This is a genomic window from Pseudoalteromonas rubra (assembly GCF_005887095.1).
In the GTDB taxonomy this organism is placed as follows: domain Bacteria; phylum Pseudomonadota; class Gammaproteobacteria; order Enterobacterales; family Alteromonadaceae; genus Pseudoalteromonas; species Pseudoalteromonas rubra_E.
Map to the genome: position 1 here is coordinate 1 of NZ_PNCI01000028.1, position 55,016 is coordinate 55,016.

Annotated in this window: 46 protein-coding genes and 16 tRNA genes; 23 read left to right on the forward strand and 39 right to left on the reverse strand. The window is 49.3% G+C overall.

The annotated features are described in order from the left end of the window. Positions 1 to 173: 173 nt before the first annotated feature. The 4 genes from rsxD (at position 174) to nth (ending at position 3,262) form a co-directional block, all read left to right on the forward strand. Positions 174 to 1,232 (forward strand): electron transport complex subunit RsxD, encoded by a 1,059-nt coding sequence (rsxD, locus tag CWB99_RS12685; protein ID WP_138551583.1) that lies wholly within the window; start codon positions 174 to 176, stop codon positions 1,230 to 1,232. Then, positions 1,229 to 1,870, forward strand: coding sequence for an electron transport complex subunit RsxG (gene rsxG, locus CWB99_RS12690; protein ID WP_138551584.1), 642 nt, complete (start codon positions 1,229 to 1,231; stop codon positions 1,868 to 1,870). The genes rsxD and rsxG overlap by 4 nt, the downstream gene beginning before the upstream one ends. Continuing rightward, positions 1,863 to 2,561 (forward strand): electron transport complex subunit E, encoded by a 699-nt coding sequence (locus tag CWB99_RS12695; protein WP_138551585.1) that lies wholly within the window; start codon positions 1,863 to 1,865, stop codon positions 2,559 to 2,561. Before rsxG ends, CWB99_RS12695 begins: the two co-directional genes overlap by 8 nt. A 68-nt stretch (positions 2,562 to 2,629) precedes the next feature. Beyond that, entirely contained in the window at positions 2,630 to 3,262 is a 633-nt protein-coding gene (gene nth / locus CWB99_RS12700; protein ID WP_138551586.1) for an endonuclease III, read from the forward strand. Between the two features lie 58 nt (positions 3,263 to 3,320). On the opposite strand, the gene CWB99_RS12705 is transcribed toward nth, so the two are convergent. Next, entirely contained in the window at positions 3,321 to 3,998 is a 678-nt protein-coding gene (locus CWB99_RS12705) for a hypothetical protein (protein WP_138551587.1), read from the reverse strand. A gap of 310 nt (positions 3,999 to 4,308) precedes the next feature. Between CWB99_RS12705 and CWB99_RS12710 the strand changes: the two genes are divergently transcribed. Next, positions 4,309 to 5,889 carry an L-lactate permease gene (locus tag CWB99_RS12710; protein WP_138551588.1) on the forward strand — a complete coding sequence of 527 codons (1,581 nt, stop codon included), beginning with the start codon at positions 4,309 to 4,311 and terminating at the stop codon, positions 5,887 to 5,889. Here CWB99_RS12710 and zigA read toward each other — a convergent pair. From zigA to CWB99_RS12775, 13 genes are all read right to left on the reverse strand, one after another. Next, positions 5,886 to 7,097 carry a zinc metallochaperone GTPase ZigA gene (gene zigA / locus CWB99_RS12715; protein ID WP_138551589.1) on the reverse strand — a complete coding sequence of 404 codons (1,212 nt, stop codon included), beginning with the start codon at positions 7,095 to 7,097 and terminating at the stop codon, positions 5,886 to 5,888. The two genes, CWB99_RS12710 and zigA, sit on opposite strands and share 4 nt — an antisense overlap. 55 nt (positions 7,098 to 7,152) lie before the next feature. After that, positions 7,153 to 7,596, reverse strand: coding sequence for a TraR/DksA C4-type zinc finger protein (locus CWB99_RS12720; protein WP_138551590.1), 444 nt, complete (start codon positions 7,594 to 7,596; stop codon positions 7,153 to 7,155). A 150-nt stretch (positions 7,597 to 7,746) separates the two neighbouring features. Then, positions 7,747 to 8,547 (reverse strand): hypothetical protein, encoded by an 801-nt coding sequence (locus CWB99_RS12725; RefSeq protein WP_138551591.1) that lies wholly within the window; start codon positions 8,545 to 8,547, stop codon positions 7,747 to 7,749. Between the two features lie 62 nt (positions 8,548 to 8,609). Beyond that, complete coding sequence (locus CWB99_RS12730; protein WP_138551592.1) at positions 8,610 to 9,164, reverse strand: hypothetical protein; 555 nt, start codon at positions 9,162 to 9,164, stop codon at positions 8,610 to 8,612. 129 nt (positions 9,165 to 9,293) lie between these two features. Continuing rightward, positions 9,294 to 10,874, reverse strand: a complete 1,581-nt coding sequence (locus CWB99_RS12735; protein WP_138551593.1) for a methyl-accepting chemotaxis protein — start codon at positions 10,872 to 10,874, stop codon at positions 9,294 to 9,296. Positions 10,875 to 11,085: 211 nt separating this feature from the next. Further along, positions 11,086 to 11,161: transfer RNA gene (locus tag CWB99_RS12740), tRNA-Glu, on the reverse strand. 164 nt (positions 11,162 to 11,325) lie between these two features. Next, positions 11,326 to 11,401, reverse strand: a tRNA-Glu gene (locus CWB99_RS12745). 70 nt (positions 11,402 to 11,471) lie between these two features. After that, positions 11,472 to 11,547: transfer RNA gene (locus tag CWB99_RS12750), tRNA-Glu, on the reverse strand. 70 nt (positions 11,548 to 11,617) lie between these two features. After that, positions 11,618 to 11,693 (reverse strand) — tRNA-Glu (locus CWB99_RS12755). Between the two features lie 154 nt (positions 11,694 to 11,847). Then, positions 11,848 to 11,923, reverse strand: a tRNA-Glu gene (locus tag CWB99_RS12760). A 67-nt stretch (positions 11,924 to 11,990) separates the two neighbouring features. After that, positions 11,991 to 12,066: transfer RNA gene (locus tag CWB99_RS12765), tRNA-Glu, on the reverse strand. A 70-nt stretch (positions 12,067 to 12,136) separates the two neighbouring features. Then, a tRNA-Glu gene (locus CWB99_RS12770) sits at positions 12,137 to 12,212 on the reverse strand. A gap of 71 nt (positions 12,213 to 12,283) precedes the next feature. Then, positions 12,284 to 12,359: transfer RNA gene (locus CWB99_RS12775), tRNA-Ala, on the reverse strand. Between the two features lie 597 nt (positions 12,360 to 12,956). Here CWB99_RS12775 and CWB99_RS12780 point away from each other — a divergent pair. From CWB99_RS12780 to CWB99_RS12805, 6 genes are all read left to right on the forward strand, one after another. Next, positions 12,957 to 13,032 (forward strand) — tRNA-Val (locus CWB99_RS12780). Between the two features lie 125 nt (positions 13,033 to 13,157). Then, a tRNA-Val gene (locus tag CWB99_RS12785) sits at positions 13,158 to 13,233 on the forward strand. A 145-nt stretch (positions 13,234 to 13,378) separates the two neighbouring features. Further along, positions 13,379 to 13,454: transfer RNA gene (locus tag CWB99_RS12790), tRNA-Val, on the forward strand. A 118-nt stretch (positions 13,455 to 13,572) separates the two neighbouring features. Beyond that, a tRNA-Val gene (locus tag CWB99_RS12795) sits at positions 13,573 to 13,648 on the forward strand. 128 nt (positions 13,649 to 13,776) lie between these two features. Further along, positions 13,777 to 13,852, forward strand: a tRNA-Val gene (locus tag CWB99_RS12800). 291 nt (positions 13,853 to 14,143) lie between these two features. After that, positions 14,144 to 15,778, forward strand: coding sequence for a response regulator (locus CWB99_RS12805; RefSeq protein WP_138552882.1), 1,635 nt, complete (start codon positions 14,144 to 14,146; stop codon positions 15,776 to 15,778). A gap of 28 nt (positions 15,779 to 15,806) precedes the next feature. On the opposite strand, the gene msrB is transcribed toward CWB99_RS12805, so the two are convergent. The 6 genes from msrB to CWB99_RS12835 all read right to left on the reverse strand — a co-directional run bounded on the left by msrB (position 15,807) and on the right by CWB99_RS12835 (position 24,159). Continuing rightward, positions 15,807 to 16,262 carry a peptide-methionine (R)-S-oxide reductase MsrB gene (gene msrB / locus CWB99_RS12810; protein WP_138552881.1) on the reverse strand — a complete coding sequence of 152 codons (456 nt, stop codon included), beginning with the start codon at positions 16,260 to 16,262 and terminating at the stop codon, positions 15,807 to 15,809. 171 nt (positions 16,263 to 16,433) lie between these two features. Then, positions 16,434 to 16,919 carry a DUF2919 family protein gene (locus tag CWB99_RS12815; protein ID WP_138552880.1) on the reverse strand — a complete coding sequence of 162 codons (486 nt, stop codon included), beginning with the start codon at positions 16,917 to 16,919 and terminating at the stop codon, positions 16,434 to 16,436. Between the two features lie 219 nt (positions 16,920 to 17,138). After that, a complete protein-coding gene (gene ligA / locus CWB99_RS12820) occupies positions 17,139 to 19,160 on the reverse strand; it encodes an NAD-dependent DNA ligase LigA (protein WP_138552879.1) in 2,022 nt (673 codons plus the stop codon). A gap of 81 nt (positions 19,161 to 19,241) precedes the next feature. Beyond that, positions 19,242 to 19,955, reverse strand: coding sequence for a cell division protein ZipA (zipA, locus tag CWB99_RS12825; protein WP_138552878.1), 714 nt, complete (start codon positions 19,953 to 19,955; stop codon positions 19,242 to 19,244). A 16-nt stretch (positions 19,956 to 19,971) separates the two neighbouring features. After that, positions 19,972 to 23,379: an AAA family ATPase gene (locus tag CWB99_RS12830; protein ID WP_138552877.1), complete on the reverse strand. Its 3,408-nt coding sequence runs from the start codon at positions 23,377 to 23,379 to the stop codon at positions 19,972 to 19,974. 48 nt (positions 23,380 to 23,427) lie between these two features. Further along, on the reverse strand, positions 23,428 to 24,159 hold the full coding sequence (locus CWB99_RS12835) for a TrmH family RNA methyltransferase (protein ID WP_138552876.1): 732 nt from the start codon (positions 24,157 to 24,159) through the stop codon (positions 23,428 to 23,430). A 134-nt stretch (positions 24,160 to 24,293) separates the two neighbouring features. Between CWB99_RS12835 and CWB99_RS12840 the strand changes: the two genes are divergently transcribed. Continuing rightward, on the forward strand, positions 24,294 to 24,590 hold the full coding sequence (locus CWB99_RS12840) for a hypothetical protein (protein WP_138543873.1): 297 nt from the start codon (positions 24,294 to 24,296) through the stop codon (positions 24,588 to 24,590). Between the two features lie 134 nt (positions 24,591 to 24,724). On the opposite strand, the gene CWB99_RS12845 is transcribed toward CWB99_RS12840, so the two are convergent. Then, a complete protein-coding gene (locus tag CWB99_RS12845; RefSeq protein ID WP_138552875.1) occupies positions 24,725 to 25,327 on the reverse strand; it encodes a CBS domain-containing protein in 603 nt (200 codons plus the stop codon). Between the two features lie 221 nt (positions 25,328 to 25,548). Further along, positions 25,549 to 25,824 (reverse strand): hypothetical protein, encoded by a 276-nt coding sequence (locus tag CWB99_RS12850; protein ID WP_138552874.1) that lies wholly within the window; start codon positions 25,822 to 25,824, stop codon positions 25,549 to 25,551. 254 nt (positions 25,825 to 26,078) lie between these two features. Here CWB99_RS12850 and cysZ point away from each other — a divergent pair, with 254 nt between their 5' ends. Then, positions 26,079 to 26,807 carry a sulfate transporter CysZ gene (gene cysZ, locus CWB99_RS12855; protein ID WP_138543876.1) on the forward strand — a complete coding sequence of 243 codons (729 nt, stop codon included), beginning with the start codon at positions 26,079 to 26,081 and terminating at the stop codon, positions 26,805 to 26,807. 42 nt (positions 26,808 to 26,849) lie between these two features. On the opposite strand, the gene CWB99_RS12860 is transcribed toward cysZ, so the two are convergent. Continuing rightward, complete coding sequence (locus CWB99_RS12860; protein ID WP_138552873.1) at positions 26,850 to 28,379, reverse strand: response regulator; 1,530 nt, start codon at positions 28,377 to 28,379, stop codon at positions 26,850 to 26,852. A 155-nt stretch (positions 28,380 to 28,534) separates the two neighbouring features. Here CWB99_RS12860 and CWB99_RS12865 point away from each other — a divergent pair, with 155 nt between their 5' ends. Further along, a complete protein-coding gene (locus CWB99_RS12865; protein ID WP_138552872.1) occupies positions 28,535 to 34,081 on the forward strand; it encodes a response regulator in 5,547 nt (1,848 codons plus the stop codon). Between the two features lie 53 nt (positions 34,082 to 34,134). On the opposite strand, the gene CWB99_RS12870 is transcribed toward CWB99_RS12865, so the two are convergent. From CWB99_RS12870 to hemA, 16 genes are all read right to left on the reverse strand, one after another. Next, positions 34,135 to 34,380 (reverse strand): hypothetical protein, encoded by a 246-nt coding sequence (locus CWB99_RS12870; RefSeq protein ID WP_138552871.1) that lies wholly within the window; start codon positions 34,378 to 34,380, stop codon positions 34,135 to 34,137. An 88-nt stretch (positions 34,381 to 34,468) separates the two neighbouring features. After that, positions 34,469 to 35,002, reverse strand: a complete 534-nt coding sequence (locus CWB99_RS12875) for an AAA family ATPase (RefSeq protein ID WP_249331881.1) — start codon at positions 35,000 to 35,002, stop codon at positions 34,469 to 34,471. A gap of 74 nt (positions 35,003 to 35,076) precedes the next feature. Beyond that, the gene (locus CWB99_RS12880) at positions 35,077 to 36,585 is read right to left on the reverse strand and encodes a serine hydrolase domain-containing protein (protein WP_138552869.1); all 1,509 of its coding nucleotides are present in this window, start codon (positions 36,583 to 36,585) and stop codon (positions 35,077 to 35,079) included. 35 nt (positions 36,586 to 36,620) lie between these two features. After that, the gene (locus CWB99_RS12885) at positions 36,621 to 37,436 is read right to left on the reverse strand and encodes an AraC family transcriptional regulator (RefSeq protein WP_138552868.1); all 816 of its coding nucleotides are present in this window, start codon (positions 37,434 to 37,436) and stop codon (positions 36,621 to 36,623) included. 134 nt (positions 37,437 to 37,570) lie between these two features. Next, the gene (rlmM, locus tag CWB99_RS12890; protein ID WP_125716511.1) at positions 37,571 to 38,656 is read right to left on the reverse strand and encodes a 23S rRNA (cytidine(2498)-2'-O)-methyltransferase RlmM; all 1,086 of its coding nucleotides are present in this window, start codon (positions 38,654 to 38,656) and stop codon (positions 37,571 to 37,573) included. Positions 38,657 to 38,679: 23 nt separating this feature from the next. Next, the gene (locus CWB99_RS12895; RefSeq protein WP_054017245.1) at positions 38,680 to 39,048 is read right to left on the reverse strand and encodes a DUF423 domain-containing protein; all 369 of its coding nucleotides are present in this window, start codon (positions 39,046 to 39,048) and stop codon (positions 38,680 to 38,682) included. Further along, positions 39,041 to 39,703, reverse strand: coding sequence for an alpha/beta family hydrolase (locus CWB99_RS12900; RefSeq protein WP_138552867.1), 663 nt, complete (start codon positions 39,701 to 39,703; stop codon positions 39,041 to 39,043). Before CWB99_RS12900 ends, CWB99_RS12895 begins: the two co-directional genes overlap by 8 nt. After that, positions 39,700 to 40,593, reverse strand: coding sequence for a transcriptional regulator GcvA (locus tag CWB99_RS12905; protein WP_054017247.1), 894 nt, complete (start codon positions 40,591 to 40,593; stop codon positions 39,700 to 39,702). The genes CWB99_RS12900 and CWB99_RS12905 overlap by 4 nt, the downstream gene beginning before the upstream one ends. Positions 40,594 to 40,655: 62 nt before the next feature. Continuing rightward, positions 40,656 to 41,510 (reverse strand): 3-deoxy-8-phosphooctulonate synthase, encoded by an 855-nt coding sequence (gene kdsA, locus CWB99_RS12910; protein ID WP_138552866.1) that lies wholly within the window; start codon positions 41,508 to 41,510, stop codon positions 40,656 to 40,658. Positions 41,511 to 41,544: 34 nt separating this feature from the next. After that, positions 41,545 to 42,795, reverse strand: a complete 1,251-nt coding sequence (locus tag CWB99_RS12915) for a DUF819 domain-containing protein (RefSeq protein ID WP_138552865.1) — start codon at positions 42,793 to 42,795, stop codon at positions 41,545 to 41,547. Positions 42,796 to 42,892: 97 nt separating this feature from the next. After that, a complete protein-coding gene (locus CWB99_RS12920) occupies positions 42,893 to 43,696 on the reverse strand; it encodes a tetratricopeptide repeat protein (RefSeq protein ID WP_054017250.1) in 804 nt (267 codons plus the stop codon). A gap of 144 nt (positions 43,697 to 43,840) precedes the next feature. After that, positions 43,841 to 44,215, reverse strand: a complete 375-nt coding sequence (locus tag CWB99_RS12925) for a SirB2 family protein (RefSeq protein ID WP_138552864.1) — start codon at positions 44,213 to 44,215, stop codon at positions 43,841 to 43,843. A 29-nt stretch (positions 44,216 to 44,244) separates the two neighbouring features. Beyond that, positions 44,245 to 45,786 carry a response regulator gene (locus tag CWB99_RS12930; RefSeq protein ID WP_138552863.1) on the reverse strand — a complete coding sequence of 514 codons (1,542 nt, stop codon included), beginning with the start codon at positions 45,784 to 45,786 and terminating at the stop codon, positions 44,245 to 44,247. Positions 45,787 to 45,930: 144 nt separating this feature from the next. Continuing rightward, positions 45,931 to 46,779: a peptide chain release factor N(5)-glutamine methyltransferase gene (gene prmC, locus CWB99_RS12935; protein WP_138552862.1), complete on the reverse strand. Its 849-nt coding sequence runs from the start codon at positions 46,777 to 46,779 to the stop codon at positions 45,931 to 45,933. Next, positions 46,779 to 47,864, reverse strand: coding sequence for a peptide chain release factor 1 (prfA, locus tag CWB99_RS12940; RefSeq protein WP_138552861.1), 1,086 nt, complete (start codon positions 47,862 to 47,864; stop codon positions 46,779 to 46,781). The genes prmC and prfA overlap by 1 nt, the downstream gene beginning before the upstream one ends. 7 nt (positions 47,865 to 47,871) lie before the next feature. Beyond that, positions 47,872 to 49,128 carry a glutamyl-tRNA reductase gene (gene hemA / locus CWB99_RS12945; protein ID WP_138552860.1) on the reverse strand — a complete coding sequence of 419 codons (1,257 nt, stop codon included), beginning with the start codon at positions 49,126 to 49,128 and terminating at the stop codon, positions 47,872 to 47,874. 83 nt (positions 49,129 to 49,211) lie between these two features. Here hemA and lolB point away from each other — a divergent pair, with 83 nt between their 5' ends. The 9 genes from lolB (at position 49,212) to CWB99_RS12990 (ending at position 54,883) form a co-directional block, all read left to right on the forward strand. Next, complete coding sequence (gene lolB, locus CWB99_RS12950) at positions 49,212 to 49,799, forward strand: lipoprotein insertase outer membrane protein LolB (protein WP_138552859.1); 588 nt, start codon at positions 49,212 to 49,214, stop codon at positions 49,797 to 49,799. Beyond that, entirely contained in the window at positions 49,796 to 50,653 is an 858-nt protein-coding gene (gene ispE, locus CWB99_RS12955; protein ID WP_138552858.1) for a 4-(cytidine 5'-diphospho)-2-C-methyl-D-erythritol kinase, read from the forward strand. Before lolB ends, ispE begins: the two co-directional genes overlap by 4 nt. 78 nt (positions 50,654 to 50,731) lie before the next feature. Then, positions 50,732 to 51,679 carry a ribose-phosphate pyrophosphokinase gene (locus CWB99_RS12960; RefSeq protein WP_010386544.1) on the forward strand — a complete coding sequence of 316 codons (948 nt, stop codon included), beginning with the start codon at positions 50,732 to 50,734 and terminating at the stop codon, positions 51,677 to 51,679. A 199-nt stretch (positions 51,680 to 51,878) separates the two neighbouring features. Then, positions 51,879 to 52,487: a 50S ribosomal protein L25/general stress protein Ctc gene (locus CWB99_RS12965; RefSeq protein ID WP_125784576.1), complete on the forward strand. Its 609-nt coding sequence runs from the start codon at positions 51,879 to 51,881 to the stop codon at positions 52,485 to 52,487. A gap of 19 nt (positions 52,488 to 52,506) precedes the next feature. Then, positions 52,507 to 53,091, forward strand: a complete 585-nt coding sequence (pth, locus tag CWB99_RS12970; protein ID WP_138552857.1) for an aminoacyl-tRNA hydrolase — start codon at positions 52,507 to 52,509, stop codon at positions 53,089 to 53,091. Between the two features lie 58 nt (positions 53,092 to 53,149). Then, positions 53,150 to 54,241 (forward strand): redox-regulated ATPase YchF, encoded by a 1,092-nt coding sequence (ychF, locus tag CWB99_RS12975; protein WP_054017260.1) that lies wholly within the window; start codon positions 53,150 to 53,152, stop codon positions 54,239 to 54,241. 245 nt (positions 54,242 to 54,486) lie between these two features. After that, a tRNA-Met gene (locus CWB99_RS12980) sits at positions 54,487 to 54,563 on the forward strand. Positions 54,564 to 54,687: 124 nt separating this feature from the next. Then, positions 54,688 to 54,772: transfer RNA gene (locus tag CWB99_RS12985), tRNA-Leu, on the forward strand. 36 nt (positions 54,773 to 54,808) lie between these two features. Further along, a tRNA-Gln gene (locus tag CWB99_RS12990) sits at positions 54,809 to 54,883 on the forward strand. Positions 54,884 to 55,016 lie beyond the last annotated feature (133 nt).

Here is a 55,016-nt window from a genome sequence, read left to right on the forward strand (position 1 = left end):
GCCAAAGAAGCCGAGCAGCAAACAGGCGTTGAACCTGGCGACGCCTCGCACAGCACTCATGAAGCGCCGGTTAGCGCCGAAGAAAAACGTCAGGCCGCGATTAAAGCCGCTGTTGCACGCGCAAAAGCAAAAAAGCAGGCCGCAGCCGAAGACCAAGAAGGAAATGATCCGTCATGAAACTAACCATGGCTTCATCGCCCCACAATCACAGCCACAAAACCCTCAGCCGTCTGATGCTGACGGTTATCGCCGCCTGTATCCCGGGCATTCTGGTACAAAGTTACTTTTTCGGCCCCGGCACCCTGTTTCAGCTCTTGCTGGCACTGGTAACGGTTAGCGCGACCGAAGCCGCAATGATGAAACTGCGCAACCGCCTATTGTGGCCAACGCTCAGTGATGGCAGTGCCTGGCTGACTGCTGTATTGCTTGCTGTGAGCATTCCGCCTCTGGCCCCCTGGTGGGTCACCGTAATTGGCTGTGTGTTTGCCATTGCGATTGTTAAACAGCTGTATGGCGGGCTAGGCTTTAATCTGTTCAACCCCGCTATGGCCGCTTATGTGTTGCTGTTGATCTCATTTCCGGTGCAAATGACCAGCTGGACCCCCATCACCGAAATACAGGCAATGCCGCTGTCCGCTTTGGATCAACTGGCGCTCATTTTCACCGAGCAAACCCTGTCGGGCGTGCCGCTGGCTGAAGCGCGTCAGGTGATTGATGGCACCACCTCAGCCACCCCGCTGGACCATGTAAAAACGGCCGTATCACAAAATCTGACTGTTTCAGAAGCCACTAATAACGTTGCGTTCGGAGACTATGCCGGACAAGGCTGGCAGTGGGTGAACCTGGCCTATCTGTTGGGTGGTTTGTACCTGCTAAAAACCAAAGTCATTAACTGGCATATCCCCGTTGCTTTTATCGTGACCCTGGCGGTGTGCAGCGGCATTGGCTATGTTGTGTCACCTGCAACCCAGGCAGGTACGCTTTTCCACCTGCTCAGTGGTGCAACTATGCTGGGCGCATTTTTTATTGCCACCGATCCGGTATCGGCCAGTACCACCAACCGTGGCCGTTTAATTTATGGTGCGCTGATTGGTCTGCTGGTTTATCTGATCCGCCACTTTGGTGGCTACCCGGATGCCGTCGCTTTTGCCGTGCTGATCATGAACATGGCGGTACCTTTGATTGACTACTATACGCAGCCTCGTACTTACGGGCATGGAGCAAGCTCATGATCCTGTCATCGATGAAAAAGAACGGCCTGATCCTGACCGCCTTTGCACTGGCGACCACCGGCAGTGTTGCGCTGGTACAAACCTTTACGGCGCCAGAGATTGCCAAACAGGAACAACGCCATCTAATGCGCGTATTGACTCAGGTCATTCCAAAGGCGCAATACGACAACGAGCTTTACCTGGATTGTACTTTGAGTGATGCTCCAGAGCTTGGCCCCAATGGCCCGCATATTATCTACCGCGCGCGCTTACAGGATGAGCCCGTCGCCTTGCTGGTGCAACATATCACCCCACGTGGCTATAGCGGTAATATCGACATACTGAGCGCGGTCTATAACACAGGTGAAATTGCCGGTGTGCGGGTCACTCGCCACGAGGAGACTCCCGGGCTTGGCGATAAAGTAGAACTGGCCAAATCTGACTGGATCACCCGTTTCAGTGGAACAACCGTGACTCAGGAGCAAGACCCCGCTTTTAATGTACAAAAAGATGGCGGACAGTTTGACCAATTCACCGGCGCAACGATTACACCACGTGCCGTAGTGCAGAGCGTCAATGCCGCTGCCTGGTATGCTCGCAGCAACTTTGACGCGCTGTTCGCAGAGCCAAACCACTGTCAGGAGACCAGCGATGAGTGAATTTAAACAACTCGCCCATGAAGGTATGTGGAAGAATAACCCCGCACTGGTCCAGCTGCTGGGTCTGTGTCCGTTGCTGGCCGTCACCAGCACGATAACCAACGCTTTGGGCCTGGGGCTGGCAACTTTACTGGTATTGGTTGGATCCAATGTCACGGTTTCAGTCGTGCGAAACTGGGTACCTAAAGACATTCGGATCCCGGTATTTGTGATGATCATCGCCGCCTTTGTAACCATAGTGCAGCTGCTGATGAATGCTTACACTTTCGGTCTGTACCAGTCACTTGGGATCTTTATTCCGCTGATTGTGACCAACTGTGCCATCATCGGCCGGGCAGAAGCCTATGCCTCAAAAAACACACCACTGTTATCAGCCTGGGATGGGATCATGATGGGTCTTGGGTTCGGTGCTGTACTGGTATTGCTGGGTGCCATGCGTGAGCTGATTGGTCAGGGCACGTTGTTCGACGGGGCCAACCTGCTGCTGGGTGACTGGGCAACCGCATTACGCATCGAAGTCATAGAATTCGACAGTCAGTTTCTGGTGGCGATTCTGCCGCCAGGTGCCTTTTTAGGGTTGGGGTTAATCATCGCTGCCAAAAACTATATTGATGCACGTAAAGAGGCCCAGGCTGAGCCCGTCGCCAGCCCGGAAAAAGCCCCCCGAGCCCGGGTCACCAGCTTAGATTAACGCGCAGTGGGAGAGCCGTCACTCTCCTACTGAGCTCAGATAGGATCAACAGCAAGTAAGTCAGTACTATGAATAAAGCAAAACGACTCGAAATTCTCACCCGTCTGCGGGATGACAACCCTAACCCGGAGACTGAGCTGGAATACACCTCACCGTTCGAGCTGCTGGTCGCCGTTACTTTATCAGCCCAGGCCACAGACGTGAGCGTGAATAAAGCCACCCGTAAGTTGTTCCCAGTCGCTAACACACCACAGGGGATTATTGATCTGGGTGTGGATGGCCTGAGGGACTACATCAAAACCATCGGCTTATTTAATTCCAAAGCCAATAACGTCTACAAGATGTGCCATATTCTGATGGAACAGCATGGTGGCGAGGTCCCAGAGAATCGTGAAGCGCTCGAAGCCCTGCCTGGCGTGGGTCGTAAAACCGCTAATGTGGTGCTTAATTGTGCCTTCGGCTGGCCCACCATCGCCGTCGATACCCACATTTTCCGCGTGTCAAACCGAACCAAATTTGCCATGGGCAAAGACGTAGTTGCAGTAGAAGAAAAGCTCGAAAAGGTAGTCCCCAGAGAGTTTAAAGTGGATGTCCACCACTGGCTAATTTTGCTGGGCCGCTACGTATGCACCGCGCGCAAGCCCAAATGTGGCAGTTGTATTATTGAAGACTTGTGTGAGTTTAAAGAGAAAACAGAGTAAATACCTTGCTGCACAGTGGGTACAACTCCAGGCCCACCGCGCATCACCGCCACTCGCATTATTCGCTGTTTGCTGGTCGCCTGATCATCATTAACCTTTTAAGCAACACACTGCTGCCCAGCACATCTGTGATTTGATGGTACCAGTTGGTGTACAAGACCCTGATCACCCAGTAGAAAAGCACACCTATCATCAGATAAATCAGCGCATTACTGTCTATGAAATCCGGCCAACTGTCTGATGTATTGGCCGAGAAAGACATCACCGCGCCTAATAACGCAAAACACGCTCTCCACGTATGTCTGACCATGCGGTGCTTGCCGCTGAGTCCACCACTCAATATCATTTTGGCATCCAGACACGCAGCCATCGCGGCAATCACCGCATGAAGGGTAAATATGGTTTTGAATGTCGCCGAAAGCTCGGTGGCGGTATAAACAAAGTAAAACAAGTCAAAGCTGATATAGATGATCACCAGCATTGCAATGAACTCAAAAGCGCCCACTGAGCGCTCTTTTCTCAACACAACCGCCCAGGCTGTTGAGCCATAGTACAAGGTCAGCAACGCCATCGTCAGGCCGCCATTAAACAATGCAGCACTGCCCGCCATGACTAACATAGATAAGAAAAATAGATTTCCGGACCATCTGTGTCTGGTCGTTCCTTTGGCAAAACTCAACGCGCCTATGCCAAACAGCAATAAAAATGACCCAGCAATAATATGCAACGTCAGCATATCGCCTCCTTGTTATATCTGATACCTGTGAGCATTGATTTTATGCGCCGTTGCTCGCCAAAGTCAGGAGTTATCCACGCCTTCCCTGACTGAAATTTACACTAACAAGACACGTGTTAATTTAGTACATAAATTAAACGGCAAATCCAAATGAAGTGTTACAAACCATTACATTTGTGTCATAGCTGACCAATTTGTATGCTCTGCTTACCTGTATCACATCAAGTTCACATCCTGCAAAAGCTGCATATTCATTGTCTTATTGGCATGCTAAGCTCATCTCATTAAGTAATGGATTTCTTAAACTCTGATGACGCTACCACAACTGTTCACGGCCCTGGTGCCTATTCTCAGCGTATTTATTCTGCTGGTTTTGTTCAGGCTACCAGCCAAGCAGGCCATGCCATTTAGCCTGTTGGTTACCTCCTTATCGGCTTATTTTTTCTGGCAAGTGCCTTTGGGGCATATCACCGCCGCCACGCTGGAGGGGCTGGTCATCGCCCTGACCATAGTGTGGATTGTTTTCGGCGCGATTTTTTTACTGAAAGTGCTACAGCAAACCGGCGCTATCCATACCATTAAACACGGCTTTGCCGGGATAAGCCCCGACAAACGGGTGCAGCTGATCATCATTGCCTGGTTATTTGGCAGTTTTCTGGAAGGTGCCGCGGGATTTGGCACGCCCGCCGCCATTGCTGCGCCTTTGCTGGTTGCGCTGGGCTTTACGCCGCTGAGCGCTGTGGTGCTGGCACTGGTGGCCGACTCCAGTGCGGTCTCATTTGGTGCCGTTGGCACACCGGCAATTGTCGGGATCGGTCAGGGTGCGGCGAATATCGATTACGCCGAGGTTAAGCAGATTGCCTTAACTGCCATTGGTATTGATATCATTGCCGCCGCCCTGCTGCCTCTGATTATGGTTGTACTGTATTGCCGCTTTTTCAGCGACTCACCCAGCTGGCGTGCCGGGTTCGTTATGGCGCCTTTTGCGGTTTTCAGTGCGCTGGCTTTTACCCTGCCCGCCTATAGCGTCGCCTGGTTGCTGGGGCCGGAATTTCCCTCTGTACTGGGCGCGATGGCAGGGTTGGCTATCGTCTGCCCTCTAGCACGTAAAGGGTTCTTGTTGCCGAAACCTGAAGCCTCAACAACACCTCAAGCAGAAGATACGCATGTCCCCTCACTGAGCTTACTCAGAGCCTGGTTACCATACGTCTTAGTTGCAACACTCCTGGTTCTGACTCGGATCCCTGCGCTACCTTTTAAGGATATACTGCAAAGCGTGAACTTTGAATGGGATCAGATCCTGGGGTCAGCCATTTCTGTGAATGTGATGCCCCTGTACCTGCCTGGCAGTGTGTTTGTTGTGACCGCGCTCCTGGCACTTTGGCTGCAAAATGGCAAGGCGACGCAGCTTCGCATGGCCCTCAACAACAGTATCAGTATGTTAATCCCCTCTTTGATTGCGCTGAGTGCAGCGGTGCCCATGGTGCGCATCTTTCTTCACTCTGACGTCAACAACGCCGCTCTCCCAGCTATGCCTATGGCACTGGCCGAGACGGTTGCGATACATTTGAGTGATCTGTGGTTATTTATCGCGCCCTTAGTGGGCGCGTTAGGCGCGTTTATCGCGGGCTCGGCGACCTTTTCTAACCTGATGTTTGCCAGCTTTCAGCAAGCATTAGCGGCAGAAGCCGGGCTGGAGATGCAACTGGTACTGGCGCTACAAATGCTCGGCGCGAATGGCGGCAATATGATTGCGGTGGTGAATGTGGTTGCCGCCGCCAGTGTCGTCGGCCTGCACGGCAAAGAGGGTGATATTATTCGCTACACCCTGATTCCCATGCTCTATTACTGCCTGGCGGCCAGCCTGATTGCCTGGCTGATATTTACTTAGTGCTCCCAGGAAGGAAAAGGGTCCGGCAATGTTTTCCACACTTGCTGGCCTTTTAGGACTTCCTCTTCGCTGAGCAAACAGGCATTCAGACGGCGGATAATATCTGCTTTATCCAGCCCCTGACCAATAAACACTAACTCCTGGCGCATGTCGCCAAAAGGCTCAACCCAGTGCTCTTCAATGGCGGCAATATATTCCGGGTCTTCTGGCCACTGATCTCGTGGTACAGCTTTCCAAAATAATCCTGCTGCGCCATGCCTTGCTATACCGCCAGCCTGACTCCAGCTACCAGCAATCTGAGGTCTGGTGGCTAGCCAGAAAAACCCTTTTGAGCGGATAAGTTTGCCCGCCAGTTCGTCACTGTGTAAAAAATCATAGAATTTTTCTGGGTGAAAGGGTCTTCTGGCACAAAAGGTAAAGCTACTGATGCCAAACTCTTCCGTTTCCGGAATGTGTTCGCCCCGCAGCTCTTTGAGCCAGCCGGGTGCCTGCTGGGCTTTTTCAAAACTGAACTTTTTGGTATTTAACACCTGCGCCAGAGGGACCTTGCCATGTGCCATAGGTATTTGTTCAGCATCGGTATTAAGCGTACGCAGAATGCTTTGCAAACGTTTAAGATCGGTATCTGAGATCAAATCTGTTTTGCTGATCAGCAGTACATCGGCAAATTCAACCTGTTCAACGAGTAAATCGGCCACACTGCGCTCATCTTCCTCTCCTAAGCTCTCGCCGACATCCTGTAACGCCTCGGCCCGATCGTAGTCTTTCAGAAAGTTCACCGCGTCCACCACTGTGACCATGGTATCCAAGGTGGCAATGTCAGATAAACTTACCCCTTGCTCATCGGCAAAAGTAAAAGTTTCTGCCACGGGCAATGGCTCCGAAATACCGGTTGATTCAATCACCAGATAGTCATATTTACCCGATTTGGCCAGCCGATTGACCTCTTCAAGCAGGTCTTCTCTGAGTGTGCAACAGATACAGCCATTGCTCATCTCAACCAATTTTTCCTCAGCCCGGTTGAGACTCACTTCATTTTGTACCGTCGCAGCGTCAATATTGATTTCACTCATATCATTGACGATGACAGCCACTTTTAGCCCCTCACGGTTGCTCAGAATATGGTTCAGCACCGTGGTTTTTCCTGCCCCTAAAAAACCGGACAACACGGTTACGGGCAATAAATTTGATGTATTTAACTCAGCCATAGCTTGATTACCTTACACAGTTTTTGACGGTAGATTTGTGTGGATTCAAGTTCTGTCAGGCATCCCTGTTTTTGACGTACATGTGTTCTTTCAGCTCCGAACACAATTTTACGTCAGCGCATAATTCAGCAGTGGGCCTTGCCAGTAACCGGGCAATGCCTATCGGCTCTCCCGTTTCCTGACAATAGCCATATTCATTGAGTCGGATCCGCTCCAATGCCTGCTGGATTTTAGGTAACAGCTTTTGCTCACGGTCAACAATGCGCATCAGGATCATGCATTGCTCTTCCCATGATGCTCTGTCACTCAAATCAACCAATTCAGGCGGATCCATTATTTGTGCTTTGGTGTCGCGAATACGCGCTCTGGTAGAGTCATGTAACTCAATCAGATATTGCCTGAAAAATGCCAATTGTTCGGCATTCATATAATCGGATTCAGGTGCAGCCAAAATTTGCTCAGTTGTGAGCACTGAGGGAGTGGAATTAAGTGCTTGCATATCGGGAGCCTTGTCAGAACATTGAACTTGACAATGTTATATTATAACAAAACTACATTTAAAAGGATCACCCGATAAAAATTTATTTATTTGCTATACCGTGTTGCCTGAGTAAGTTGATAAAGTTTTGCACTACAAGTCAGGACAAGATCAATCGATATTTAGCTTACTCGCCAGAGACATATGATAATTTAGCAAAGTTATTTTTGCCTGTATCACCGCGGATCTATCCTTACTAAACCGGTTGAGCATCTGCTGGAACCGGACCTTGTCTGGGCTGGTTATCGCCAGGGATTCGAGCGCACTCAGCCGGACCAGCTCACTGTCGCTTTGGCTGGCTGACACGATCAGCTCTTGCACCTGATAAAGGCGCTCAGTGTTTCCCTCTAACTGGTCAACACTTTGTGTCATCAGGTGAATGGCAAAGCTTTGAAACAGCTCACCTTTGTGCTGGCTTTGTGCCATCAAATCGGTGAAGAAATGCTGGGATGCCAGCTGTGGCACTTCTTCAAGGTAGCGCTCAATGTCATCGAACTGAGCATAAACATCCCCCTGGGCAACACGCAGGCCTGTCAGCAGATGTTGCTCTACTACCCTGGCCATGTCCTGGCTGGCATAATTTGCCAGGTCAGGGTAAACATTACTGTCCAGTCCTATGTCATTGGCTATCGATATTAGCTCAGTCCGCTGCGAGTCCATTTTCGCTGAGTGGTGGCTGTTCTCAAGATGTGCTGACGAAGGTGTCTCGTCAATGTGTTCAGCGGGTATAGGACGAACAGGCTCCACAAGTGAAGGGGCTATTTCAATCACAGATGCGCTTGTCATGTTTGTGCTCTTGGTCACCTCTAAGGGCGTGTCGCTGAGCGTTGCTTCTTTTTGCAATAGAGCGGCTGCTACAAGAAAGCCAAGTGCAAAGCATAATACGTTTATCATCAGGTATTTCGCTTTCATTTTAACGCCTCTTAAAGCATTTTAAGGGCTGACTTTTAACGTTCAGCCCGATGAGTTTGCTGCTAGTGAATGTCGAATCTCACGCCCTGGCAGCCATTGTTGTTGTAGGCTGTTCCTGCGCTCTTGATTGACCAGAAAACTTCGCCACGTGTCGAGTTTGCATTGGTTGGTGTGAAAGTGCGTTTGCAGGTTTTGGTTTTTTTATTGTCCCAGACAGGCTTGCCATGTTTCAATTTTACGAAGGTGTAATCCAGTTCCATTTTATACTCTTCGTTGATATTCGCGCTCAGATCCGGGTAGAAACCGTGACCATACCCTGCCGTCAGGTTTTGCTTTCTTTTTTCACGAAATACGACCGTGTTATCACTTAATCGCTTGATCTTAAGCTCAACCGTGGTGACTGTATAACCGCCACGGTTGCAGTAAAAAATCATAGACTGATTACCACGCGTGGTATTCGCCCAGTTATAAGGTGCGACGTCTCTCCAGATTTCGCAGTCTTGTTTTTTGCCAGAGAAGTAACCACCATCAACCCCTGCGACGCTCGCTTGCGTATTGGCCAGTGTCATGACAAGCGCAGCGGCACCTACTTTTAAAGTTTTCTGTAAATTGCTCATTCGTTATCCCTTTGTGTGATTTTTATGTGCATATCCAGGTTAAAAGCGGCGATTTTGCCACATAAATTACCCAATCGAAATCATACCAGTAAGGAATAGTCTATTCACATATTTTTAATTTTTTTGGCGCTATCGACTTAGCCTCAACAAAAACTGATCGACCAATGATGCCTGATCTGCCAGCGCTTGCTCTGTGTTTCGCATTGCTGCTGTGGTGTTGTCTGCACTTTGCATCGACGCATTGGCCAGCTGAGAGATATTGACCGCCTTGTCGTTTATCTCGTTGCTTGCACCCGACATTTGGTCAGTTGCTGTGGCGATTTCGTAGTTCAAAGCAGAAATATCTTTCACCATATGCTCTATCGATGCCAGGTTCTCTTTGGTTTGTTCCGCTTGCGCTACACATTCATTAGACTTATCAACCCCATTTTGAATGGCCTCTACCGCGCGCTCGGCACGTTGCTTTAGACCTGCGACAATATCATCTATCTCTCTGGTCGATTCCTGAGTACGTTGTGCAAGGGCTCTGACTTCATCTGCTACCACCGCGAACCCCCTGCCCTGCTCACCAGCTCTTGCCGCTTCTATCGCAGCGTTCAGAGCCAGCAAATTAGTTTGCTCAGAAATATCTCGTATTACGTCAACAACTCCGCCGATTTGCACCGTTTGCTCATTCAATTGAGCAATATCATGTTGAGTACGACTCAATTCTTTGCATAGAGTGTGATTGATTTGCATGCTGGCCTGCACCACAGAGTTAGAATCCGATACCGAGCGCAATGCACCTTCTGAGCGATTCGCTGCGTCACTGGTATTGCCAGCAATGTCGGAAATAGCGGCCGTCATTTCATTCATGGCCGTAGCCAAAGAACCTGTCTGGCTCTGCTGTTCCTGTAACAACTCTGTGTTGCTGTAACATTCCGACACCGTTGCCTGCGCGTGCTGATCGACCAGCTGGCTGGCGTCCTGAACCCTGCCAAGTACGGCCCGTAACTCAGACCCCCGTGCCAGCAGTGCCAGCTCAATCGCTGCAACGTCATTGACTTTATTAAGGTAAATTTTTTGCATCAGTGGGTTGTCGTAGACTTGCCTGGCTTTTTCACTCAACCGACGAACTGGGGATAATCGCTGATATGTCAGTGCGAGTACGCCTGCTAGCAGCAATGTCTCCAGAATATAGTTCCATGGCGCAGGCAAACTGGTAAATACCATGCTCAAAATATAAGACACCACCAGGATCAACATCATCTGCGCAGACAAAGACAGAGACGAGCGGGTCAATTTAGCTGGTGCAACGCCCTTATCGAGCTGCTGATAAATATTTTCAGCCCGTTTTACCACACCCCGTTCTGGCTTGGTTCTGACCGACTGATACTCGGCGGTTTGGCCATGCTGATCTTTGATGGGGGTCACATAGGCATTAACCCAGTAATGATCACCGTTTTTGCAACGGTTTTTTACTATGCCCATCCAGGGCTTGCCGGAGCCAATAAACTGCCAGAGATCTTTAAAGGCAGCTTTGGGCATAGTTGGGTGACGTACCAGATTGTGTGGTTGACCTTCAAGCTCGTCCAGCTCAAAGCCAGCAACATCACAAAAGCTTTGATTCGCATATGTGATCCGCCCTTTGGTATCTGTGGTAGACAGCAGGTTATAAGAGACCGGATAATCATTTTCCTTATCCGTATAATCGGTACGTCTTTTGGCCATGATGCTCACCTAAAAAACGCGATACTAACCCATTTTTCGTAGCTGAGCTTGTTAATAAAGCCTTAACCTTGTTTTAAATCAAACAATTTAAGTAAATGAAATATATGAAAAATTTCATTAAAATGTTGGTTTTTAAGGTTGATAAGATTTACAGGAATAGAAATAGTTAAAAAGGGAGTGTTATTGAGAGAAATAGTATTACTAAGAAGAGTGGCGTCCCCTAGGGGATTCGAACCCCTGTTACCGCCGTGAAAGGGCGGTGTCCTAGGCCTCTAGACGAAGGGGACGCAGAATTTGTCTAGCAAATCACTGATTTGCTAATTCTGCGTTGAGGTGAGTCTTTTGCCAGCAAAAGCGAACGGCATTATTCTCTCTCTTACAGAATGTTCTGTGTCACTAGGACTGGTTATTTAAACTCTTACCATACGAGTTTTGTACTTACTAAAGTAAGTGGCGTCCCCTAGGGGATTCGAACCCCTGTTACCGCCGTGAAAGGGCGGTGTCCTAGGCCTCTAGACGAAGGGGACACTGGAAGTGTCACTAGGACTAGTTGTTTATACTCTTACTATACGAGTTTGGTACTTACTAAAAAGTAAGTGGCGTCCCCTAGGGGATTCGAACCCCTGTTACCGCCGTGAAAGGGCGGTGTCCTAGGCCTCTAGACGAAGGGGACACTGAATGTGTCACTAGGACTGGTTATTTAGGCTCTTACCATGCGAGTTTGGTACTTACTACAAAGTAAGTGGCGTCCCCTAGGGGATTCGAACCCCTGTTACCGCCGTGAAAGGGCGGTGTCCTAGGCCTCTAGACGAAGGGGACAAAAAGTTTGCTTATTGAAGCACCGCTTCAATAATTTTTTGTTAGCGTGAAAGTCGAGCCAGCGAGACCGAACTTCCTTTAACAAAATCTTTTGTCACTAGGACTGGTTATTTATACTCTTACCATGCGAGCTTGGTACTTACTAGAAAGTAAGTGGCGTCCCCTAGGGGATTCGAACCCCTGTTACCGCCGTGAAAGGGCGGTGTCCTAGGCCTCTAGACGAAGGGGACACTGAATGTGTCACTAGGACTAGTTTTTTATACTCTTACTATACGAGTTTGGTACTTACTAAGTAAGTGGCGTCCCCTAGGGGATTCGAACCCCTGTTACCGCCGTGAAAGGGCGGTGTCCTAGGCCTCTAGACGAAGGGGACACTGGATGTGTCACTAGGACTGGTTATTTAGACTCTTACCATATGAGTTTGGTACTTACTAAAAAGTAAGTGGCGTCCCCTAGGGGATTCGAACCCCTGTTACCGCCGTGAAAGGGCGGTGTCCTAGGCCTCTAGACGAAGGGGACACAATCATTTAGAAACAGCATTCGAAGCCAGTTCCAAATATTATATCACTAGGACATTTATGCACTGAATTTGGTGGAGCTAGGCGGGATCGAACCGCCGACCTCTTGCATGCCATGCAAGCGCTCTCCCAGCTGAGCTATAGCCCCTCACCAGTAGCAATGAAACTGTAACGCTGCATCGCTGAGTGCGGGGCGCATTCTATGCATCACAGAAAACAAAGTCAACACCTTTTCTGCAAGTTTTTTCTAACTGCTGTAAAAACACCCCAAGAGCACAGAATATAAGCGAATTGAGCGACTCAATCAATAGAAGTGCCTGTTTTTGCTCAATTTAAAGCCAGTTATTCTCGATTATGTATATCCTTCTACTTGATCTCTCAGTATTTTGAACAAGGAGACACACACTGCTACTCAATTGGGCACAGATAAAAAGCCAGAATATCCATTGGACAACTCATTTCTTTTGCAAGCGGATCTCCACCTCGAAACAAATGCTTTTAACTCCCCCGCCCAACCTTCCTGCCTAAAAACAGCACTCAACATCTTCACCACCCCGCCGCTCACTTTACCTGGTGGACAATATATTGCTTAGACATATAATGAAGAGAAATACCTAAAAAACGAACACCTGAACACAAAAGAAGCATACAGATAAAAAATCAGGATTTTGTGTTGACTCCTTTGAAAGGAAACATATAATAGCGCCCCACAACGACACGGCAATGTGTCTTGTGTTTCGAATGTGGGTTGTTAGCTCAGTTGGGAGAGCATCGCCCTTACAAGGCGAGGGTCACTGGTTCAAGTCCAGTACAACCCACCACTAATTTGGTGAACTTGGTCGATGCAGCATCGCGCTCATTATTACCAAGGCAAGGGTTCTGAATTAAAGTCAGTACAACCCACCATAATTTTGGTGAAACTTATTCACATTTGAAAGAGCGTATTGGGTTGTTAGCTCAGTTGGGAGAGCATCGCCCTTACAAGGCGAGGGTCACTGGTTCAAGTCCAGTACAACCCACCATAATTTGGTAAACTTGGTCGATGCAGCATCGCGCTCATTCTTACCAAGACAAGGGTTCTGAATTAAAGTCAGTACAACCCACCATAATCTTTCTTTCTAAGAAGAAAAAAATTATGGCTCAATACGCAAAAGTCAGAATAGTTATGGGTTGTTAGCTCAGTTGGGAGAGCATCGCCCTTACAAGGCGAGGGTCACTGGTTCAAGTCCAGTACAACCCACCAATAATTTGGTGAACTTGGTCGATGCAGCATCGCGCTCATTCTTACCAAGGCGAGGGGTCTGATTTAGGTCAGTACAATCCACCATAACTAAAACTAAACTCTGACAAAATTTTAAGATGGGTTGTTAGCTCAGTTGGGAGAGCATCGCCCTTACAAGGCGAGGGTCACTGGTTCAAGTCCAGTACAACCCACCATTAATTTGGTGAACAACTTGGTCGATGCAGCATCGCGCTCATTCTTACCAAGGCAAGGGTTCTGAATCAAAGTCAGTATAACCCACCATTTCTTCGGAAATACAGAGTATGTACCTGCATCTATGCATGGGTTGTTAGCTCAGTTGGGAGAGCATCGCCCTTACAAGGCGAGGGTCACTGGTTCAAGTCCAGTACAACCCACCATCACTTCAAAATAGTTAGTCAAACTCTCTTTAGTCTATGATCCATTATCTGATCGATGCGGCATCGCGTTCATACCTAATCAAGGCGAGGGTCACAGGGTAAGTCCAGTACAACCCACCATCATTTCAAAGATATAATTATTGGTCGATGCGGCATCGCGCTCATCCAAAACAATGCCTGGCCCCCTACTTTCTCTGTATTCTAACCAAGCTTTTTAATCCTTATGTTTCAAAAGAAAAGATAAACGACTAGACTAAAGGCATTCCGAGTTTATTCCTTACCCTTTACTCTATGCCTGTTCAACCCTTTGTAAATGCAAAAATTTTGATCGTGGAAGAACAGCAACTGGCGCTGAGCTACATTAAACAGTCGCTGGACCAGTTGGCTTATAAAAACGTTCAGTTTGCCGAAAATGCCCAACTGGCAAAGGAAAGCTGTATCCATCATAAATTCGATTTGATTATCTGCTCGTTTGACCTAAGTAAACGTCAAAATGGTTATCAGCTTTACGAAGAGCTACTCAAAAAGCGCCTTATCCGCCAAAGTACCGGATTTATTTTCACCTCAGCCGAAACCAGCCCCGAACTGGTGCACAGTATTGTAGAATTGCAGCCTGATGACTTCCTGGTAAAGCCTTTTAGTATTAAAGAGCTCAAAGCACGCATCGAGCGTGTTTTAAAGCGTAAACGTAGTCTCAAAACGCTCTACAATCTAATTGACGACGAAAACTACTCTAAGGCACTCAAGCTTATTAACTCAGAGCTTGAAAGCGGTGAGCACGCTTACAGCCCGATATTACTTAAGCTTAAAGGTGAAACACTGTTAAAGCTGAAACATTATGACGAAGCCAAACAGTTCTACCGCTCCATGCTCGAGTTACAAAAATTTACCTGGGCTAAGCTCGGCCTTGTAGAAACCTTAATTGCAAATAACGAAGATATTTTGGCGCAAAAAATGCTGAAATCCCTGATCGAAAAAAGTGAGACTCGCCTGGCTGCTTTGGATTTATTGTCCCGGCTTGAATTAAAGCTTAACCAGTTTGAAGAAGCACAGGTATCTTTGGTACAGGCCTCGCAGATTGCACCACGCAATATCGAAAGGCAGAAATCCCTCAGTACCGTTGCGCGCATTAATCATGATTATGAGTGCAGTTACAACGCACAAAAAGAAATTGCCAATTTTGCCCGTTTTTCGATGCATGACAGCCCAGAGGTTTATTTAAATGCCGCACGTGCCGGGATTGACTTCGCACTTAGCACAGATCAACATGAACAGATCACCCGCCTGACCCGGCAGACCCAGCAGTATCTGAGCGATCTAAAAAAGCAGTTCCCCAATGCCAATAATCAGACTCAAATTGACGTGCTCAATGCTCGGTTACATTACCTCAAAGATGAACATACCAAAGCGCGACAACTGATGGAGCAGCTGGAGGATGAACCTCAGATCCGTTCTGTTGATGCAGCGCTGGATAAAGCGAAAGCGTTCCATGAACTGGGATTTCAGCACAAGGCTGAGGCCCTATTTGGCCAGATAATCACACATTGCGAGCGTCATCAACAGCAAGATGACCCCACTTTTATGCACCTGCTGCAGCAACAGCAGGATGAGCGTCGTCATATCACAATGGGGCCCAAAGAGCTCAATAATCATGCGGTGAAACAATTCCAGAAAGGGCAGCTCGACGTCGCGCTGGAAGCCTTTACACAGGCCTTTAGAGTAATGCCAAAAAATGCCAGCATTGCCCTGAATCTACTACAGTGCCTTGCAGATGCGACAGGAAAGAAAGCCGCTACGTTTAACTCAAACCTGGCGGCGAAGTGCTACAAAACACTGAGCGCAGCTCAGCTTGAGCCTGAACAGCAGGAGCGATTCGACAAGCTACAGGCTCAATTAGAAGAAATGAATCTGGATTTCAGACCCTGATGGGACAGGAGCAGCTAAGCAAGCGCGATTAGTGTGTGCCCTCTTCTTGCTTTTTCAGTGCCAGCGCATTCACGCAATAGCGCAATCCGCTTGGTTTAGGGCCGTCTGGAAATACATGCCCGAGGTGAGCATCACACACATTGCAAACTATCTCAACTCTGTCCATACCATGCGATCTGTCTAGTCGGTATGCAACAGAATCTGCGCTACGGGGCTGAGTGAAAGACGGCCAGCCAGAACCACTGTCAAACTTCTCATCCGCATCGAACAAGAGTTGGTCGCAACAAGCACAGTGATATTTACCAGGTGAAAAAACGCTGCAGCTTTGTGAACTGAATGGGCGCTCAGTCCCACGGTTTCGGGTGATATGAAAAACAGAAGGTTCTAATAAGGCCTGCCACTGCATCAGGTTTTTTTCAACCCGCCTGGGCGGCTGTGGGTTGCCATTATCTGCAAAGCGCAGAATATCTCGCCAAGTCAACATGTCTCGTTCTCCGGTTGATGTAGAGTTACTCCATATTGGCAAACACATAAGTTTTGTCTTATTGTTATAGAGTGTCATAGGCTAATCTGGATCAGATTAGCTTTATATTTTTACGCCAATATGAAAGCCACATTCTCCCTAATGTTTAGTTGTCAGCCCGTCAGCGTCAAGTCAATTATTTTCAGGTTCAGGCCAATCCCCAAAAAAACACGTTAAGTATCGACTTTTGAGTAAATACAAAATCACCCAGCAGACCAGCACGGCCTGAATGGCCAGATAGAAAGAGAATTGATAGTGTGCCTGAACAATTTGCATCCCCAGCCAGGCCAGGTCCAGACAGGCGGCGATCAGCAATGGCCAACGCATATGACGCCAGTAGCGGGCTAACTTAGGTGAGCTGGTTGGCCTGCGCAAAGAAAACAGCACAGTCGGGATCAGGGCCAGACTGGCTATCATAACTGCCACAAAAAAATGCTGCTTTGAATGAAAAAATAATGACATGAGGTCAAGGTCCGGACGCCAGGTCAGGGCTGACACCAGCCACAAAAACAACGGCCTGAGCAACACCAGCAAGGTCAGGTTAAAACCAACAGGCGTGCGATATACCCCGTATTTATCCCAGTACTCGGGCCCATACCCAGCCTGTAACTTGCTCATACCACTTCTCTCATTTTATGGCGGGCTAACCTGCCCGCCTGTTGTTTATACCAATTTGCTTAATTAAGTGTTCTATTTTGAGGCGAGAAAATAAGGTCGATAACTAGGCAAAAATTTGCGAACTCATACCTTAGATATAGGGTCTAAATGAGAGATTTTTAACACCGTTAGCGCCCTATTTGCTCCTTCAAATTGAACAGGTATTAAGTGAAACTGGTATTACCCCTGATGTGAGTCAAGCAATGCAATCAGTGCTGCTTCATCCAGGATATCGATCCCAAGATCCTGCGCCTTAGTTAGCTTAGACCCCGCTTTTTCGCCTGCAACCAGCGCATGAGTGTTTTTCGAGACACTGCCTGACACTTTGGCCCCGAGCGCCTGCAATCGCGCTTTAGCGTCGTTGCGGTTAAGCTGGCTCAGCGTCCCCGTCAGCACGTAAGTCAGGCCAGCCAGTGGCTGTTCACTTTCTGCTTTTGCCTCAATTTCAGGCCAGTGCAACCCTTGCTCAAGCAAGTCACTCACCACTTTTTGATTGTGTGGTTCACTGAAAAACGCATGAATATGCTGGGCAACGACGACACCCACATCACTCACTTCCTGTAGACTCTCAATGGAGGCATTCATCACCTTTTCAAGCGTCAGATAGTGATTTGCCAGGTTTTGTGCAGTGGCCTCACCCACTTCGCGGATCCCAAGCGCATATAAAAATTTAGCCAGCGTTGTTTGTTTTGCCTCTTCAAGTGCACCAACCAAATTCTTGGCCGATTTAGGCCCCATACGCTCAAGCGACTCAAAATGCCCCTGACGCAGGGTAAACAGTTCAGCAGGTGTCGTGATCAATTCCCGCTCAACCAGTTGCTCAACAATCTTGTCGCCCAGGCCGTCGATGTCCAGTGCCTTACGCGAAGAAAAGTGTTTAATCGCTTCTTTGCGTTGTGCGCGGCACACTAAGCCACCGGTACAACGTGCAACGGCTTCACCCTCTACACGCTCAACATGGGAGTCGCAAACAGGGCAGGTGTCCGGGAAAGTGATGTCGCGGGCATCTTCAGGCCTTTTTTCAATTACCACCTGAGTGATCTGCGGGATCACGTCACCTGCACGTCGGATGATCACGGTATCACCCACTTTGACACCCAGACGCTCGATTTCGTCACGGTTGTGTAAAGTCGCATTCGACACGGTGACGCCGCCAACAAATACCGGCTCCAGTCGCGCAACCGGCGTGATGGCGCCTGTACGGCCCACCTGGAACTCCACATCCAGTAACTGCGTTAGTTCTTCCTGTGCCGGGAATTTAAATGCAATGGCCCAGCGTGGGGCACGTGCAACAAAACCCAGTTGCTCCTGAAACGGTTTATTATCAACCTTGATGACCACGCCATCTATTTCATACTGCAACGCGTCACGCTCGGCCATAATGGCTTCGTAGTATTGATAAGCTGCACTGGCCCCCGTCACTCGTTTTGTTTGCGGGCACATAGGCAACCCCCAGTCTTTTAACTGCTGTAACTGAGCAAAATGGGTATCAGCCAGCTCAGCGCCCTGCACCACGCCCATTGAATAGGCGTAAAACATGAGTGGACGTTTGGCGGTTATTTTAGGGTCCAGCTGACGCAGACTGCCCGCCGCAGCGTTACGCGGGTTGGCAAAGGTTTTTTCATCACGCTGCGCTGCGGTTTCGTTCAGCCGTGCAAATCCGGCCTTGTCCATAAAGACTTCACCGCGTACTTCCAGCTCAGCAGGGATATCTTCACCACGCAAACGCAGTGGAATATTACGTATGGTTTTCACGTTTTCGGTGATATTTTCACCTACCTGGCCATCACCTCGGGTTGCCGCCTGAACCAGAACCCCATCACGGTAGAGAATAGACACAGCCAGACCATCCAGCTTTGGCTCGCAACAAAAATCCAGCTCGTCGTTGTGTAGCAGGCGCTCTTTAATGCGACGATTAAACGCATTGAATTCAGCTTCATCAAAGGCATTGTCCAGAGACAACATAGGGACCTGATGCGTTACCTGCTCAAATTTGCTTAGCGCAGCGCCACCCACTTTTTGTGAGGGAGAATCCGGGGTTAGATAGTCAGGATGCTGGGTTTCCAGCTCAATCAGAGCGCGCATTACCCGGTCATATTCGGCATCGGGTACAGTAGGCTGATCCAAGACATAATATTGGTAGTTATAACTTTCCAACTGTTGTCTTAATTCATTGATTTGTTTGCTGATAGTTTCTGACATTACAACCTCTTAATAACACAAAAAGCCACGGAACTAAGTCCGTGGCTCTGTCGCATATATGCCCGCAGGCAGTATTAACGCTTAAACGGTATATTCACGCACCTTTTCAACGTAGGCACGGGTGGTATTCACCGTGAGTGGCTCACGATTGCTGTCCAGCACACTGGCACCAAACTCATCGGCCAGCTTTTTCGCGGCGCTGTGAAGCATATTGAACGCCGCCATGCTGTCGCCTTCACACGGCAACGTCATAAACAAGCTAACGCCTCCGGTGCTGAACTGTTCCATATTATCGATATCGAATGTACCCGGGTTATACATATTCACTAATCGGAACAAGACCGGGCCATTGCCGGATGACTCAACATGGCGATTGAAAAAGCCTTCATCCGAGTACTTAAAGCCCAGACTCAATACACAAGGCAACAGCTTAGAGCCTGCCATCGTCAGGCCTTCTGGCATGTCAATGTGTAAAATAATAAAGTCCTGGGGCGCAACCTCTTGCGGTGCTTGCTGCTCAGTGTCGACCTGTTCCACCGGTGCGTCTGAGACTTCAGTATGCTCTTCAGTCGGCGTCGGCTCTTTGTCTTCATCGACGGCAGAGAAACTCATTTCATCCAGTTGTGGTTCTTCCTCGCGCTGCGGCTGAGGCGCGGCTGCGGGTTTCTTCGTGGCTGCGGGGTTATCGGTATCCTGATTCTCTTTTTTTCTTACCGACCATAAGCCATGTATCAATAATCCACCAATGATCAGTGCACTGATCACGATTAATGCCCATCTTAATTCTGTGGCCATTGCTCACCTTTACTTATTATGCATGCGCCATTTGCACTGCTTGTTCTATGTCTACGGCAACCATACGTGAAACCCCGGGTTCCGCCATGGTTACCCCCGTCAGCCGGCCCGCCATTTCCATCGCGACCTTGTTGTGGCTGATGTAAATAAACTGCACCGTTTGCGACATTTCCTCGACCAGTCGGCAAAAACGCCCAACGTTCGCGTCATCCAGCGGTGCATCTACTTCATCCAGCATACAAAAAGGAGCCGGATTTAGTCTAAATATTGAAAATACCAATGATAATGCGGTCAGGGCTTTTTCTCCACCACTTAACAGATGAATTGTCGAGTTTTTCTTACCCGGCGGTCTTGCCATGATGGTTACACCGCTTTCTAACAGATCATCACTGGTCAATTCCAGGTAAGCACTGCCGCCGCCAAATACTTTGGGAAAGAGCTCCGCCAGGTCCTGATTAACCTGATCAAAGGTAGTTTTAAAACGGCTACGTGTCTCGCGGTCTATCTTACGAATGGCCCCTTCCAGCGTCTCAAGTGCCGCGCTGAGATCCTCCAGTTGTTCATCGAGATAGCGCTTACGCTGCTGTGCCTCATCATATTCTTCAATCGCTGCGAGGTTAACCGCCCCCAGCAAACTCAACTGTTGCGCAATACGAGTCAGCTTGCCCTGATGACTGCTCGCCTGCGCATCTTCCGGCAGCTGTGTTAACACGTCTTTAAGTGTCTGACGAAGCTCAGTTAAGGGTTCCAGCGCTGCTTGCGCCTTCACCATCAGGCTTTGCTCCTGTAGTGCTAACTGCTGGCGTTGCTCTTTAAGCTGTGCGCTTTGTGCCTGGGCATCTTTGAGTGCCAGCTGTTTATCACTGAGTTGTTGCCTGGCGTCGCTCAACTTAGCAGCCGTATCCTGTGACGCCTGCTCCAGTTCTGTATGACGGTTCAGCAGCTCGGTTTGCTGTTGTTCCAACTCAACTCCGGGCTCATCGCAGCTGCTTAGTTGCTGCTGCACCTGAGCCAGCGCTTCAGTGCCCTGCTTCAGGCTTTGCGCCAGGTGGCTGAGTTTAGTCTGACCCAGTTGTGCATCACTTTGCGCCTGCTGGAGCTTCATTTTGGCCTGATGGTACTGCTGCTGAATATCACGCTGCTGCTGTTGCTGCTGCTGATGTGCCCGTTTGAGTGCTTCAAGGGACTCGTTTTGCTGATTCACCTGCTGTTGTAACTGTTCCTGTGCTTCCTCAGCTTGCCAAAGGGTCTGTTCACTTTCTTCGAGCTGAGCCACCAGCAGTTCACTTTGCTCATCCAGCTCACGCTGATTACCCTCAAGCTGGCTGCTTTGTTGCTGCCAACTGACTTGCTGAGCGAGTAACATATCGACCCGGGTCTGGCTGCTGGCCACCTGTTTGGCCGCCTCATGGACCGCTTGCTTGTTCGCTTCGAGCTGTTGTGAACACGTTGTCACTGCAGATTCTAAAGGCGTCAGTGACGCTTCCAGCTCACTCAGATGCGCTTTAATCTGGGGCAGCTCCGCCTGGTGAGTGCGCAGTTCGCTATAGTGGGCAAGCAGACTCCCCGACTGCGCATCACCCTCTTGCGCTTGCCAGTTGCCACCATACAAATTCCCCTCGTTATCAATAGCGGCAAAGAATGGCTGACGCGCACTAAACTGGCGAGCCTCGCCCAGCCATTCAATCTGATTTAAGAAGTCCGGGTAAATTTTTGAGTGAATAAGGGTCGCCACACTGCCCGGCGTTTTTTCATCGACCTGAGCTGCCCAAATGCGATTGACATAGTCTTGTTTAGTGATCCGCAGCGACCCAAGCCCCAGCATGGCACGCTCTACGATCGCTTCGAAGCCCGGCTCAACTCTCAGCACACTCAGCAAAGGTGAACCAGGTGCATCCTCGCTGTCACCTTGCTGAGTATGGGTGAGCTTTTCCAGCGCCTGAACCTGAGCCTGTGCCTGCCCGAGTCTGACTTGTTGTGCCTGAAGCTTTTGCTGCAATGCCGCTTTTGCCTCGCTCAGGCGCTGCAACTCAGTGCTAAGGCGCTGGTTTTCCTGTTGCGAGATGGCCATGGTATGCACCAGTTCCTGATGGGCCTTTTGTTGCTGCGTCAGCGCTTCGTCAGGGTTTTGTGTGCTAAGCTGCGCCAGCTGATGCGCCAGCTGTTCCTGCCGCTGGCTCAGATGCTGTTGTTGTTGTGTCAGCCGTTGCACTGCCAGGTGACACTGCTGAGTATGTTGGCGTGCCTTATCCAGTGCCTGCTGTGTCGCCTGATCCGCCGCTTCGTGTGCTTGCACTTGCTGCGCTTTATCATCAATCAGTAATTCACTTTCAGCCAGCTTTTCGGCACTGATCTGTGTTGCTTCCTGATGCACTTCACATTGCTCAGCAAGCTCTGCGCAATGCTGCTGTTGTTGTTCATATAACCCCTGGGCCTGCGCAATTTCTTCGCTCAACTGAGTTTGTTTATCTGTCAATTCGCGGCGTTTTTCGCTCAGGTGGATCTTCTGCTGTTCAATGCGCGTTAACTGGGTTTGTGTGTTGTGAAGCTGCTGCTGTAATTCTGTCTGCGCATCACTGAAGTGGGTAACCTGTTGCTCAAAGGTTGCCAGTACATCGTCATGTCCGCCGTGGGCTTGCTCTAAAAAAGTCAGCTTGTCGTTTAACTTAGCTATCTGGCTGGTTTTTTCCTGCTGCTTGGCATGCAGTTCCTGCCATTTTAGCACTGCCAGCTGGCCTTTCAGGGTGCGTTCCTGCGCCTTAAGGTCACGGTACTGACGTGCAGCTTCGGCCTGTTTGGCCAATCTGTCGAGCTGATTTTGCAGCTCCTGACGCATATCCAGCAGACGTTCCAGGTTTTCTCTGGTGCTTTTGATCCGCGTCTGAGTTTCCCGGCGGCGCTCTTTATATTTGGAGACCCCAGCGGCTTCTTCCAAAAAGATGCGTAATTCCTGCGGTTTGCTCTCTATCAGGCGCGAGATCATCCCCTGCTCAATGATGGCATAACTGCGCGGGCCAAGACCGGTTCCCAAAAAAATATCTGTGATGTCACGTTTGCGGCATTTACTGCCATTGAGAAAGTACAGTGACTGACCGTCCCGAGTCACCAGCCGCTTAATTGCAACCTGAGTACGGTCAGCCATAGAACCGGGCAAACGCCCCTGAGTATTATCAAACAGCAGCTCTACAGAGGCCTGGGATACTGGCTTACGGTGGGTCGAGCCATTGAAGATCACGTCCGTCATGGCATCGCCGCGCAGGTTTTTAGCGGAGCTTTCCCCCAATACCCAGCGCACGGCATCAATCACGTTGGACTTGCCGCACCCGTTGGGACCAACAACACAGGTCATTGGCTCCGGAAAGGGTATTTTAGTCGGCTCTACAAAGGATTTGAAACCGGCCAGTTTAATGCTGCTCAGGCGCATAACAACAACAGCTTAATGACAAACGCAATAGTTCAAGATCAGTCTACCTTACCCATGGCGTTTCATGTTATCAAGGATGATCCCCGTGGCCATCGCCACATTAAGCGACTCCGCGCCGCCAAAAGCGGGGATAGTGATGGGCTGATTAATATGCTCTGCCACCGCAGCGCTGATACCATGTGATTCGCTGCCCATCACCAAAATACCTCGCGTTGCAAATGAAGTAGTATGCACGCTTTGACCTTCCAGAAAAGCCCCATAAACCGGGCCATCGTAGGTTTTTAGCACTGTGCAAAGATCTGTTCTGATCACATCAACCCGCGCAAAAGAGCCCATGGTTGCGCTGATCACTTTGGGATTAAGATGATCGGCACATTGCTCACTGAGGACAATCTGGTTCAACCCATACCAATCCGCAACACGAATAATGGTGCCCAGATTACCAGGGTCGGATACGTCATCCAGTGCCAGGACCAACCCATTCGTGTTCAGCTCTGCCTGTGGCTCTGTCTCAGCAATGGCAATAGCTGCATTGTTACTGACCAGAGTACTGACTTTACTCAACTCAGCCTCATCGCACAACACCAGCTCATGGGGCTCCAACAAGGTCCGGTTGTCAGCAATAAAATCAGCGCTGGCAAAGATCTGCTTAACCGGTTTACCCGCATTCAGAAGTTCCTGAATATTTTTAGCCCCCTGTACCAGGTACAGGCCATGTTGTTTACGATATTTTTTTTGCGCCAGAGCGCGGAGCAGCTTTTGTTGATTTTTCGACAGCATACCTACCTCATTGGTTTACCCGCGAAGTATAACCGCAATAACACAGAAAAGGCAGAGTCATCCATCTGCTTGCTTGCCAAAGCGCCATTGCGCGCCTTAAAATAGGGACTTCTTCATACCTATAAGTTGTATTTATGTCCATTGAACTCCAGGTCATCCTGCTCAACGTCATTATTTTATGCCTGGCCTACTTTGTCATTTACCCGCGTTACGCTGGTAATGATTTAAAAAAGGTCTCGATTCAGGATTTGATCGCGACCGCCGTTTCGCTGGCTATTGTCGGCTCAGTCTACTATGACTCTGGATTATCTTTTTCTTTGGTCTTATTTGAGGTGAACTGGGCCTGGTTTACCGTGATTTCCTTTACCCTGATTGAACTGCCGTTGTGTTACTGGTATGCCAAACGTCACGGCGTTAAATTTCCAGAGTAAAACCCGCTTCACTTAATACATGTTCAATTTAAAGGGGCAATTTGGTATAAAAAAGGCACCCTCAGGTGCCTTGGCGTTAATTTACATTAACTTTAGGAAATAAATCGGTTGGACTATTGTTGGGCTGATTGGTATTACCGTTCGCTGTGGTGCAGCACAGACACTACAATATCGTTAAAGTGTTCAGCCGGACGTAGCTGATTAACTGAACGACCACCTGCTTTAATCAACTCCACCAAATCAAAGTAGCCACAGATCTGGCCTGTCTCAGGCGCGGTTACCAGCAAATAATCAAGGCCATGTGCTTCCATGGTCACCAGTACATCACCAGAGCGCGCTGTACGCAAATCAATCAGACTTATCTGTTTGAGTGTTTTAAGCGGCAGCATTACGTCGCTGGCAACAAGATCGCTGCGCTGACAGCCACGCAACTGAGCTTCTTTTAAGATATGTCGACTGCCCAGTCGGGCCTGAGAAATGATCCCCAGCAATACGCCATCCTGGGCCACAAACATAGAGGCCACATGAGTTTTATTCAGCACCAGCGTGGCATCATCAACACTGGTATTCGGGTCCAGATACACAGCACTCTGGCCATCCAGATTGTGCATATATTTTTGTGCCGATACCGACAGGCGATCAAGCCCATCCTCTTCAGCTGTACTCAGTAAGGGATTAGCCTGGACAGGAACATCAGCAGTCACATCAAGCGTATTCAGTCTGTTAAACGTATTCATTATTCACCTCTGTTTCGGGAATATACCAATGCGATTAAACACCTGGCCAAGCAAAGATAAATCAACTCCGGCAATAACGCGTCGGGTTTATGCGCTCTCACTTGGCTAGGGGTCTTTACACATGGGTCATTGCCAGCCACTTGCCACAAGCAGCGCTGACATTAAGCACATCACGGCACAGCCTATCAGGCGTGCAAAATTCAAATATAAAAATGCGTGGATTAGGCTGAAACAGGTGGGGCTCTGATCCCCTGATGATAATAAGTAAGCGGGTGATATAAGCGGACGCTATCCGGGAAATTGCGGGCTGGCTGCACATTTTCCTGGCTGGCAGAGCCTGGCATTGGGATGTCGGAGTCGCAGTCTAGCTTATCTTCGTCAGGGTCAGATAAAAGCTCTACCAGTTGCGCAGTTTTGACTGACGCACTGTTGCCAGCGGCGTTCACTGTCAGTGACACCATCAGACACAATGCTAATAACCAAAAACGCGATTGCATGAGCAAACTCCCCGAGGACGATAATTTGAATGTATAGGCAAGCAAGTGCGGTTTCAACCAGCAAAGCGCAATAATCTGTAAATTTATTTCTCCTAACCCCAGAGTGCACCAGATCCATTTTGCCGGGGTAACGGGAAACCTTCGCAAAGACAATAAGATGGCAAGGCGTGCACAATTTGTTACTCAACAGACTGCCCTTTTTTATCGACCTGACCTTATAATGGGCATAGAACTTTAAATACAGAGGTATTTCAATGCAACTGACCAAAGGTATGGAGTATTTTGTCGCGGGCTTTTCCTTACTGAGCCAAAAAGGACTTAAACGCTTTGTATTTATTCCTTTGCTTATCAATGTGTTGCTTTTTGGCGGCTCGTTGTTTTTCCTGTATGACTGGCTGACACAAGGCTTTGCCTACCTGAATGAGTTACTGCCTGACTGGCTAAGCTGGCTGGAATGGTTAATGTGGCCCATTGCCGTGTTAGTGATTTTATTCAGTTACAGCATGGTGTTTACCGTTATCACCAACTTTATTGCTGCGCCATTCAATGGCTTGTTATCCGAAAAAGTCGAACTACATCTGACCGGACAAAAAATTAACGATGATGGCTTCGCCGATTTAGTAAAAGATGTGCCGCGCATGCTGGGCCGCGAATGGAGCAAGTTGGTTTACTACCTGCCGCGTGCTATCGGCTTTTTCATCCTGCTGTGGATGCTCCCCTTCATTGGCCAGATACTCTGGGTGTTGTTTTCTTGCTGGATGTACAATGTGCAGTACAACGACTACCCCTTCGATAACCACAAAATCTCTTTCAAACAGATGAAAGACACTTTAAAAGCAAATCAGGGCTTGTCTTATGGTTTTGGGTTTGCGGTCATGGTGCTAACCAGCATTCCGATTGTTAATCTGATTGTGATGCCGGCAGCGGTGTGTGGCGCAACCAAACTGTGGGTCGAGAATTACCGCACTCAATTTCGCGATTAGCCATGCGCATTTTCCTCTTGGGCACAGATGCTGCCCAAGAGGCTAGTTTGCTTTTTCTCCTAAAGGTAAACTGACCGTCACCTCAGTACCTCTTTGCTCATCGGTGTTAAAATCTATCTGGCCCTGCTGCGCTTCGGCGAGCAGTTTGGCGGTGTAAGTACCCACACCAGCTCTGTCAGGCTTACCATAAGTCACAAACTTATCGAAAAAACGCGTTCTGACACCGTCCGGCACGGGATCGGGGTTTTGGATGATCACCGTGAGTTGCTGCTCAGCAGGTTGCGCACTGATGGTGACCAACGGCTTAGTATTCACGGCTTCCAATGCGTTGGTGATAAGATTATGAAATAAGGTGTAACATAGCGCAGGCTCACCAAAAAACATCAAATCCTTCGACACCACAGTACGCAGCTGAACTTTAGATTCTTCAACCAACGGGGCCAAGTCTTCCAGTACAGCTTCTATAACTTTGTGCAAAGGGTGAGTGACCGGATTGAGGCGGTACTCATTGGCTTCAATTTTTGCCAACGCGGACATACTGTCCATAGCGTGCTGAAGCCTTAAACAGCTATGTTGAATAAAGCTGAGATAACGCCTGGCACGCTCAGGGTCTTTGATGTGCCTGGCCAACATCGCCGTTGAACTGCGAATATCCGACACAGGTTTGGCAAGGTTGGTCTGCGTCAAACTGTCAAACTCATCTCGCAATCTTGCACTGTCCAGCATGGCGTCAATCTGTGCACGCATCAGACGATTCGATTCTATATTACGGCAGTGCGCTCGCACCCGAGATTTAACCACCGATGGGTTGGCCGGCTTGGTAATATAGTCGACCGCCCCCAGTTCAAGCCCCCGCACAACGTGCTCAGTTTGCTCCAGCGCTGTTAGAAAAATCACGGTAATATGCTGGGTGTGGGGGTCGTCCTTTAGGCGACGGCAGACTTCCAGCCCGTCCATACCCGGCATCATAATATCCAGTAACACCAGATCGGGTTGCGGCTCTGCAGCGCAGATCTGCAATGCCTTTGCGCCGCTCAACGCCGCTTTGACCTTATATTCCTTGCGCAGTACATCACCGATGATTTTAATATTGTCTGCCACATCATCAACCACCAGTACCTGAATGGGCTGCTCTACGAGAGTGTCTTCTTCGCTCATTTCTCCATGATAGGGCCTGACCGGCTTATTGAGTGCCCGACGCAGGCGCTCCAACATGATTTTGCTGGAAAAGGGTTTAACCACATATTCAGACACACCACATTTGATGGCCTGCAACACCTGAGATTGCTGAATGGAGGTGGCAGTCATGACAAAAGGAATCGCTGCCGTGCGCGGGTTTTTTCTGACTTCTTTCAGCAAGTCGATACCCGCCAACTTGGGCAACATCCAGTCGGCGATTATGAGGTGGATATCCTGATATTGCAGCTTATCGAGTGCGTCTGCACCATTGGGGCTCTGTAACACATTGACTCGCCCAAGGCCCGTGACAATGTTGGCCACCATAGAACGAATGGTCTCGTGCGCCTCAACAACCAGGATAGTCATAGTGGTTACTGCACTGCCATTATCCATTCTTCTCTCCTAAAGCTCATTACCTCATCATAAGGCTTGGCACAGTTAAGGTGTTGCAAGGTCAGAAAATTTATTTGCTATTATTGTGCACAGGTTTCTAATATCTGTCTAACATTTGTACAACGACTCAATGGACCAGCCAACAGGCCAACGCTATGCCAGTCACTTCTGTCTCATGCACGACCCGACCAACGCGTTGGGGTTTAGCACTCACTGTTAGTTTAGCGGTGAAATGGCTCTTATGTGCTTTATTCGCACAAAAAGTGCTGGCTACCACCCTCAAGATTGAAAATATCGCTACCTATAACGGCTTGAATACGCCGCAGATCTACGCCGTGAGCAAAGATCAGCAGGGGTTTATGTGGTTTGGCAGCGCCGATGGCATTAAGCGCTACGATGGCTATCAGTTCAGTAATTTTAAACATAACCCGGACGACCCCAGCTCACTGTCTGCCGACAGTGTCAGTGTGTTACTGTTTGATAGCCGTGGCCGTTTGTGGGCTGGTACCTGGGGTGGCGGCTTGAACCTGTTTTTAGGTGCACAACAAGGGTTTAAGCATTTTCGCCATGACCCCAACAACCCACAGTCTCTGGGGGCGGACAAAGTACAGGCCCTGTTCGAAAGTCAGGATGGCAGCCTGTGGGTTGGCACCAATGGCGGTGGACTCCATCGTCTCAAAACTGATGGCAGCGGGTTCGAGCGATTTGTCCATGACCCAGACAACCCAGCGAGTCTGGGCAACAACCGGGTGTGGAGTATTGCCGAAGCACAGGATGGTGCTATCTGGTGCGCCACCTCAGACGGGCTTTACCGACTTGACCGCCAAAGTGGCCAGTTCAGCGCATTTAAGGTTGCCCCACAGTCGCTGGATCACCCGGAAGTCCGACAGATCTCCGTTGCTGCCGATGGCCGACTCTGGGTGGCCACCCGTACCAGCTTTGGCCACTTTGACCCGGTTACTGAACGTTTTCATACCTATCAGCTCAATGATCACAGCCTGCCCAGTGTATCCAGTCTGCTGCACCATCAGGGCGATATTCTGCTGTCGACCTTTGCCGGTATCTACCGCTTTTCTCCATTACAGGAAAAATTTATACCCACAGCACAGGACGGCAAACTGGCATTACTGCAAAACCGCGATGTTCGCCAGGTGTTAATTGATCAGACCGGACTGATGTGGGCTGCAACGCGCTATTCCGGCGTCATAAAAGTGTTTCCTCATCCACCCGCCTTTACAGCCTGGCATCACTTTTTGGCAGGCCAGCAGCTTTCCGGGCTATTCAATCAGGTGCTCAGTATGGCTCAGGCCATTGAAGGCGGTGTATGGCTTGGTACCGGTCGTGGCTTAGTGCATTTTGATGGTCACGGGCAATTTGTTCCGTTCGCTTCACCCGAGGAACTAACCGGCGACTATCGCCTCAGAGTTCACCACCTCAATCGGGATGCCGAAGGTCAGCTGTATGCAGGAACCAATTTTGGTTTGTTTAAAGTCGATGAGCTAAATCGCACTTTAACCTCCTTTATGCCAGCCGGAGTGCGAGACGGCTCACCCGTCGATTATATCAATTTTGATGCTCAGGGGTGGGTGTGGCTGATCATAGCAGGTGAACGCAGAGTCACGCGCTGGCACCCACCAAGCGGCGAAGTACAATATTTCCTGCCCAATACGGATCCGACTTTTGTGCTGTTCGACAGTGATGATCAAGTCTGGATAGGCAGCGATGGGGATGGCCTGTTTCGTCTCAGCCCGGACTTAACGCAAACACATCACTACCTGCCCGATAATACCCACACCAGTCTGGATGGCCGCCACATTAATCAGGGCATTCAGAGTGGTCGTTACCTCTGGTTTGCCAGCAATAATGGAATAACCCGTTATACACTCGATGGTGGGCAGTTTAAGCGCTTTAGTAACACCACATCACAAGCCAATTTCGCGGTGAAATCCATTGTCGCCGATGAACTCGGGCTGCTGTGGCTGGCAACCTCGGGCGGTGTATTTCAACTTGATCCGCTCAGTGGGATCTTTCATCAGTTCACAACCCATGACGGACTGGGCAACAACCACTTTCTGGCGCGCTCTTTTGTCACCTATGATGAACAGATCCTGTTTGGCAGCATAGATGGTATCACCGGGTTTAATCCACTCACGGTCTACGTCAATATTTCCCCACCGCCATTGGTTTTTACCCATGCTGAGCGCGATGGAGAGCGAATTAACAAACTCGATAGCGGTATTGAGTTTACACATAGAGACAGAAACCTGACGGTCTATTTTGCCGCGCTCGATTACCATGCTACAGAAGATAACCGCTATCGCTATAAGTTGCTGGGGCACGATGCACAGTGGAGCACAATCACAGATGTACCTCGCGCCAGTTACCGTTCACTTCCGCCTGGCGAATATGTACTGCAGGTTGTGGGGAGCAACAATCATGGTGTCTGGAATGATACACCTATTGGCTTACCTATCATTTCTCTGCCCGCCTGGTATGAAACCCTGTGGTTTAAAGTACTGCTGCCTGCTGTGCTCATCATCTCGATAGTGACCATAGTGCATATCAGGGAGCGCAGGCTGCGTCTGGCCAGCTTAAAGCTGGAACACAAGGTCGCGCAGCGCACCCAGGATCTGGTGGTATTAGGCGAAGTGGGTAAAGAAGTGGCTGCAACCTACGACATGAAAGTTATTTGCGAAACCATTTATCAGCACCTCAAACAAACTCTGCCCTGTGAGTTCTGTGCGGTGGGCATTTATCACCAGGATCAGCAGTACATAGACTACATATACGCTGTGCAGAATGATGAGCCGTTTTCAGCACTGATAAGCAAACTGAGTTCCAGCCGGGGCGCCGATGTGTACTGTGTCAAAGAAGCCACACAGGTTTATGCTGCCAGCCCGCAAGACTGGCAAAAACTGGCGTTAGATGCCGCCGACAATCTTCACGGAGAGGCCACGCAAACTGTATTTTGTGCCCCGCTGGTAGTCGACGGTGAAGTACTGGGCGTGTTTACCCTGCAATTCAACCATGAACATGCGCTCACCCGGGCACAGCGCGCGATATTGCGTGTCGTTGCCAATCACCTCGCTGTGGCTCTGGCCAACTCCTTGTCTTATGGCGAACTCAAAGAAGCTGAACAGCGGCTGGAGCTGGCGATGTCAGGTGCCAATGCCGGCACCTGGGAGTGGGATATCAGCAGTGGACAGCTGATCACTAACGATGTCTGGTCAGAAATGCTAGGCTACCAGTGCGATGAGTTGGAACAGCAGTACGGCCCTAGCATTGCACGCTGGCACCAGCTCATTCACCCGGACGACCTCAGTGCCACCGAAGACGCATTACTGGCTCATGCGCGCGGCGACAGTGATACTTTTCGTCATGAAATGCGCATGAAATGTGCCGATGGCAGCTGGAAGTGGATCCTCAGTATTGGTCGCAGTGTGGTCGCCAAACATGGTCCCGGTGGCAAGGAAGTGTTTGGTATTCATATGGATATCAGCGACGCCAAAGCGCTGCAAGTGGCGCTGCAAAAAGCCAAGGATAAAGCGGAAAGTGCCACTCAGGCCAAGTCCGACTTTTTATCGAATATGTCCCATGAGATCCGTACTCCCATGAACGCCATCATAGGCATGAGCTACCTGGCCCTGCAAACCGCTTTGGATCGTCAGCAGCGCAATTATGTGGAGAAAATCAATCGCAGTGCCGAGTCGCTCCTTGGGATCATCAACGACATTCTCGATTTTTCTAAAATTGAAGCGGGCCGGCTCGATATTGAAGCCATTGAGTTTGATCTGGAAGAAACCCTGACGCAAAGCATAGACCTTTTGGCCATCAAGGCACGAGAAAAGGACATTGAGCTTTGTGTGATGCTGGATCCCGGGATCCCGGCACGTCTGGTAGGCGATCCACTGCGGATCTCACAGATATTATTAAACTTAGGCAGTAATGCGATTAAGTTCACCGATAAAGGCGGTGATGTGATCATAGATGTGTCGCCCCAGGCAGGCGACAAAGATACCCTCACACTGGCATTTGCGGTCATAGACACCGGCATTGGTATGACCGATGAACAGCAGCAGAAACTCTTTAAATCCTTTAGCCAGGCGGATACCTCAACGACGCGTAAATACGGGGGAACGGGTCTGGGGCTGGCGATTTGTAAAAAGCTGGTGGAACTAATGGGTGGCCAGATAAGCTGCCAGAGTATTGCCGGTGAAGGCAGTACCTTTGCCTTTGATATCGTTGTGAAATTGTGTGACAACAGCGATACCCATTTACCTAAACTATCCGTGCAACATGCGGTGATCCTCGATGACAATCAGTATGCCGCAAGCACGCTCAAACGCTACCTGCATGTTTTTGGAGTCAGCGCCGAGGTCATCGGCCGGGACGCCTTTGACCCGGATTCGCCAGCTATCAAAAGTGCCCAGTGTATTCTGACAGACAGTCGCTGCCTGACTATCTTACCCGACTCACTGCGTGCAACGCTGCCCGTCGTCCTGCTAAACCATAGCGGCGACAGCGCAGAAGCCGATGTCAGCTATACCCTTAGTAAACCGGTTTTCCCCAAGCCACTTGCTGCCTGCCTGCTCAGCCTGTTTGGCGACCCAAATATCGGAGAACACAGCGAGACGAATACCGAGGAACCATCTCACGCGGTCGTCGGTGCGCATTTACTACTGGTTGAAGACAATGACCTGAACCAGGAGCTGGCCATTGCCTTACTGGAGAAAAACGGCATTCGGGTTGATGTTGCCGAACAAGGTCAGCAGGCACTGGAGATGCTGCAACAGCGCCACTATGATGGCGTACTGATGGACTGCCAGATGCCGGTGATGGACGGTTACAGCGCTACCGAAGCTATCCGCCAGCAACCCAAATGGCAGGACCTGCCGGTCATCGCCATGACCGCCAGTGTGATGCTGGATAATCGTCAAAAAGCGCTGGAATGCGGTATGAATGACATTATCGAAAAACCCCTGAACCCGCGCAAAATGTTTGCTACGCTCGCCCGCTGGATTGTCCCGGCCCAGCCAGCGAATGTGTCCGCCGCCAGCGAACAGCCATTGCCAGCATCAACGGATACATCAGAGGACCTAGCTGTGATAGCCGGGCTGGATACCCAGGCGGGACTCGCCATCAGCGAAGGCGACACAGCGCTGTATAAAAAGCTGTTGGTGCGCTTTTGCGACAAGCAGTCGCAATTCGAGCAGGCCTTTGCCGAGGCCCGGGCACATACCGACACAGATCCACAGGGCCCGATGCGGTGCGCCCATACACTCAAAGGCAGCGCTGGTAATATCGGGGCTGTTCAGGTGGCACAGCTGGCCGCTGAGCTAGAAACCGCCTGTGCCAACAATGCACCGGTACAGACCATAATGGATGAGCTACTCCCCTGCCTGACTGCCCTGATTGATGCAATGACGCTGGTACTGGATAAGTCGCAGGACATAGGCCCTCCCAGCGAGGCAGGTCATTCAGAAAACGCACTTCAGAACATTGATATAACGGCTTTACTGGCTGAACTCAAAGCACTGATCAGTGATTCGGATATGGATGCCAGCGACCGGGCTGATACATTACTGGAGGCGCTAAGCGGCACACCCCAGCAGCCCCTCGCTGAGCAACTCTTTAACCAGATTGAGGATTTTGATTTTGATGGCGCAGAAGAAACTTTGAGGGCGCTTGAATTACAGCTTTAGCGGACTTTTTTACACTGGATATTGCATTTCAAAAAATGCAATTTAATTCGCTGCTATACTGTTATTTCATCTAATATAGCTTGCAGTTTTGCTGGATCAGCCACACTGCCAAAATAATACTCTTTACCCCCGTCATCCATAAATTCTGCTGGGGTTTTCATTTCATAGAGTACATCATACTTTCCGGACAGCAAATCTTCGAGCGCATCAGCATCATCCCAGGTTGAAACTCTAATATAGGGGCCCGCCTCTTCATCAATCAACACCACTATTCGTTCTTTTGTTTTTGAATCGATCATTGTTCCTCTACATTCACTGCGATTAAGCTATTGCTGACTAATTTAGTTAAATTGCAAATGTGAAGATATCAAAAATAATAGCATTGAGCTAAGCCTGCTTATCATTTGAGCTACCTCTGTTCACAAGTATCAGGCTTTCACTGGCTTCGGGTGGTTCAAAATACTGGCTGACCTGATAAAACACCGCGTCGGTATCAAAGTGTGCCCGCGCTGGCTGTTCAACCCGGCGCTTGGCCAGCTGGGCCAGACATTGCTCCTCACTGACATCCAGATAGTAAAGTTGATGTTCGGCCTGTACTGCTTCGCTCAGCTCAACAAACCAGGCGCGTTGCCGTCGGGTGTTAGCCGGAAAGTCCATCACCACATTCAGCCCCAGCCGCAACAGGCTTTGCACATGCGCTTTAATAAAAGGTTTGATTAATCGGGATTTCTCAATGTAATCATCAAAGGTACTGATTTGACCTGGATAATGCACCGCTAGCCAGTCATCCTCAGACAAGACAAGCGCCTGATGATCCTGAGCCAGCTGACGCGACAGGGTGGATTTACCCGCGCCCATCTTGCCGCATAAATAATAGAGTGTGCCGTGTTGCGCCACTGTTCCGTCCCTGTGTAATGTCATCGAAAGGTCAGTTTTAACACATTACACACCTGGGTCAACTACTGTGGCACCAAACCGCAACACGCTCGTTTTGACTACTGACGCTGATAAACCCGGCCTGCCCACTCCAGGCTGACAGGATTCCCCTCTGCATTCAGTTTAAATTCGACAGGCTGAGGCTGAGCAAACGGCACATCATAGAGCGCAAACCGAGCTTGAGTGGCCGGTTTGAGCGTAAAGCGATAGTCAAAACTGTGCCCGCTCAGGTGGTCCTTGTTTACTTTCAAAGTCAGATCGAGGTAAGCATTGTCACCGCGATAGTGTCCGGCATAGTTTGCTAGCTCTTTTTTCGAAGGCGTATAACGCCACTGCTGCCAGTGTTCAGCGTGCTCGGCATCATTCAGACGTTGTTGACGTCGATTAAGCAGTTTAGCGACTTTGTCCTGATAGGTGCTCAGATTTTCCCGCTCAGCGGCTTTATATTCAGGTGCATCCAGCAAATACAACAAATACTGCTTAATCGTCTGAATGGTATAACGGCCAGTCATGTTGTCTGAGTTCGAAAAAGTCGCCAACCCTATTTTTAGCTCTGGCACAATGGCCATCAAAGAACGTGAGCCGGTATAGCCACCACCATGGATCAGCACAGAGTAACCTTTAAAGGTGCAGATATTCCATCCAAGTGAATAACCTTGACAGGGGATCCGGTAAACATTGCGCGCTTGTGGGTCAAGCGCTACGGCCTGCTGATGTGACAGCGCCAGATCCGCAGCAGAAATATTGCCCTGACCCGCTGACAAATTCAGTTGCAACCATTTTGCTATGTCTGAGGTAGAAGTGACTATCCCACCTGCAGAGTGCATCATTGCATCAGTTTTAGGCGGTACCGGTTTCCACCCTGCTTCACTTCCCTGCCAGATATGGTTCCAGGCAACCTCGTCAGCCGCAAAGTCTGATGTACGGGCTGAACTGTGCGGCATGTTAAATGGCTTAAACAGTACCTTTGCGAGCCAGTCCTGCCAGCTGCGACCAGTTACCTGTTGTAAGATTGCCCCGTAAATATTGTACCCAAGGTTGTCATACTCAAATCCGTCATCGCGTTTTTTACCATACCGTTTGATAAGCCACGGGTAGTCATCGACCGCCACTTCCGTCATATAGGCTTCCATTTCCGTTACAAAATCCGCACTGACAGGTACCTGGTGAGAGAGCAAATCAATTAAACGCCACTGTTTGGCATCAACCCCTTCGGGAAAACTGTTGGCAGGCCAAAACTGACTAAGAGGTGCGTACAGATCAAGCACCTTTTGATGATGCAGGTGAGCGGCAACCAGCCCCATATAGGCTTTTGTCTGAGAAGCAATGTAAAGCGGTGTCTGTGGCGTGACAGGCAAATTGGTACCTGCTCTGCGCTTCCCCCATACTTTATTGAGCAGTACCTTATCCTGATTAACCACCACCATACCAAATCCCGGTCCAAGCTCCGGTGTACGCTCGATATAATCGGCAATATAATCTGCCGCCTGTTGCGGTGTGGCTGCCAATGCAGAGAGAGGATTCAGCGTCAGTGCACAAGCCAAAGTGAGTAGTGCGTGTAATTTCATAATGATTTCCGGATGGTTATTATTGTATGTATATCCTAGCTTGCTGATTTAGTACTGTATTGAACAGATTTAACCTGCTTTGCCTGAAACAACTTTTGCAGTTTCCCGGGTGACAGACCTAATCTACTCTTCATAGCTCTGCTCATATGACTCTGATCGGAAAAACCGGCATGAAATGCGCTATCACTCAGGGGCAGACCTTGAGTCATCGAGCGCAGTGCTTTACTCAGCTGTAGCTGTTGTTGATAAGCACTGGCAGAAATATGAAAGTACTTTTTAAATGCACGGGAAAAGTACACCGGATGGATCCCTTGCAGTGTTGCCAGTTCGCTAAGCGACACTGGCTGTTCGGCCTCTTCCAGCAACTTTTTAGCTCGCACCAGCCAGTCGGGTCGCTGCCGCTCTCTGACGGTATGTTGAGGGATTCCACATTCGCCCAGTGTGTCCCAGAACAGGTCATGCAGCGTATCTAACTGACAATGATACAACGCCTGTAAATAAGATGCCTGCCCTGCCCGGGAACCTGCAGTATGCCGAGACTGCCACTGATATCGAGGTGAAGTTATTTTATCAAACTGGGTAATCAGCTCAGGAGACAAGGAAAACGAAAAGATCAGCGTTCCCTGAGCACCGTACTGATCACTGTGCAAAATATGCTGCGGCTTAAAACATAATCCAGGCGTTGCTATATCGACAGCCGACTGCTCAGTTTGCTCACGCAAGCCACCACTGAGCAGCACGGATAACTGTGCATGATCGTGTCGATGTGCTGGCATCATGCTGCCTGGCGTATAATAGCTCAGCGTTGCCTTTAGCTGAGGAGACACAGTGTGCTGCAGTAGTCTTGTCATCAGTTACTCCTTTGCTGCTGATTTTATTTAAATAACAGCAAAGTGTAAAAACAAGAGCGTAAGAAAATATTGCAGGAAAAAGAATCAAGTAAAGTGATGGCGACTACCATACCTGGCAGCCACCGAAACAATGCTTAGCTGTAGAGGTTTTGCGGGACTTTCAGTACCTGAATATGCACGGTTACTTCTTCGCGGTCGTGATAAAGGTGTTTAGCCTGTAGCTCGTAGCCTACGCCATATTTTTTCAGCTCGTCGTGGATCAGCGTTAAACACTCATAAACCGTATCAAAGCGCTTTTTCATGGGCAGCTTGAGGTTGAAGATCAACTCGCGGACAAAGCCGTTGACTATCCAGTCGACCATCAGCTCACTGACGCGGGTTGGTTTTTCGACCATGTCACACACCAGCCAGTCGATGTTGCGCTTTTCGGGGCGATATTTAAAGCCGTCTTCACGGAAGTGCTTTACCTGCCCGGTTTCCATCAAATCATCGTTCATCGGGCCATTGTCGATTGCCGCCACAAACAACCCGCGGCGTACCAGCTGATAGGTCCAGCCACCTGGACAGGCACCCAAATCCACGCCGCGCATGCCAGAGCGAACCCGCTCAGGCTCGTTCTCTTTACCAACAAACACATTGAAAGCTTCATCCAGCTTAAGCGTTGAGCGGCTCGGTGCATCGGCTGGCATTTTCAGTCTGGGGATCCCCATAAAGAACGGCGAGTTATTATGACTGAATGAGTAACCGACATAGGCGGTATCGTTTGCCAGAAACAGCACATGCAGCACCGGTTTATGGGCTTTGTGATCGCGGGTCAGCTTATTTTGCTTCTCCAGTGCTTTGGCCAGTGGCGTCGAGAATTTCTTACAGAACTTCGACAGCTCTTTGCCTTCATTGGTATCCGGGGTTTCTACCCGCAGATCGCCACACAAAGGGAAATCCCCAACCACCTGTTTGATCTCAGATACGCGGTCTTCAACGGGCATTTTGCTTAACAGCACACCCGCAAACCACTGGCGGGCAAACACCAGGCTGGAAAAATCGACCTGTTTGAGTAGCAGCTCACTCTGAGCCGGGTCAAAGCACTCAAAGGTCACATAGCCCGTATTGGGCTTAGCTTTCACGTAACCGGCGACATTATGTAACGCGGCGTGATGCGTAATTTCGGCCGCCGCATCGCTTTCAAAGCCGCTTCGGCAATAAATAACCACACTAGACATAGTGATAAAAAGTCTCTAATCAATTAAAAGGGCTGGCGGGCAACCTGAAACAGCAGCCAGGCCCAGCCAAGAATAAAACACAGTCCGCCCAGTGGCGTAATTGGTCCCAGCCACTTGGCACCGGTCAGCGCCAGCAAATACAGGCTGCCGCTGAACAGGACAATCCCGGTCGCAAATAAATAGCCCGAGAGCTGAACTTTCACACCCCATTTCAGGAGCAGGGCTACGGCCAGCAGCGCCAGACCGTGGGTCATCTGATATTCAGCGCCGGTTTTAAATATGCCAATGGCATAGTCACTTAAACGGCTTTTCAGGCCATGGGCGGCAAACGCCCCCAACATGACCGACAGCATACAAAATGCCCCGCCCAGCAGTAAGAATAGCTTAGCCATTGAGTATCTCCGCAATTTTAGCGGCAATGGCCTCAGCGGCCAGCTGGCGATTTTGTGCTTCTGTCAGGCCGCTGGCTTTGCGCGGCTTCAATGAGTGGTCGCCATCTTTAAGCCATACCAGCTCAGGCCAGCTCTTTTCTTCAGCTTGCGCTGCCAAAGCGGTAACCTCGGTATGATTACCAAACGTATCACGCTCTCCTTGCAGCACCACAAACGGGCAAGGGATATCGGCAAAGTGCTCGGTACGCAGTTTCTCAGGTTTGCCCGGTGGGTGAAACGGATAACCCAGCGCAAACACGCCTTGTACCTGAATATCGTCTTCACAGACCAACATAGATGCCATACGCCCGCCCATAGACTTACCACCGATGAATACAGGTAAGCCGTCGAGTTGCGCGCTGAGCACATCGCGATAATGCGCCAGCAACTTAGGGGCACGCTCTGGTGGGCGACGTTTATCCAGCGCCTTCGCCATCTGCATATAGCCAAAATCAAACAGCCCGACGGTGACTCCCAGCGCACTCAGGCGGTGTGCCATGTCCTGCATAAAGTCGCTGTCGCGGCCCGCTCCTGCGCCATGGGCCAGGATCAGCTGCGCCTGAGGTGCATCAGCCTGATGCCACTCGATATCAATCTTTACTTCGCTCTGCGTCATTGTTGTTCCTGCTCTACCATTTCCAGCATCCAGTTTTTGAAGGACACAATTTTACCTAATTCAGCCTGAGATTCACGACACACCAGATAGTAAGCATTTTTACTTTCCAGATGATGACTGAATGGAATGATCAAACGGCCCGCATCCAGGTCGGGTTTTGCCAATACGCTATTGCCCAGCGCGATCCCCTGACCATGCACCGCCGCCTGAGTCACCATAGATGAGTGACTGAAAATCGGTCCGGTATTAGCCGGTACGTTACGTACTCCAGCAGTTTTTAGCCAGGCTTTCCATGCGCGTCGGGTGGTGTCATGTAGCAGGGTATGATTCGCCAGGTCGCTGGGCTGATCCAACGGCTTAGGGCCATTGAGCAGCAAAGGGCTACACATGGGCACCAGGTATTCAGTATGCAGCTTATGAGTTTGCACCCCACTCCAGTTCCCCCGACCATAATAAATGGCTACGTCCACGTCATCGGTTAATGAGTTTTCATCCAGATCCTGTGCCTTTATTCGCACATCAATGTCCGGATGTAGTTCATTAAACAGGCTGAGTCTGGGCACCAGCCACTGAATCGCAAAACTGGGCGTCAGACTCACCGTAAGAGACCCTTTTGCACCCCGTGCCAACAGTTTTTCTGTGGCATCGATCAACTGAGAAAACAGCTCTTTGATATCCAGGAAATAGCCCTGCCCTTCTTCAGTTAACAGCAGAGACCTGTTTTTACGTAAGAAAAGTTTAACCCCGAGGTGCTCTTCCAGAATCTTGATCTGGTGGCTGATGGCTGCCTGGGTCACAAACAGTTCTTCGGCAGCTTTGGTAAAACTCAGGTGCCGGGCTGCGGCCTCAAAAGCTTTCAGTGCGTTTAATGGAGGTAATCGTCGTGACATGGCGGGAATTCCAAACCAGGCTTATAAAAATGGCGGAGTATCCTCCGCCAACAAGTCTATGCTTAGAGGTCGGCAGCGCTGGTATCCAGCGGAGCAAAACTCTTTACCAGATCGTCCACGGCTTTCATCTGCTGCAAATACCCTTCCAGCTTCGCCAGCGGCAGTGCACATGGACCATCGCATTTGGCTTCGTTTGGATTCAGGTGTGCTTCAATAAATAAGCCTGCCAGACCCAACGCCATGCCGCTGCGTGCCAGCTCAGCCGCCTGCGCACGACGACCATCGGCAGAATCACTGCGACCGCCCGGGCGTTGCAGGGCGTGTGTGGCATCAAAGATCACTGGCGCCATATGCTTCATGTCATCCATGCCCAGCATATCGACTACCAGGTTGTTATAACCAAAGCTGGTACCGCGTTCACACAAGATCACTTGTTCGTTGCCCGCCTCGCTCATCTTTTTGATGATGTGACGCATCTCATGCGGTGCCAAAAACTGAGGTTTTTTTACATTGATGACATTGCCAGTCTTAGCCATGGCCACAACCAAATCAGTTTGACGTGCCAAAAAGGCCGGCAACTGGATCACATCAACCACTTCGGCAACCGGTGCCGCCTGATGAGGCTCGTGAACGTCAGTGATCAGCGGCACGTTAAAGGTACTTTTGATTTCTTCAAAGATTTTAAGCCCCTCTTCCATACCCGGACCGCGGTATGAGTTGATAGAAGAGCGATTAGCTTTATCGAACGATGCCTTAAACACGTAGGGGATGCCCAGTTTGCTGGTCACTTCAACATAATGCTCGGCAATGCGCATTGCCAGGTCACGTGATTCAAGCACATTCATGCCACCAAACAGCACGAAAGGTTTGTCGTTTGCAACCTCGATGTCTGCTACTTTGATAATCTGTGTATTCATTGTCTTTCCTAAAAATAGTCGCTAACTGGCGGCACTAACTGCCAATTACACGTAAAATTTGTCCGCACAGCCAGGCTGCGTAGGTGCCCAGCGCATAGCCCAATACGGCTAACAGCACGCCCACCGGAGCCAGTGCCGGGTGGAATGCCGACGCAACCACAGGCGCTGATGCCGCACCACCTATGTTGGCTTTACTGCCAACCGCCACGTAAAACACCGGCGCTTTAATGAGTTTAGCCACCAAAAATAATAACCCCACATGCACCGCCATCCAGATCAGGCCAATTACCACGTATTTAGGGGCTTCAACAATTTTGGTGATGTCCATGTGCAAGCCTATGGTTGCCACCAGGATATATAAGAAACTACTACCCACTTTGGAGGCGCCCACGGCCTCAAAGTTGCGTGCTTTTGTAAATGACAGAGCGAGTCCAATGGTGGTGACCAGAACGATGATCCAGAACAGTTTGGAATGCAGGGAGAACTTCTTAAGCTCTGGGAAATTACTGGCGAAGTATGGCACCAGCAAATCGGCGGCGAAATGCGCCAACCCGGTTGCGCCAAAAGCAAAGGCGACCAGTAGCATTAAGTCTTTTAATTCAGGCCGTCTTGCATGCTCCGCTTCAAAGGCCTGCACTTTGTCAATCAGGTGCTCAATCGAGGCCGTATCGGCGCCGGTTCGCGCATCAATGTCTTTATGTCTGGCGGCCAAAAATAGCAAGCCAGCCATCCACAAGTTGGCTACCACTATGTCGACCGTTACCATAATGGTAAAGATCTCTCCACCGGCACCATAGATTTCTTTCATCGCCACCATGTTAGCACCGCCGCCAATCCAGCTACCGGCCAGTGCAGCCATACCACGCCATACCGCTTCAGGCCCGGCGACACCGAGTAATTCAGGCATAAAAGTGGCCGTGATCAGTAGTGCAATCGGTCCGCCGAGGACCACGCCGACCGTACCAGTCAGAAACATTATGATGGCACGTTTACCCAGCCCCATGATGGACTTAAGATCGATGCTCAACGTCAGCAACACCAGACAGGCTGGCAGTAAAAAGTACTTAGCGACAGTATAAACATCGTTACCGCTGCCATCGACAATCCCAAAGGTGTTTAGCAAAGATGGCAGGAAATAACACATCAACAGGGCGGGCACATAGCGATAAAACTTGGCCCAGAATCCCGTTTTCAGATTAGAGGTATAAAAAACAAATCCCAGAATAATGGCTAACAGGCCAAGCACAACGGCATTATTGGTAATGAGTACACTACTCTCTTGCATAGGATCTCTCTGTTTCCTTGATTATACAAAAACCGCTCAGGAAGTTAGCACCGATGACTGGCATAACTCCCCTCTGTGCAGTGCGCACTGACCTCACCTAATGAAGGATATTATTATGGTCGGCCAGCTCAGCGATTTGATTTTGAATGAGTTCAATGGTTGGGTCGTCTGGGCATTCATCAACAAAAAATTGCAAATCATCTTTTGCCATTTTTGGACAATTGAGTTGATTTAGCAGATAGCCCCTGTCGCGACGCTCATAAGGGTCATCACCCAGTAATTCCATCAACATCTCGACACAGCTCAGTGCATGACCAAATTTCTCAGCTGCAATAAACGACCATTTTTGCTGGGCAAGATAAAGCTTGAAGGCTTCCTCTCCGAACACCAGCTCCAGAGGCTCCTGCTCTTTGTCATCACCATTTTCAGGGATCACATACCAGGCTTGGTGGCCTGAGCTGGGGTCTATGATATAGCCTTCTTCGTCGCTCAACGCAATGTGTACCTGCACATCGCCCTGATTAATTGCCAGGCTTGCGGTGAGATTAGCTCGCTCCAGCAAATGTACCAGAATAAGCGCCAACGCCATGCTGGTACCACTGTGCATCTTTAAAGCGTAACAGACATTGTTTAGCAAATGCTCTGGCACTTTTTGGTCCGTGCCACTAAATAACCATTGGGTATAAAACGTATCGAGCAGCGCATCCACGCACGTGTGTTTGTCGGCATTTTTATGGCAAATGTCGTCAACAGCCTGCTCAAGCTCAGCCAGTAAACATAGCGTGTGTGAGGTATCGGCCTGAGCATCCCAATGTGGCTCAGCCCAGATACAACGTAACAAGGCCGGTGTAGAGAAATGCTCCGAACTTGCGTCGTGTTCATCGAACCAGATATCAGTCATAAATAACGAACTGTTTTCTACTGTCTAAAATTATAATGGGCTAGTGTAACATTTTTCATCACATTCCCAAGGGGATTTTTATTTTGGGGAAAATTGACAGAGCTTAAGGTAGGTAGCCGGACAGCGGGCTGTCCGGCGCAAACATTACAGTATGAGTGCGTTTTTAGCGCTGGCCAGATAGCCTACAGCCAGCAGGGTGACCGTTGCCAGTATCAGCGCGCCCACTTGTTTTGCTTTTGTTGTCGACTTAGCAACCACAAAGCCAAGTGCAATATAGGCAATCACCAGAACGATTTTTTCCATCAACCAGGGCTGCTGTGCCGGGTTCAGGCTAGCCATCACAGCCAGTGATACAGCGCTTATCAACAATAGAGTGTCAACGCTATGACTGGCGATAAACACCCCTTTATTGGCAGCCAACTTGCCACTGGCCAAACGCGAAACGGCGCGGGTATAAAACAAAATAATACTTAAAACTGCAAACATCACATGCGTGTGCTTAAGTGCCATGTAGTCCAAAATTGCCCCTTATTAAATCAACTATAAAATCAATCTTCTAACCGAACCAGGATCTGTTCCAGCTCGTCAATTACAGTATTGAATACATCAACCAGTTTAGGGTCAAAGTGCTTACCCTTTTGGCTGTTAATTTCAGCCACCACTTCGTCCAGGCTGTGCGCCGGGCGATAACAACGCTCGTGACGCATTGAGTCATAGACATCGGCAATCGCCGCTATGCGTCCGAAAATATGGATCTCTTCGCCTTTTTTACCTGTTGGGTAGCCACTGCCGTCCCACCGCTCATGGTGATCGCGAGCAATCATAGCGCCGGCATTCACTATCTCACGGCGTGAGTCGCGCAGTATCTGGTAACCCTTTTGGGTATGAGACTTCATTACATCCCATTCTTCGGGCTCCAACTTGTGTGGCTTATTTAAAATCGCATCGGGAATACCCACATTGCCAACATCATGCAAGGGTGAGGCAAGACGTACCAGCTCGGCTTCGCGATAGCTGAGCCCATAATGCTTGGCCAGCACATAACAGATGTTTGCAACACGTTTAACATGATTGCCCGATTCGGTAGAACGCTGCTCAAGCGCTTCGCTTAATCGATACACGAGCTCCTGCTGAGTGTCTTCAATTTCAGCCTGAAGCTGAACGTTTTCATACGCCAGTTGTACGTTTTGTGAGAATATTTTGATCAAGTGCTTTTGCGTATCGGTCAAAAACTCAGGGATCCCGGAGACAAACAACATAGACGCGTGGTTATATTCACTTGAACAATACGCAAACAGGTAGTTGTCCTTATACACTATGCCACGGTCTTGCAATGCCTGACGACAGGCTTCCATTTGTTCCGAGTCCAGCACGTCTTCAATGGGCTTGCCTTCGCTTCTGGCAAACTCGCCACGACCTGTAAACACCACCAGTTTATCACTGCTATTGGCAGGGTCGTTACTGGCAACCAATGACGTTGCATAAATGGCTTCATCCACAGTCCCCAACAAAGAAGTCAACTGCTGGATCACGCCCTCGATAAACTGGTCAATGGAATGTGACGCGAAGATATTACGTGAGGCTGTGATGATTTTTTCCAGTCCCTGACGAGACTGATCAATAGACAAGATGTCTCGGTAGGAACGCAGGCTTGACATCACCACAGTAAATAGCTTTTGTGCTGTCAACTCAGTTTTAGATTTATAGTCATTAATATCATAATTGACTATGACCTGACGCTCCGGGGCCTGACCTGGCTGTCCGGTACGCAAGATAATGCGAATGTTGTTATTTTTAGCCGTTTCTCGAATATATTGCGCGACTCGCAGGCCAGCGTCATCCGTCTCCATCACCACATCAAGTAGCACAATTGCGGCATCAGGGTGGTCCATAACCACCTTCTTTGCTTCCTCGCCAGAATAGGCACTGAGAAACTCCAGGCGCTTTTTCTGAAACTCAAAGTCACTGAGCGCGAGTTTAGTTACCGCATGCACTTCAGGTTCATCATCAACAATGATCACCTTCCAGGTGCCACTTTTTTCCTGTATTTCTGATTCACTTGGCTCGTCTGAAAACAAAAAATCATCCATTGGAGAGTCCTTAACACTCTTTTGTACTCGTATCTCGCCAGTATTGCGCGCGCTGACGGACATGAAACCGGTTGAGGATAACCGGCTTATTGCTCGCTAATACGGTATCGCTATCTTTATGCCGTTTTGCTTAAGGAATAACGATTATTGCGGCTTTTGCGCCATCGTTACCCTATCACAGCCTGCCATATCTTTTATTGTAAGTATATTGCGATAGTTCATTTGTGCAAAAATCTGCTGAACACCAGCAGCTTGTTGATAGCCATGTTCAAACATCAAATAGCCATCGGATGCGAGATGCGCCTGCGCTTGTTCAATAATATGACGAATATCGGCATAGCCTTGATCCGGTGCTACCAAAGCGGATAAAGGCTCAAAACGCACATCACCCTGACTCAAATGTTCATCTGCCTCACAAATGTAAGGCGGGTTGCTGACTATCAGATCAAAACACTGATCTGCTAACGCCGAAAACCAGTCACTCTGGCGGATTTCAACATGGTCAAACCCAAGACGTTGACGGTTTTTCTCTGCCAGTGCCACCGCCTCATCTGAGAAGTCAACTCCGGTTAGCTGCCAGCCAGGCTGCTCCGACGCCAATGCCAATACAATGGCGCCCGTCCCGGTACCCAGGTCGAGTACTTTAGCCTGCTCAGACAAAGGCAATGCAAGCGCCTGCTCAACCAAGGTTTCGGTGTCAGGCCTGGGGATTAACGTGCTGTTGTTCACGTATAGGGGCAAGCTCCAGAACTCACGCTCACCGGTTAAGTGTGCAACCGGCTCACCGCTTCTTCGACGTGCGATAAGAGACTCAAACCGCTGATATTGTGCTTCACTCAGTTCAGCTTCTGGCCAGGCAAATAAATAACTGCGAGTCTTTTGCAGAACATGTAATAGCAATACTTCAGCATCAAGTTTTGCTGACTCGGAGCTATTTTGGAGCTGTGCACTTGCCCAGGCAATCGCCTGAGCAAGATTTGGATGTTGCGCCATTAATCATCGCCCATGGCTGCTAGCAGATCAGCCTGGTACTCCAACACTAAGGGGTCGATAACGGCACCCAGATCACCCGCTACAACTTCATTCAGACGATACAGTGTGAGGTTAATACGGTGATCCGTAATACGGCCCTGTGGATAGTTGTAAGTGCGGATCCGCTCAGAGCGGTCACCGCTACCTACCAGGTTGCGGCGCTCACTTGCCTCGGCAGCCTGACGTTTTTCGTCTTCCGCCTGCTGCAGGCGCGCACCCAATACAGACAAAGCCTTAGCACGGTTTTTATGCTGTGAACGTTCATCCTGACACTCCACCACAACACCGGTTGGAATATGGGTAATACGGATAGCAGAGTCAGTTTTGTTGACGTGCTGACCACCGGCGCCTGAAGCACGGAAAGTGTCGACTTTCAGGTCTGCCGGGTTTATTTCAATGGCTTCCGCTTCCGGGATCTCCGCCATCACAGCCACCGTACACGCTGACGTGTGGACACGGCCCTGAGACTCAGTCTCTGGTACACGCTGTACGCGGTGTGCGCCCGACTCAAACTTCAGTTTACCGTACACCCCATCACCTTTGATGTTGGCAATGATCTCTTTGTAACCACCGTGCTCGCCCTCATTGGCACTGACCACTTCCACTTGCCACTTTTGAGTTTCAGCATAACGGCTGTACATGCGGAATAAGTCACCAGCGAAAATAGCCGCTTCGTCACCACCCGTACCGGCGCGGACTTCCAAAAATACGTTGTTGTCGTCTTTAGGATCTTTTGGCAGCATCAGGATCTGGAGCTGCTCTTCCAGTTCTGAAATTTGTTCTTTTGCTTCTTTGAATTCTTCCTGAGCCATTTCACGCATATCCGGGTCAGAATCTTTCAGCATTTCTTCGGCTGCTGCTACGTTTTCCTGCGCCTGCTGATAAGCAGTAAACGCCTTCACCACATCCTCAAGCTCTGAGTACTCTTTTGACAATGCGCGAAAACGGTTCTGATCGCCAATGACTTCCGGATCCCCCAGCATGGCTTCCACTTCTTCGTGGCGCTCTACCAAAGTTTCCAATTTACGATAAACGGACTCTTTCATTTAACTCTTATTCCTGCTCAATACCTAATGCTTGTTTTAACACTGCAATGCGCTCGATATCGCCCTCTTTAGCTGCCGACTGAATCGCTCGGGTCGGTGCATGAGTGAGCCGATTAGTGAGTTTATTTGCCAGTTCTAACAAGACCTTTTCTGAATTCTTACCCGATTGTAGCTGATTTAACGCCTTTTCCACGAGTTCTAATTTAATCGTCTGGGCCGATTCACGATATTCCCGGATCACATCCACCGATGTCAGTGAACGCTGCCACTGTGCAAACTCATGGGTTTTGTCGTCAATAATGTGCTGCGCTTCACGTGCTGCTTGTTCACGCGACGCCATGTTTTCATTCACGATCGCTTGCAGGTCGTCCACTGTATATAGATAGGCTGCATCTAAATCATTGACCTGACTTTCAATATCGCGCGGCACGGCAATATCGACAAACAGCATCGGTTTATGTTTTCGTTTTTTAAGGGCCTGCTCAACGACTCCTTTACCTATGATTGGCAAGGTACTGGCGGTGGAGCTAATCACGATATCCGCCTGATGCAATTGCTCGGGTAGCTGGGCTAAAGAGATGACATTCGCATTAATTTCATCCGCCAGAGATTGAGCCCGTTCAATGGTGCGGTTGGCAACAGTAATCGCTTTGGGATTGTGCTGCGACAGATGCTTGGCAACCAGCTCAATGGTTTCACCGGCTCCAATCAGTAATACGTTGGTTTTTTCCAGCTGCCCATAAATGTGCTTCGCCAGATTAACCGCAGCATAAGCCACAGAGACAGCGCTGGCGCCAATTTCAGTCTCTGTACGAACCTGCTTAGCCACAGAAAACGTTTTCTGAAACAGGCGCTCGAATACCGGCTGAATGCCGTTATGTGCTTTCGCGCTGTTATACGCTTGCTTAATCTGACCCAGGATCTGAGGTTCACCCAATACCAAAGAATCTAAACCACAGGCTACGCGCATAAGGTGATTGACCGCATCCTGATTGTGATGCACATAAACATTTTCGGCCAGCTCTTGCTCTTCTATTTGGTGAAAATCAGCCAGCCAGCCCAGAAGCGCTTGGGAATTCGAGTCGCCAAGGCTACAATAGATTTCGGTCCGATTGCAGGTAGAAACAATCACGGACTCATTAAACTGCGGCAACTGTGATAGTTGCTGTAGCGCATCCGATAACTGTTGCGGAGAAAAGGCGACTTTTTCCCTCAATTCGACGGACGCGGTTTTGTGATTGATCCCAAGTGCGATAATGGTCATAACTGCCAGTGTTGCTCAAGCCCTGCTTTAAAGCCGCTAATTTTACCAAAAATCAATCGAATATGGAAAGTAAGGAACTTAGTTTGAAACAGTTTCATTTGATTTTGCTCATGTTTTTATTGTTTCTGAGCGGGTGTGCACAGCGTATTACCCCACCTGACGAGCATTTACAGCAGAATCGTCCCGAAAGTTATAACAATTGGCGGGCAACCGGTAAGCTGGCATTTATCTCTCCCGAAGAGCGTCAGTCTGCCAACTTTAACTGGCAATATCGTGAACAAAAACAAACCCTGACGTTGAACACCTTTATCGGGACTCAGGTACTCAAGCTGCAAGAATTCGATCAGCACAGTGTGCTGACGCTTGAGGATAACACCTACACCAGTGAAGACAGCAGCGATTTAGTGTACCGCCTGAGCGGCTGGCAACTGCCTGTATCACAAGCCCCTCAATGGTTAACGGGTAACATAGAGGCACCTGACAATCAGTATAATGATAAACAACAATTAACTCTGGCCATCTGGCAAGACGAACAAGGCCTGCGCTGGCAGGTTGCTTACCAAACCTACCAGCGTGTAAACGGGTTCGAACTCCCGACTCGGCTCACCCTGACACATAAAGATATCACCATTAAAATCCGAATCAGTGATTGGCACTTTGACACCCTATGAAGACACTCAAATTAACCGCTCCGGCAAAACTTAACCTGTTCTTGCACATCAATGGTCGCCGTGCTGATGGCTACCATGAACTCGAAACCCTGTTTACTCTGCTGGAATATGGCGATGAGCTGACTTTTTCGCTTATTGAGCAAGATGTACTTGAGATTGAGGGCGATGTCACCGGCATTCCGTTGCAAGACAATTTGATTTACCGAGCTGCAGAAGCGCTCAGGCCCTATAAACAATCACCATTCGGTGCCCATGTTCAGCTGGTTAAAAAGCTTCCTATGGGTGGCGGCGTGGGGGGCGGTTCATCAGACGCAGCAACCACCTTGCTTGCCTTAAACACATTGTGGCAATGTGAATTGTCACTTGACCAGCTTGCGGATATCGGATTATCACTCGGTGCGGATGTACCTGTCTTCGTACGAGGAAAAACGGCCCTGGCGCAGGGAGTTGGAGAGAAGTTGAGCCCCTATACCCTGGCGGCAAAACACTATCTGGTGGTCTTCCCCAATGTCCATGTTGGCACTGTGGAAGTGTTCACACACCCAGAGCTGCCGCGAAATACCCCCAAGCTGCCTGAGGGCTGGACCATCGAGCAGACACACAACGACTGTCAGGCATTAGTCAAAAAGCTCTACCCCGAGGTTGAAAAAACCCTGAGCTGGTTGCTAAAATATGCGCCGTCCAGAATGACGGGAACCGGAGGATGCTGCTTTGCAGAATTTGATTCAGCACAGGCGGCACAGCGTGTACTCGAACAACTCCCGTCTCACTGGACAGGCTTTGTTACCCAAAGCGCAAGCGAGTCAATTGCCCACCGGCAACTGGCAGCATGGCGTAAAGATGAAGTAAAATAGTTTAAGTTAGCCTGTTTTGACACTGTCACAGACGCCGTCATTGCAAAATATATATTACAGTGCCTGAGGAACCCTACCGTGCCCGACATGAAGCTCTTCGCTGGTAACGCAACACCTGAGCTAGCTCAAAAAGTTGCAAAACGTTTGTTTATCGAATTAGGTGATGCCGTTGTAGGCCGTTTTAGCGACGGCGAGATCAGCGTTCAAATCAATGAAAATGTTCGTGGTTCTGATGTATTCATCGTCCAATCCACTTGTGCACCAACCAATGACAACCTGATGGAACTCATTGTGATGGTGGATGCTTTACGTCGTGCTTCTGCAGGTCGTATTACCGCCGTTATTCCATACTTCGGCTATGCCCGTCAGGACCGTCGTGTACGTTCTGCGCGTGTGCCAATCACTGCAAAAGTTGTTGCGGACTTCTTATCAAGCGTTGGTGTTGACCGCGTTCTGACCGTTGACCTGCACGCTGAACAGATCCAGGGCTTCTTCGATGTACCTGTAGACAATGTGTTTGGTAGCCCGGTGCTGCTTGAAGACATGAAAGAACGCGACTTTGACGATGTTGTGGTCGTGTCGCCAGATATTGGTGGTGTCGTACGTGCGCGTGCAATCGCCAAACTCCTGGACGACAAAGATCTGGCTATCATCGACAAACGTCGCCCACAGGCTAACGTTTCTCAGGTCATGCACATCATTGGTGATGTGGAAGGCCGCGACTGTATCATCGTCGACGATATGATTGATACCGGTGGTACGCTGTGTAAAGCCGCTGCTGCATTGAAAGAGCACGGTGCTAAGCGCGTATTTGCTTATGCCACGCACCCGGTTCTGTCCGGCAATGCCGCGGAGAACCTGCGCAACTCAGTGATCGACGAAGTGATCGTCACTGACTCAATTACGCTGTCGGACGAGCTGAAGTCTGTTGATAAGATCAAAGTACTGACGCTGGCTGATATGCTGGCTGAAACCATCCGCCGCATCAGCAACGAAGAGTCTATCTCTGCGATGTTTGAACACTAATCCGTGTTCACTGGCAAAGAAAAAGCACCTTAGGGTGCTTTTTTTATATCCAAAGGTTTGCAAGGCTGCTGGTTAGTGGTATATTAGCGCGCCTTTTTACTGGGCTTGCTTTGGATACAACCACGGCGAGTGCAGTGATTTACCGAAGTGCTTGGTCGCGAGCCCTTCGAAGTATTAACTAAAATAATTGGAGACACTCATGTCACAATACGTATTAAACGCTGAAGTACGCGAAACTCTGGGTACTGGTGCGAGCCGCCGCCTACGTCGCGCTGATAAAGTTCCTGCTATCCTTTACGGTGCAGGCAAAGACGCTGTTTCGCTTACTCTGGACCACAACAAAGTTATCCAGATGCAAGAAGACGAAGGTTTCTACACGCACATCCTGACTCTGAACATCGGTGGTGAGTCTGTTGAAGCTATCCTGAAAGACATCCAACGTCACCCGTACAAGCCTAAGGTAACTCACCTTGACTTCCAACGCGTTGACGCTTCTCAAAAGCTTCACACAAAAGTGCCTGTTCACTTCCTGAACGAAGAAGCAGCAACTAAAGGCGGCAACACAGTTGCTCACCACGTAACTGAAATCGAAATCACGTGTCTGCCAGCTCAGCTTCCTGAGTTCGTAGAAGTTGACGTAGCAGCTATCGAAGTTGGCGCAACTGTACACCTTTCAGACATCACTCTTCCAGCTGGTGTAGTTTCTGTTGAGCTAGCTAAAGGTGCAGACCACGACCAAGCGGTTGTAACTGTAAACGCACCTAAAGGCGGCGCTGCTGAAGAAACAGCTGAAGAAGCTGCTGAATAATTTTTAAGGTGTTAGCACCTTGAATACTATTCAAATGCTAGTGGGCCTGGCTAATCCAGGCCCCGAATACGCAAACACCCGTCACAATGCCGGTGCCTGGTTTATCGAAGAACTGGCCAAGCGCTACAACGTCCCCCTCAAACCTGACTCAAAACACCATGGCCTTAGTGGCAAGCTTATCCTGAACAATCAGGAATTTAAGCTACTGATCCCAACCACCTTTATGAACCTAAGCGGTAAAGCCGTAGGTAGCCTGGCAAACTTCTATAAGATCCCGCCAGAGCAGATCCTGGTTGCGCATGATGAGATGGATATGGAACCTGGTGTCGCCAAAATCAAAAAAGGCGGCGGTCACGGTGGGCACAATGGTCTCAAAGACATAATCGCCAAGCTGGGCAATAACAAAGAGTTTATGCGCCTGCGCATTGGTATTGGCCACCCTGGACACAGAGACAAAGTAACAGGTTGGGTGCTGGGCAAAGCCCCTCAGACAGATCAGGAAAAAATCGATGCAGTGGTAGATGAAGCCGTGCGTTGTATGGAAATTCTGGCCAAAGACGGTGTGTTAAAAGCACAAAATAGACTACATTCTTTTAAGCCGTAACACCGACTCTCCCGTCCCGTTACAGCTGTGATTGATGGCAAACTAAAGGTTTTAAACTATGGGTTTTAAATGTGGCATTGTTGGCCTGCCTAACGTAGGTAAGTCAACCCTATTCAATGCATTAACCAAAGCGGGCATCGAAGCCGCGAACTTCCCTTTTTGTACTATCGAGCCAAACACCGGCGTAGTTGCCGTTCCGGATCCGCGTCTGGACCAATTGGCTGCGATTGTGAATCCACAAAAAACCATCGCAACCACGATGGAGTTTGTTGATATCGCAGGCCTGGTAAAGGGCGCCTCTAAAGGTGAAGGTCTGGGTAACCAGTTCTTAGCAAACATTCGCGAAACAGATGCCATTGGTCATGTTGTTCGCTGCTTTGAAGATGAAAACATCGTCCACGTATCTGGCCAGGTAAACCCGGCAGATGATATTGATGTTATCAACACTGAGCTGGTTTTAGCAGATATGGAAGCGGCCGACCGCGCAGCACAACGTAATGCTAAAAAAGCCAAAGGTGGCGATAAAGACGCTAAATTCCAAAACGAAGTACTGGAAAAGGTCAAAGCACACCTGGATGAAGGGTTAACACTGCGCTCACTGGAGCTGACAAAAGAAGAGCTAGCTGCGATTAAGCCGCTTAACTTCTTAACGATTAAGCCGACCATGTACATCGCAAACGTAACTGAAGATGGTTTCGAAAATAACCCATTCTTAGATCAGGTACGTGAGATTGCCGCAGCAGAAGAAGCGGTTGTGATCCCAGTCTGTGCTGCAATTGAATCTGAACTGTCTGAACTTGAAGAAGAAGACAAGCTTGAATTCATGGCTGACCTTGGTCTGGAAGAGCCGGGGCTTAACCTGGTGATCCGTGGTGGTTACGAGCTATTGAAACTACAAACCTACTTCACAGCAGGTGTTAAAGAAGTGCGCGCATGGACTATTCCGGTTGGTGCCACTGCGCCACAGGCAGCGGGTAAGATCCACACCGACTTTGAGCGTGGCTTTATTCGTGCACAAACCATTGGTTTTAATGACTACATTGAATACCAAGGTGAAAGCGGTGCGAAAGACGCAGGTAAAATGCGCCAGGAAGGTAAAGATTACATCGTTAAAGATGGCGATGTGATGAACTTCCTGTTCAATGTCTAAGTAACTGCATTCAATATTGACCAAGTTTATTGGTCTGACAAAAAGCGCCTGATGGCGCTTTTTTTGTCTTTCTCTTACACTGTATGAGGAATTATTGGCTGAATTGCATTAAAAACAGCCCGCTTCGCTTAATTTATCTGCAAACAAACTGTGTTAGGTATTTTTTTGCAAAAAAGGTGTTGACGACATACGGGCATATACGCATAATACGCCCCGCATCAGCGATGATGAGAAATTAAAGAGATGGCTATGTAGCTCAGCTGGTTAGAGCACATCACTCATAATGATGGGGTCCCCTGTTCAAATCAGGGCATAGCCACCATGCTTTAATTACTACCAAAACTCATTGTATAGTTGAATTGCAAATTAATGCAGAAGTGGCGGACTTGGCCAGGTTTCTAGAAATAGACGCTGGATTTAGCTTCCAAAATAGAAGCAAAAGATGTGCGGAAGTGGCGGAATTGGTAGACGCGCTGGATTTAGGTTCCAGTATCTTCGGATGTGAGAGTTCAAGTCTCTCCTTCCGCACCATGTTCTCGATAAGAACTAAAATAATCGACTTTTCGTTGGAGTATCGCCAAGCGGTAAGGCAGCGGGTTTTGATCCCGCCATTCCCAGGTTCAAATCCTGGTACTCCAGCCATCTCTTCTGAGATAAAAATGCGGAAGTGGCGGAATTGGCCAGATGTCTTGAACTAGACGCTGGATTTAGGTTCCAATATCAAAGCGAAAAACATGCGGAAGTGGCGGAATTGGTAGACGCGCTGGATTTAGGT

What these genes read in the sequence shown, in the direction of transcription:
- kdsA (WP_138552866.1), bottom strand. Translation starts at nt 41,510, where the DNA reads ATGAATACACAGATTATCAAAGTAGCAGACATCGAGGTTGCAAACGAC.
- ligA (WP_138552879.1), bottom strand. Translation starts at nt 19,160, where the DNA reads ATGTCAGAAACTATCAGCAAACAAATCAATGAATTAAGACAACAGTTG.
- cysZ (WP_138543876.1), top strand. Translation starts at nt 26,079, where the DNA reads ATGCAACTGACCAAAGGTATGGAGTATTTTGTCGCGGGCTTTTCCTTA.
- CWB99_RS12905 (WP_054017247.1), bottom strand. Translation starts at nt 40,593, where the DNA reads ATGTCACGACGATTACCTCCATTAAACGCACTGAAAGCTTTTGAGGCC.
- rsxD (WP_138551583.1), top strand. Translation starts at nt 174, where the DNA reads ATGAAACTAACCATGGCTTCATCGCCCCACAATCACAGCCACAAAACC.
- nth (WP_138551586.1), top strand. Translation starts at nt 2,630, where the DNA reads ATGAATAAAGCAAAACGACTCGAAATTCTCACCCGTCTGCGGGATGAC.
- prfA (WP_138552861.1), bottom strand. Translation starts at nt 47,864, where the DNA reads ATGAAAGAGTCCGTTTATCGTAAATTGGAAACTTTGGTAGAGCGCCAC.
- CWB99_RS12840 (WP_138543873.1), top strand. Translation starts at nt 24,294, where the DNA reads ATGTCCATTGAACTCCAGGTCATCCTGCTCAACGTCATTATTTTATGC.
- hemA (WP_138552860.1), bottom strand. Translation starts at nt 49,128, where the DNA reads ATGACCATTATCGCACTTGGGATCAATCACAAAACCGCGTCCGTCGAA.
- CWB99_RS12900 (WP_138552867.1), bottom strand. Translation starts at nt 39,703, where the DNA reads ATGACGCAGAGCGAAGTAAAGATTGATATCGAGTGGCATCAGGCTGAT.
- CWB99_RS12835 (WP_138552876.1), bottom strand. Translation starts at nt 24,159, where the DNA reads ATGCTGTCGAAAAATCAACAAAAGCTGCTCCGCGCTCTGGCGCAAAAA.
- rlmM (WP_125716511.1), bottom strand. Translation starts at nt 38,656, where the DNA reads ATGTCTAGTGTGGTTATTTATTGCCGAAGCGGCTTTGAAAGCGATGCG.
- CWB99_RS12695 (WP_138551585.1), top strand. Translation starts at nt 1,863, where the DNA reads ATGAGTGAATTTAAACAACTCGCCCATGAAGGTATGTGGAAGAATAAC.
- CWB99_RS12920 (WP_054017250.1), bottom strand. Translation starts at nt 43,696, where the DNA reads ATGACTGATATCTGGTTCGATGAACACGACGCAAGTTCGGAGCATTTC.
- CWB99_RS12815 (WP_138552880.1), bottom strand. Translation starts at nt 16,919, where the DNA reads ATGAGCAAGTTACAGGCTGGGTATGGGCCCGAGTACTGGGATAAATAC.
- CWB99_RS12725 (WP_138551591.1), bottom strand. Translation starts at nt 8,547, where the DNA reads ATGAAAGCGAAATACCTGATGATAAACGTATTATGCTTTGCACTTGGC.
- rsxG (WP_138551584.1), top strand. Translation starts at nt 1,229, where the DNA reads ATGATCCTGTCATCGATGAAAAAGAACGGCCTGATCCTGACCGCCTTT.
- CWB99_RS12860 (WP_138552873.1), bottom strand. Translation starts at nt 28,379, where the DNA reads ATGGATAATGGCAGTGCAGTAACCACTATGACTATCCTGGTTGTTGAG.
- CWB99_RS12870 (WP_138552871.1), bottom strand. Translation starts at nt 34,380, where the DNA reads ATGATCGATTCAAAAACAAAAGAACGAATAGTGGTGTTGATTGATGAA.
- CWB99_RS12805 (WP_138552882.1), top strand. Translation starts at nt 14,144, where the DNA reads ATGCCTGTTCAACCCTTTGTAAATGCAAAAATTTTGATCGTGGAAGAA.
- zipA (WP_138552878.1), bottom strand. Translation starts at nt 19,955, where the DNA reads ATGGCCACAGAATTAAGATGGGCATTAATCGTGATCAGTGCACTGATC.
- CWB99_RS12895 (WP_054017245.1), bottom strand. Translation starts at nt 39,048, where the DNA reads ATGGCTAAGCTATTCTTACTGCTGGGCGGGGCATTTTGTATGCTGTCG.
- CWB99_RS12865 (WP_138552872.1), top strand. Translation starts at nt 28,535, where the DNA reads ATGCCAGTCACTTCTGTCTCATGCACGACCCGACCAACGCGTTGGGGT.
- CWB99_RS12720 (WP_138551590.1), bottom strand. Translation starts at nt 7,596, where the DNA reads ATGCAAGCACTTAATTCCACTCCCTCAGTGCTCACAACTGAGCAAATT.
- CWB99_RS12735 (WP_138551593.1), bottom strand. Translation starts at nt 10,874, where the DNA reads ATGGCCAAAAGACGTACCGATTATACGGATAAGGAAAATGATTATCCG.
- CWB99_RS12850 (WP_138552874.1), bottom strand. Translation starts at nt 25,824, where the DNA reads ATGCAATCGCGTTTTTGGTTATTAGCATTGTGTCTGATGGTGTCACTG.
- CWB99_RS12885 (WP_138552868.1), bottom strand. Translation starts at nt 37,436, where the DNA reads ATGACAAGACTACTGCAGCACACTGTGTCTCCTCAGCTAAAGGCAACG.
- ychF (WP_054017260.1), top strand. Translation starts at nt 53,150, where the DNA reads ATGGGTTTTAAATGTGGCATTGTTGGCCTGCCTAACGTAGGTAAGTCA.
- CWB99_RS12730 (WP_138551592.1), bottom strand. Translation starts at nt 9,164, where the DNA reads ATGAGCAATTTACAGAAAACTTTAAAAGTAGGTGCCGCTGCGCTTGTC.
- msrB (WP_138552881.1), bottom strand. Translation starts at nt 16,262, where the DNA reads ATGTTGACTTGGCGAGATATTCTGCGCTTTGCAGATAATGGCAACCCA.
- CWB99_RS12705 (WP_138551587.1), bottom strand. Translation starts at nt 3,998, where the DNA reads ATGCTGACGTTGCATATTATTGCTGGGTCATTTTTATTGCTGTTTGGC.
- prmC (WP_138552862.1), bottom strand. Translation starts at nt 46,779, where the DNA reads ATGGCGCAACATCCAAATCTTGCTCAGGCGATTGCCTGGGCAAGTGCA.
- CWB99_RS12965 (WP_125784576.1), top strand. Translation starts at nt 51,879, where the DNA reads ATGTCACAATACGTATTAAACGCTGAAGTACGCGAAACTCTGGGTACT.
- CWB99_RS12880 (WP_138552869.1), bottom strand. Translation starts at nt 36,585, where the DNA reads ATGAAATTACACGCACTACTCACTTTGGCTTGTGCACTGACGCTGAAT.
- CWB99_RS12845 (WP_138552875.1), bottom strand. Translation starts at nt 25,327, where the DNA reads ATGAATACGTTTAACAGACTGAATACGCTTGATGTGACTGCTGATGTT.
- CWB99_RS12830 (WP_138552877.1), bottom strand. Translation starts at nt 23,379, where the DNA reads ATGCGCCTGAGCAGCATTAAACTGGCCGGTTTCAAATCCTTTGTAGAG.
- CWB99_RS12915 (WP_138552865.1), bottom strand. Translation starts at nt 42,795, where the DNA reads ATGCAAGAGAGTAGTGTACTCATTACCAATAATGCCGTTGTGCTTGGC.
- CWB99_RS12710 (WP_138551588.1), top strand. Translation starts at nt 4,309, where the DNA reads ATGACGCTACCACAACTGTTCACGGCCCTGGTGCCTATTCTCAGCGTA.
- ispE (WP_138552858.1), top strand. Translation starts at nt 49,796, where the DNA reads ATGAAGACACTCAAATTAACCGCTCCGGCAAAACTTAACCTGTTCTTG.
- zigA (WP_138551589.1), bottom strand. Translation starts at nt 7,097, where the DNA reads ATGGCTGAGTTAAATACATCAAATTTATTGCCCGTAACCGTGTTGTCC.
- CWB99_RS12930 (WP_138552863.1), bottom strand. Translation starts at nt 45,786, where the DNA reads ATGGATGATTTTTTGTTTTCAGACGAGCCAAGTGAATCAGAAATACAG.
- CWB99_RS12875 (WP_249331881.1), bottom strand. Translation starts at nt 35,002, where the DNA reads ATGACATTACACAGGGACGGAACAGTGGCGCAACACGGCACACTCTAT.